This window comes from Comamonas sp. GCA5 (genome assembly GCF_036541385.1).
GTDB lineage: Bacteria > Pseudomonadota > Gammaproteobacteria > Burkholderiales > Burkholderiaceae_C > Comamonas > Comamonas aquatica.
Genome location: NZ_JAZHFR010000003.1, coordinates 1 through 57,671, shown reverse-complemented (window position 1 = coordinate 57,671; position 57,671 = coordinate 1). Strand labels below are relative to the sequence as shown.

Here is a 57,671-nt window from a genome sequence, read left to right as displayed (position 1 = left end):
AGGCATGCGCCGCACCAGGCTCAGGAATTCCACACCCGGATAGCGCTGCGCATTGAGCTGGGGCAGCAAGGGCGAAGACAGGCTCTCCGGCGATTTGCCGAGCACAGCCATGCCATAGACCAGCTCGCCATAGGCATCCATCTTCTGTTCCAGCGCGCTGCTAAGCTGCAGGGCCTGCTGCTCCAGACGCTCCAGTGTCATGCTGGCCCGGTGCGCTTCCAGGGTGTGCCACAGGCCCAGACTCAGGACACCACCCACTGCGCAGACGGTCACGGAAAGCCACCACAGTTGCAATCGCTGTCGGAACTTAGAGCGAAGTTTCATGAATCACTAGAGCTGTGCCGCAATGCAGGTATGCAATTGCTAACAAAAATTAACCGAAGCGATAGCATAACCTTGGCTCAGGCCCTGTTTGGGCAAACCAAACTGCTAAATAACCCTGAGTCGACCACGCTCACAGGGGCTTGAGCCGGGACTGGTGTTCTGTAAACAAATGCTTCAGTAGTTTCCATACCACTTGGATGCGCGGCACCCCCTTGGCTTCCTCGGGCATAGACATCCAGAAGCTGCGCTCGAACCGCGCCTGCTCGGGCAGCACGCGCTGCAGCAGCGGGTCCCGGTCGGCCAGGAACGCCGGCAGCACCGCCAGGCCTGCGCCGGCGCGCACGGCCTCGTACTGCGCTGCGATGCTGGTGCTGCGGAACACGAAATGGGTGGGCTTGTACAGCTGCGACAGCAGCTGTAGCTCCTGCGAGAACAACAGGTCGTCGACGTAGTGGATGAACTGGTGGTGGCGCAGGTCCTCGCTGCTGTGCACCAGCGGCTTGCGCGCCAGGTACTGGCGCTCGCCATACAGATATAGGTGGTAGTCGGTCAGCTTGCTGACCACCACCGTGCCGCGCTTGGGCCGCTCCAGGGAAATGACGATGTCCGCTTCGCGCCGGGACAGGTGCATCAGCCGGGGCAGCGCCAGCAGGTCCACCGACAACTTGGGGTACTGCATCGACAGGCGCGACAGCGGCGCGGCCAGCAACTGCACACCCAGCCCCTCGGTCACGCCGACGCGCACCAGTCCGGCCACCGCCGCATGCTCGGCATCGCTGTGCCGCGCCAGGTGCTCAATGCCGCTGGCGGCCTGTTCCATGGCCTGCGCCGTGGGTAGCAGCTGGCGCCCGGCCTGGTTGAGCTTGTGCCCCGTGGCATCGCGCACGAACAGCGGGGTGCCCAGCTGGAGCTCCAGCGCCTGGATGCGCCGGGCCACGGTGGTGTGCTCCACGCCGAGTGCACGCGCCGCCCCCACCAGCGTGCCGGTGTGGGCCAGGGCCGCAAAGAAACGCAAATGATCCCAATCCATGGTCACAGTATGACTGTGCATTTATGCAAAGCCAAGGTGCGTAAATGCGTATTGCTTTGGCAGTTTTGCACACCTAGCATGTCCTCCATGGTCGGGCGAATGCACCGCAGCCGCTGCCAAGCCCACCTGATTCCTACAACACCCTGGAGACACGCACCATGAATGCACCTGCTTCCCAAGCCGTCCTGGCCCCGACCGTCAAACTGCTGATCAACGGCCAGTTGGTCGAATCCAAGACCACCCAGTGGCGCAACGTGGTCAATCCGGCCACCCAGGAGGTGCTGGCCCGCGTGCCCTTTGCCACCCCCGAGGAAATCAACCTGGCGGTGAGCAACGCCAAGGAAGCCTTCAAGACCTGGAAGAAGACCCCCATCGGCACCCGCGCCCGCATCTTCCTGAAGCTGCAGCAGCTGATCCGCGAGAACATGAAGGAGCTGGCCGCCATCCTGACCGCCGAACAGGGCAAGACCCTGCCCGACGCCGAGGGCGACGTCTTCCGCGGCCTGGAAGTGGTAGAGCACGCGGCCAACATCGGCACCCTGCAACTGGGTGAGCTGGCCAACAATGTGGCCAACGGCGTGGACACCTACACCCTGAACCAGCCCCTGGGCGTGTGCGCCGGCATCACCCCCTTCAACTTCCCTGCCATGATTCCGCTGTGGATGTTCCCCATGGCGATCGCCACCGGCAACACCTTCGTGCTCAAGCCTTCGGAGCAGGACCCCATGGTCACCATGCGCCTGTGCGAGCTGGCACTAGAAGCCGGCGTGCCCCCCGGCGTGCTGAACGTGATCCACGGCGGAGAAGACGCGGTGAACGCCATCTGCGACCACCCCGACATCAAGGCCATCAGCTTCGTCGGCTCCACCAAGGTCGGCACCCACGTCTACAACCGCGCCAGCCTGAACGGCAAGCGCGTGCAGTGCATGATGGGCGCCAAGAACCACGCCATCGTCCTGCCCGACGCCAACAAGGAGCAGTCGCTGAACGCCCTGGCCGGTGCTGCTTTTGGTGCGGCCGGCCAGCGCTGCATGGCGCTGTCGGTGGTGGTGCTGGTGGGCGAAGCCCGCAACTGGATCCCCGAGCTGGTCGAGAAGGCCAAGACCTTGAAGGTCTCCGGTGGCACCGAGCCCGGCACCGACGTCGGCCCCGTGGTCAGCTGCGCCGCCCTGTCGCGCGTGGAAAGCCTGATCGAGCGCGGCATTGCCGACGGCGCCAAGCTGGAGCTGGACGGTCGCAAGCCCCAGGTGGTCGGTTACGAGAAGGGCAACTTTGTCGGCCCCACCATCTTCAGCGGCGTCAAGCCCGGCATGAGCGTGTACGACCAGGAAATCTTCGGGCCCGTGCTGTGCATTGCCGAGGCCGCGGACATCGATGAAGCCATCGCCTTCATCAACGCCAACCCCAACGGCAACGGCACGGCCATCTTCACGCAAAGCGGTGCCGCTGCGCGCAAGTTCCAGGAAGAGATCGACGTCGGTCAGGTCGGCATCAACGTGCCAATCCCCGTGCCCGTGCCCCTGTTCTCGTTCACCGGCAGCCGCGCCTCCAAGCTCGGCGACCTGGGCCCCTACGGCAAGCAGGTGGTGATGTTCTACACCCAGACCAAGACGGTCACCGCGCGCTGGTTCGACGACTCGACCACCAGCCACGGCGTGAACACCACCATCAGCCTGAAGTAAGACTGCGCAAAGCATAGCTGGCAGCGCTGGTGCAGATTGGGCAGGAGGCCGTTTGGATACCAAACTCTGGGATGATGCAGGCATGAATTTGCCTGCCCCCTCCCTGGCCACCGCCTGCTTGCTGGTGGCCGTGCTGATCCACAGCCCTGCCGTGCGGGCCCAGGCCGGCGCGGCCTGCGAACCCGGTGCCAGCGACACCGCCAGCCGCAATGCCTGCGCCGTGCAGCGCTTTCAGCAGGCCGACAGCGCGCAGAACATTCTGTATGGCGATGTGATGCGCGCCCTGTCGGCCCACGAGCGCCCGGCCCTGCGCAAGGACCAGAGCGCCTGGAGCCGCCAGCGCACCAGCACCTGCAAGGCCCGCCATGCCGGCGACGAGGGCCGCGCCGACTGGCCCCAGCGCTTGCACGACTGCCTAGCGCAGCAGACCGAAGCCCGCCACACCGCCCTGCGGCACTGGCTGCACCACGGCGAAGCGCCGCCCCCCTGAGCCGCGGACCTTGCATCTGCGGACACCGCCTTCGACAACAACAAAGAGACAGGAGACACCGCCATGGACTTTGAACTCAGCGCAGACCAACGCGCCTTTGCCGACACCGCGCGCCAGTTCGCCCAGACCGCCCTGGCCCCGCATGCCGCCGAATGGGACCGCGAAGCCATCTTCCCGCGCGAGGCCATCGCCCAGGCCGGTGAACTGGGCTTTTGCGGCCTGTACGCCCCCGAGAACGCCGGCGGCCTGGCCCTGCCGCGCCTGGATGCGACGCTGGTGTTCGAGGAGCTGGCCGCCGTCGATCCCAGCACCACCGCCTTCATCACCATCCACAACATGGCCACCTGGATGCTGGGCACCTGGGCCACCGAAGCCGTGCGCACCACCTGGGGCGAGGCGCTGACCAGTGGACAGAAGCTGGCCAGCTACTGTCTGACCGAACCCGGCGCCGGCTCGGACGCCGCCTCGCTCAAGACCCGGGCCGACAAGGACGGTGACCAATACGTGATTAACGGGGCCAAGGCCTTCATCAGCGGTGCCGGCAGCACCGACGTGCTGGTGCTGATGGCCCGCACCGGAGCCCCCGACTCGGGCGCCAAGGGCATCAGCGCCTTTGCCGTGCCGGCCGATGCCCCGGGCATCAGCTACGGCAAGAAGGAAGAGAAGATGGGCTGGAACAGCCAGCCCACGCGCGTCATCAGCTTTGACAATGTGCGCATCCCGGCCGACCACCTGCTGGGCCAGGAAGGCGAAGGCTTCAAGATCGCCATGAAGGGGCTGGACGGCGGGCGCATCAACATCGCCACCTGCTCCATCGGCGCCGCCCAGGGCGCCCTCACCCAGGCGCAGCAGTACATGCAGGAGCGCAAGCAGTTCGGCAAGGCGATTGCCAGCTTCCAGGCCCTGCAGTTCAAGCTGGCCGACATGGCGACCGAGCTGGTCGCCGCGCGCCAGATGGTGCGCCTGGCCGCCAGCAAGCTGGATGCCGCCGCCCCCGACGCCGCCACCTACTGCGCCATGGCCAAGCGCTTTGCCACGGACGCCGGCTTCATGGTCTGCAACGAGGCCCTGCAGCTGCACGGCGGCTATGGCTACATCCGCGAGTACCCGCTGGAGCGCCTGATGCGCGATGCGCGCGTGCACCAGATTCTGGAGGGCACGAACGAGATCATGCGTGTCATCATTGCCCGGCGCATGCTGGAGGCCGACGCGCCCGACGCCATCCGCTGACATTTTTCATAGCTGGCAGCGCACACTGCACAAGCCCCAACACCCTTTTCCACACACAAACCACCATGCCTGCCCGCCCGCTGTCCGACGACACCCTGCAGCTCATCGACGCCGTCCGCGAAGCGCTGCTGGAGGCCGGCGAGGTCGAGGAAAAGCGCATGTTCGGCTGCCATGTCTTCATGGTCAACGGCAAGCTGTGCCTGGGTGTGGAAGGCGACGAGCTGCTGGTGCGCCTGCCGCCGCACACGCACGCCGCCGTGGCGGAAACGCCGGGCGTGCGCACCCTGTCCAGCAAGGGGCTGATGGACGGCTACTTCTACATCAGCCCCGCCGCCTACGCCACGCGCGCACAGTGGCAGCACTGGATCGCCGCAGCCCTGGCCTTCAACCCGCTGGCCAAGGCCACGCGCAAGAAGGCCGCACGCAGTGACGGGGCACCGCCGCGCTCCACCAAAGAGAGCACACCACGCGCCTCCAACCTGCGCAAAACGGCCAAAACACCCAACAACACGAAGGCCACGCCGCGCCCGCCTGCGCGCAAGCACTCCGTGTTCGATGACGACGCCTGACCGGCCCGGAGATCCGCCATGCCCATCCGCATCGTTCAACTTGGCAGCCCGCGCAGCGCGGGCGAAGGCCTGCGCATCGGCACCGTGCGCCGACCGCCGCGCGGTGTGCCCAAGGCCGAATTTGCCAGTCGCGACTATTACGACGTCTGGTACCCCGAGCTATCACCCGAAGCCGACACCATGCAACTGGCGTTGCAGTCGCACCAGCTGCAGGCCCAGGGCCAGACGGCCGAGGCCGACAAGCTGTGGAAGCAGTTCCAGCAGCGTTTTCGCAAGCAGCTGGCGGCCGCGCCCGCCAGCCGCACCCTGGACCTGCTGGCCGCCCTGTCGCACCAGACGGCGTTTGCGCTGGGCTGCTACTGCGAGGATGAAGCCCGCTGCCACCGCAGCATTTTGCGCAGCCTGCTGGCCGAGCGCGGGGCCGACTTCAGCATCGGCTAGCTCACATTGCAAGACTTTTAAGCCTCCAGCCCTTATCACACCAGCGCAGACAGCTAGTTTTTTTGAAGATTACAACCACAGTTCAACACCACCAGGAGACAACGGTATGACCACCATCGCTTTCATCGGCCTCGGCAACATGGGCGGCCCCATGGCCATCAACCTGCAAAAAGCCGGCCACGCCGTGCGCGCCTTCGACCTGTCCAAGGAGGCCGTCGCCAAGGTGGTCGCCGAAGGCGCCACCGCCGCCTTCAGCGCACAGGACGCCGTGCAGGGCGCCAAAGTGGTGGTCACCATGCTGCCCGCCAGCCAGCACGTGGAGGCCCTGTTCCTGGGCAAGGACGGCGCCCCCGGCCTGCTGGCCAGCATTGCCCCGGGCACGCTGGTGATCGACAGCTCCACCATCGCCGCCGCCACCAGCCAGAAGGTGGCCAAGGCGGCCGATGCCGCCGGCATCGACTTCATCGACGCCCCGGTCTCGGGCGGCACGGGCGGCGCGATTGCGGGCACGCTGACCTTCATGGTCGGCGGCACCACGGCGCAGCTGGAACGCGCCCAGCCCTACCTGGAGAAAATGGGCGCCAACATCTTCCACGCCGGCGTCGTGGGAGCCGGCCAGACCGCCAAGATCTGCAACAACATGCTGCTGGGCATCCTGATGGTGGGCACCAGCGAAGCCATCGCCCTGGGCGTGGCCAACGGCCTGGACCCCAAGGTGCTGAGCGAGATCATGCGCCGCAGCTCCGGCGGCAACTGGGCACTGGAAAAGTACAACCCCTTCCCCGGCGTGCACGAGAACGCACCGGCCAGCAAGGGCTATGCCGGCGGCTTTGGCACGGACCTGATGCTCAAGGACCTGGGCCTGGCCCAGGACAACGCCATCGCCACCAAGGCCAGCACCCCGCTGGGCGGCATGGCCCGCGCCATCTATGCGGCCCACAGCATTGCGGGCCACGGCGGCGAGGACTTCTCCAGCGTCATCAAGATGCTGCAAAAGCCGTGAGGGCCTGAGCCACCGCGGATGCCCCCGCCCAGGCCGCCAGGCAGATGCCTGGCGGCTTGTTTTTGGAGGTGATCGGGTGCTCTGGCTTCCACGGCCTCAGAGAACTATTCACTCTGCGCACGCGGCCCCCCTGCCCCCGTGACCAGTTCTTCGAGCCGGACGTGCCAGCCGCGCGATCGCGCAAGCAGCGGCACAGTCCGGCTGGGGTCTGGGGCCACTACTGAAGGAAGAGCGCACCACAGCACCAGCGCAGTCCTCGCCACCACGGAGCAAGGAAGAAGGACGAGCATTCGCCCGAGCTAAACGTGGCGCACCCTGCGCCCTTTGGAGCCTTCACGCACAGGCCGCGCCATGCCATGGGCACAGCCGCCCTCATTCCGATGGATCACTCGGACACCATGTTGGAGGCCGCCCTGGCATGCCCCCAGACACTGGCCATCGCCGCGAACAGGATGCACACCCCGCCCACCACCAGCCCCAGATGCAAGGACGCGCCGCCCCACCACACGGCAGTGACGGCCGCAAACAGCACCTCGCACGGCAGAATCACTGCCGTCATCCGGGCGCTGAGGCGGGCCACGGCATATTGCAGGCACAGGTTCACCCCCAGAAAAGCCAGGGCCAGTCCCACAACGGGCAGCACCCACGCTGCCGCAGCGCCAGGCCAGGTGACGGCCAGGACTGCGGCATCCCCGGCCCCGGACAACAAGGTGGCCGCAGCCCCCGCGACCAGGGCCCCGCCCAGGAACATGGCCATCGCCCGCCCTTCGCGCGGTACCGCGGCCGCACGCCGCAGCAGCACGGTGTTCAAGGCAAAAGCAAAGCCGGCCAGCAAAGCCAAGGCATCGGCAAGGCTGGCAGAACGGGCCTGTATGCCCGCTGCAGTTGCCGCAGGACCGGCCAGCACGCAGGCGGCCCCGACCACCGCCAGCACAGCGCGCACGCTCGCACCGGCCGTCACCGCTTCGCCGAGCAACCGCCTTGCCAGCAGCAGCGACCACAGCGGCATCAGATAGAACAAGAGCACCATACGGACCACGTCCCCGATGCTGACCGCCCAGTTGAAGGCCGCATTGGTCAGACCTGAGGCGATGAGGATTCCCCACAGCGATGGCAGGCGCACGACCTGCCCCAGTGCTTGGGGGCGCCACAGCCCGATCCCGCTGGCCGCCAACCCGTAGATGCAGGTGGTCGCCCACAGCGGATGCAGCCCCAAGGACTGAAGCTGCCGGAAAGGCCACCACGCGACACCCCAGGCCAGCGCATTGAGCAGCAGCGCCAGCACCGGCACGGCTGTCGTATTCGAGAACGTTGCACGCATATATTCCACTATAGTAGATGTCCACTATAATGGAATGCATGTCGCCCCACACATCCCCCGAACACCTCATCCCCCAGCGCGTCCGCGAAGAGCGGATGCGACGCGGACTGACACTGGACCAGCTGGCGACCCAGGCGGGCGTGAGCCGGGCCATGATTTCCAAGATCGAGCGCGGTGAAAGCAGCCCCACCGCCGTGCTGCTCTCGCGCATCGGTGATGCCATGGGCCTGAGCATGTCGGCCCTGATGCGCGAGCCCCGGTCGGCCCCCACAGCGATCCAGCGCGTGCAAGAGCAGCAGCAGTGGACAGATCCGGCCACGGGCTATGTCCGGCGGCTGCTGTCCCCACCGGGCGATGCTGCCGAGGTGGAGATCGTGGCGGTCGAGTTGCCACCGGGGCAAACCGTCAGCTTTGCCGCCAGCGCCACGCTGCACTCGGACGACCAAATCCTGCTGCTGGAAGGCCAATTGACGCTCACTAGCGGGACCACCGTCTACGAACTACAGCCCGGGGACTGCGCGCGCGTGTCCACCCACGAAGAACAATCCTTTGGCAACAGCGGAACGACCGCTGCGCGCTATCTGGTCACCAAGCGCCACTTTCGCTGACCCCCATCGGCAACGCCGCCTCGCCCCTGCCCCCCGCTCACCACATGATGCATCTGAACTACCACTGGAACCGCCTGGAGGCCTTCACGGCCCTGGAAATCTACGAAGTGCTCCGCGCCCGAGAATCGATCTTCATCGTCGAGCAGCAGTGCGCCTACCAGGACGCCGACGGCTTGGACCCACAGTCCTGGCACCTGCGGGTGACGGTGGGGGGCGAGCTGGCGGCCTATGCCCGGGTCGTGGATCCCGGGCTCAAATACACGGAGCCTTCGATCGGGCGTGTGATCACGCTGGCCCAATTCCGCAACATCCAAATTGGCCGTGCGCTGGTCGCCGAGGCCATCGCCTTCACGGAAAAACACTTTCCCGGCCAAGGCATACGGATCGGTGCGCAGGCGCACCTCGAAAAGTTCTATGGATCGCTCGGATTCCAGGCCGTCGGGGATGTCTATGACGAAGATGGCATTCCCCATATCGACATGCTGAAACCGGCGCCATCGGCCGGCGGCGCTGCGGCGTGATGGCACTCGAAAGCGCCCACGCCGTGGCCTGGGCCATGCGCACCGCCCCCACGCTGGGCGCGGACCAGCACATCCTGGTCAACCTGTCCGGCCGTGGCGACAAGGATGCGGACTATGTGGCCAAAATCCTCAACCTATAAAACGATCGTCAAGAGGTTGGCGCGAAATTTGCGAAACATTTTGTATACCGTTGCCACAAGCAGCGGGGCATACCCAAGGATTCGTGATGAACTTCGTTGCCAACCTGTCGATCAAGCGCCGCCTGTACTGCGGCACCCTGTTTTGCCTGGCCATGCTGGCCGCCATTGGCGGCGCGGGCTTTTATGCCCTGGAGCAGACCCACCACACGGTGGAAGAGGTCTTCGCCACCCGGGTGCAGACCCTGACCGATATCAGCGAGCTGCGCACCAATCTAGGGAGCCTGCAGATCGCCGAGAAAAACACCATCGTGAATGCCGACAGCTCGGACCGGGCCGAAGAGATGCTGGGCCGCTGGCAGACCACGCTGGCCAGCATCAAGGAACGCGCCCAGATGCTGGGGATGCTGCAGCCCGAAACCTCGGACTACGCCCAGAAGCTGGGCGTGGTCCACACCTCGCTGGAGCGCTATGGCAACGACCTGTCCCCGCTGCTGGAGCAGGTGCGCCAGGGCCTGGTCAGCCCGGCCGAGGGGGCCGAGCAGGCCGAGTTCGTGCGCTCGGCCATCCATGACGCGGACGCCCTGCTGAGCGCCGCCGTGATGCAGGCCCAGGCCGAGCTGGACACCGCCCGCCAGCAGATCACCGCCCAGGCCGAGCAGATGAAGCGGCTGATGGCCGCCGTGGTGCTGATCGCCGTGCTGGTGATGCTGCCGGTGACGGTGGTCAGCGTGCGCACCATCATGCGTTCGCTGACCATGGCGCGCGACATGGCGCAGCGCGTGGCCGCCGGCGACCTGTCGCAGGACATCGTGGCGCTGAACCGCGACGAGGTGGGCCAACTGGTGACCGCCATGGCCGCCATGCAGGCCGCCCTGCGCAGCCTGGTGGCCCAGGTGCAGGCCGCCTCGGGCCAGGTGTCCACCGCCAGCGCGGAAATCGCCACCGGCAACCACCACCTGAGCGAGCGCACGGAGGACACGGCCTCGCACCTGCAGACCACCACCGGCGCCATGGAAGAGCTGGGCCAGGGCGTGCAGCACAACGCACAGGCCAGCGAAACCGCGCACCAGCAGGCCCAGGCCGCCACCAGCGTGGCCCAGCGCGGGCGCCAGGTGACGGCGGAGGTGGTGCAGACCATGGCACAGATCGCCCAGAGCTCCGAGCGCATCGCCCACATCACCGGGGTGATCGATGGCATCGCCTTCCAGACCAACATCCTGGCGCTGAATGCGGCAGTGGAGGCCGCCCGCGCCGGCGAACAGGGCCGCGGCTTTGCCGTGGTGGCCAACGAGGTGCGGGCCCTGGCCGGCCGCAGCGCCGAGGCGGCGCGCGAAATCAAGGCGCTGATCACCGCCTCCACCCAGTGCGTCGACAGCGGCACCAGCCTGGTTCGGCAGGCCGGCAGCACCATGGACGACATCGTGGGCAGTGTGCATCGCGTGGCCCAGGTGATTGCCGAGATCAGCGAGGCAGCCCACACCCAGCACCGCCAGATTGCGGAGGTGATGCGCTCCGTGGACGAGCTGGAACAGATGACCCAGCAGAACGCCGCCCTGGTGGAGCAGTCCAGCGCGGCCTCGGCCTCGCTGCGCGACCAGGCCGGCGTGCTGGACCAGGCCGTGCGGCAGTTCACCCTGCCCGGTGGCGTCCAGCCGGCCGAACAGGCACTCCTGGAATCAGAGCAGCCCGCGCTGATGCTGCAAGGCTAGAGGCCATTTTCACACCTTGGGCACAGCCACAGGGTGTGGACCAGCGGCGGTGGGCCCTCGGCCAGCGGCGGGGGTCGTCACCCGGGGCGGCCACGCGCGCCATGCCGCCCAGACCGCGCCGTCCAATATCTGCCAAATTGGCCTGCAGCGCCTGTGCAGCAAGCGCAGGCAGCTATCAAAACCGAATAACCCGTTTTCAGGGCAGCGGCGGGGCCATCAGGCGTCGCCCTTCCCCGCCGGGCACGCTGCCAAAGCGTTCGCTCTGGGCCTGCCAGGCCTCGCGGTAGGCGCGGATGCTCGCCAGATCCGGGCCGACAAAGTTCCACCACATGGTCACCGGGTCGGCAAACGGCGCGCCACCGATCAGCAGCAGCCGGGTGCCAGCCTGCATCTGCAGCGTCACCGCGGTGCGCCCGGCAGCCAGGTACGCCAGTTCATTGGCAATCCAGGTCTCGCCGGCCACGGCCAGCCCGCCAGTCAGCGGCAGCAAGCCGTATTCAAAGTCTGCGCGCAGCGGCAACGTCACGGTGGCCCCGCGGTCGCAACGCACCTCCAAGCCCACCAGTGGGAAATGCAGCTGCGTGGGCGCGGTGTGTTCGCCATAGCTGCCGGCCATCAGGGCCCAGTCGCAACCCTGCGCCTGCCAGGTGGGTAGCACCGGGTAATGCGCAAAGGCGGGCGGCTGGTCGGCCACCGCCGCCGGCAAGGCAATCCACAACTGGGCCGCATGCAGGCGCGCACCGGGCGTGACCGAGTCTTCGGTGTGCGAAATGCCGTAGCCTGCCGTCATCAGGTTCACCTGACCGGGGCGCACCACCTGTTCCGAGCCCAGGCTGTCGCAGTGCAGGATTTCGCCCTCGATCATCCAGGTGAAGGTCTGCAGCCGGGTGTGTGGGTGGGCCCCCACATGCATGCCCTGGCCGGCGGGAAAGTCCACCGGACCCAGGTGGTCCAGAAAACACCAGGCACCGATCATGCGCCGTCCCCGGGTGGGCAGGACGCGGGCCACCGTCATGCCCTCCCCCAGGCTGCTGGTGCGGGCAACGATGCGTTCAGGCGGGACGGGGGCTTCGGACATGGTGCAAGACTCCTCGTGGGGCACATCAAACATGCGACGTTGTACCACCCAGCGGGCCTGCCCGGTGTCATCCAGGCACGCCAGAACCGCCGGCATCCAGGCCGTGGCGCCTGGGTGCCCCGCTGTCAGCCCAGGGCGACGATCGCGCCGGCCAGGCGAGCGAAGGCGGACTCGGACAGGTCGTCGGCCGCCAGCGACTGGCGTCCGCCCCATTGGGTGAAGTGGCGCGACTGCGAACGCTGGTACTGGGGGTCGTAGTGCAGGCGCATCAGCTCGTCAAACAGCTGCGGGAGCGCGCCAGCCTGGGCCCAGTCCTGCCAGCGGGTAATCGTCTCACTGCCCTGGATTTCCTTGAGGTAGGCCAGCCGCTCGCACAACGAGGCCACGTCATCGCCCAGGTAGGCGTAATCGCGCAACAGGTAGTACAGCCGCGCCGCCTCGGTGGCCTGGATCTCGATCACCGGCGCCTGGCGCATGTGCTGCACCAGTTGCAGGGGCAAGGCCACGCGGCCGATCTTGGGGCTTTCCCCTTCCACGTACACCGGCCGGCTCAGGTCCAGGGTTTCCAGCACGGCCACCAGCTGTGTCTCGAAGCTCTTTTGCGAGGGCTGCGGCACGCCCGGCAAGGCGCCCAGCAACGACCCCTTGTGGCAGGCCAGCCCCTCCAGGTCCACCACCTGCGCGCCCTGCTGCTGCAAAGCGTGCAGCACGCGGGTCTTGGCGCTGCCGGTGGCGCCGCACAGCACGCGCAGCTGCAACTGCGGCACCAGGCGCTCGATCTCGCCAACCACATGGTGGCGAAAGGACTTGTAGCCACCCGCCAGTTGCTGGGCATCCCAGCCGACCAGGCGCAGCCACGTCACCATGGAGCCGCTGCGCAGCCCGCCACGCCAGCAATAGACCACGGGACGCCAGTTCTCGGGCTTGTCGGCAAAGGTGGTGTGCAGGTGCTGGGCCAGGTTCTGGGCCACCAGGGCCGCCCCCAGGCGTTTGGCCTCGAAGGGGCTGACCTGCTTGTAGATGGTGCCGATGGTGGCGCGCTCGGCGTCGCTCAGCACCGGGCAGTTGATCGCGCCGGGGATGTGGTCAAGGGCAAATTCTGCAGGCGTGCGGGCGTCGATGATGGTCGTGAACTGAGCAAGATCGGCCACACGGACGGGCTGGCGATGGGACATGGAAAAAACCGCAACAAGGAACAAAAGCCGACGCAGACAAGACGACCGGCGCATCTGCGCACAGCAGCCACCGCTGTACGCCAACACGAAGATGGGTCGACCCTCGACACGTGGCACACCCGCCTTCACGGGTTGCGCACACCTTGCTGTTGATGGCCCGCATTGTCGCCGCTGCAGGCGGCGCTTGCTGGATTTTCCATAAAGCACACACGGCCCGCACCTACAAAACTCGGGTTCTTCCCGCCTTATAGGTGCCGCCGATCTATGCAACCATATGCATACATTCCCCGGCAAGCGCCATCGGTTAAAGGCTGGGGAGTGGGTCTTGTATGAGACACATAACTAGAATTTCGCCTACAAGCGTCAAGTTTTAAAAGGTAACCCCATGGTGCAACTATCCAGACGCCAGTTCATGCAAGTGACTGGCTCGAGTCTGGCGGCATCCAGTCTGGCAGTGATGGGCTTCTCGCCCACCGCTGCCCTGGCTGAAGTCCGTCAGTTCAAACTGGCCGCAACCACCGTCACACGGCAGACATGCACGTACTGTTCGGTGGGCTGCGGCATCCTGATGTACTCCTACAGCGACGGCGTCAAGAACGCCAAGATGTCGGTGATGCACGTTGAAGGTGATCCCGATCACCCCGTGAATCGCGGCACGCTGTGCCCCAAGGGCGCCTCGCTGCTGGACTTCGTTCACAGCCCCAACCGCCTCAAGTACCCCGAATACCGTGCTCCCGGCTCGACCGAGTGGAAGCGCCTGTCGTGGGACGAAGCCCTGGACCGTATCGCCAAGCTTCTGAAGGAAGACCGCGACGCCAACTTCGTCGAGAAGAATGAAAAGGGTCAAACGGTCAACCGTTGGCTCACCACCGGCATGCTGGCTGCTTCGGCCTCTAGCAACGAAGCCGGTTACGTCACCCACAAGGTTGCCCGTTCCTGGGGCCTGCTGGCGCTCGATAACCAAGCACGTGTCTGACACGGCCCGACGGTGGCAGGTCTTGCCCCGACGTTTGGCCGTGGAGCCATGACAAATCACTGGGTCGACATCAAGAATGCTGATGTGATCCTGATCATGGGCGGTAACGCTGCGGAAGCGCACCCCTGTGGTTTCAAATGGGTGACCGAAGCGAAGGAGCACAACGGTGCGCACTTCATGGTGGTCGATCCGCGTTTCAACCGATCTGCTTCCGTAGCCGATTTCTATGCCCCTATCCGTTCGGGCTCGGACATCGTGTTCCTGGGCGGCATCATCAATTACCTGCTGACCAACGACAAGATTCACCACGAATATGTGAAGAACTACACCGACTTCACATACATCGTGCGCGAAGACTTTGCGTTCGACGAAGGCATCTTCTCCGGCTACAACCCCGAGACCCGTACTTACGACAAATCGTCGTGGGACTACGAGATGGGCGAAGACGGCTTCGTGAAGACCGACTCCACGTTGCAGCACCCCCGTTGCGTCTACCAGTGGCTCAAGCGCCATTACGCGGGCTATACCCCTGAGAAGGTGGAAAGCATCTGCGGCACACCCCAGGCCAAGTTCCTGCACGTGGCCGAGCAGTTTGCCTCGACCGCAGTGGCCGGCCGTGTGGCGACCATCATGTACGCACTGGGCTGGACCCAGCACACCACGGGCGCACAGATGCTGCGTACCGGCGCCATGATCCAGCTGCTGTGCGGCAACATCGGCGTTGCAGGTGGTGGCATGAACGCGTTGCGCGGTCACTCCAACATCCAGGGCCTGACCGACTTGGGTATCTTGTCCGCTTCGTTGCCGGGTTACCTGACGCTGCCCAACGAGCGCGAGCAAGACTACCAACAGTACATCGCCGCACGCACGCCCAAGCTGCTGCGTCCCGGCCAGATGAACTACTGGTCCAACACACCCAAGTTCCACGTCAGCTTGATGAAGGCATGGTGGGGTCCTGCGGCGACTGCGGAAAACAACTGGGCATTCGATTACCTGCCCAAGCTGGACAAGCAGTACGACATGCTGCAGATCACCGACATGATGGTGCAGGGCAAGGTGAATGGCTACATCGCGCAGGGCTTCAACCCCCTGGCCGCGTTGGCCAACTCCAACAATGTCCGCGAAGGCTTGAAGAAGCTGAAGTTCCTGGTCGTGATGGATCCGCTGGTCACCGAGACTTCCGAGTTCTGGAAGAACCACGGTGAATTCAACGATGTGGACTCAGCCTCCATCCAGACCGAGGTGTTCCGCCTGCCCACCACCTGCTTCGCCGAAGAAGACGGTGCCGTCGTGAGTTCCTCGCGCGTGCTGCAGTGGCACTGGAAGGCCGCCGATGCACCGGGTGAAGCCAAGACCGACATCGCGATCATGTCCGGCCTGCACCTGCGCCTGAAGAAGTTGTACGAGAAGGACGGCGGCAAGTTCCCTGACCCCATCGTCAACCTCTACTGGCCGTACTCGCACGCCGACCACCCCACTTCCGAGGAAATTGCCAAGGAATACAACGGTCGCGCCCTGGTCGATCTGTACGACCCCAAGGACCCCACCAAGCTCATCCGCAAGGCGGGCGAGCAGCTGGCGGGCTTTGGCGAAATGCGCGATGACGGCACCACCCTGGGTGGTTGCTGGATCTGGGCAGGCAGCTGGACGTCTTCGGGCAACCAGATGGCGCGCCGCGACAACAGCGACCCCACCGGGATCGGCAACACGCTGAACTGGGCCTGGGCCTGGCCGGCCAACCGCCGTGTGCTGTACAACCGCGCATCGTGCGACCGCCAAGGCAATCCGTTCAACCCCAAGCGCGTGCTGATCAAGTGGAATGGCAAGCAGTGGGGCGGCGCGGACGTGCCGGACGTGGCCGTGGGCCTGGATCCCGAGGTGATCAACCCCTTCATCATGAATCCCGAGGGTGTGGCGCGCTTGTTCGCACGCAAGGGCATGAACGAAGGTCCGTTCCCCACGCACTACGAGGCGTTCGACAACCCGCTGGGCTACAACCCCATGTATCCCAAGAACCCGCTGGCGGTCATCAACCCTGCGGCGCGTATCCTGGAGTCCACCAAGGGCACCGCGGGCGATCCCAAGGACTACCCACACGTGGGCACGACCTACCGCCTGACCGAGCACTTCCACTATTGGACCAAGCACGTTCAGCTGAACAACATCGTTCAGCCCGAACAGTTTGTGGAAATTGGTGAAGCGCTGGCCAAGGAGCTGGGCATCGAAACCGGCCAGAAGGTCAAGGTGTCGTCCAAGCGTGGTTTCGTCAAGGCTGCGGCAGTGGTGACCAAGCGCATCAAGCCCATGCAGATCGACGGCAAGACCATCCACCACGTGGGCATTCCGATCCACTGGGGCTTTGCCTCGACAGGTCGCAAGGGCTACCTGGCGAACAACTTGACTGCGTCGGTCGGTGACGGCAACAGCATGACCCCTGAATCCAAGACCTTCCTCGTGAAGGTTGAGAAGGCATAAGGAGAAATAGCTGATGTCCTCAACCATGTCCCTCGATATCAAGCGTCGCTCCGCAACGACCACCCCCGCTCCCAGTGCGCGTGAAGCACACAGCGGGGAGGTCGCCAAGCTGATCGATGTCTCCAAATGCATTGGCTGCAAGGCTTGCCAGACCGCCTGCATGGAGTGGAACGATCTGCGCGACGAAATCGGCACTTCGGCTGCTGGCGTGTACGACAACCCGACCGATCTGACCGATCAGTCGTGGACCGTGATGCGCTTTGCCGAGTACGAGAACGAAGCCACCGGCAATCTGGAATGGCTGATCCGCAAGGACGGCTGTATGCACTGTGAAGACCCCGGCTGTCTGAAGGCCTGCCCCTCGCCTGGTGCGATCGTGCAATACGCCAACGGCATCGTGGACTTCCAGCAGGACCAGTGCGTCGGTTGCGGCTACTGCGTGACCGGCTGCCCGTTCAACATTCCACGCATCTCCAAGAAGGACCACAAGGCGTACAAGTGCACCTTGTGCTCGGACCGCGTGGCGGTAGGCCGCGAACCTGCCTGCGTCAAGACCTGCCCGACTGGCGCCATCATGTTTGGCACCAAGAAGGCGATGCACGATCAGGCAGAGCGCCGCATCGGCGATCTGAAGCAGCGTGGCTACGCGAACGCCGGTTTGTATGACCCAGCAGCTGTGGGCGGCACGCACGTCATGTACGTGCTGCACCATGCTGACAAGCCTTCGCTGTACAAGGGCCTGCCGGACGATCCCAAGATCAGCCCGATGGTGTCCCTGTGGAAGGGTGTTGCCAAGCCTCTGGCGATGGCCGCACTGGGTGCAGCTGCTGTCGGCAGCCTGTTCCACTACATCACCAAGGGGCCGAACGACGTGTCCAAGGAACTGGAAGATGAAATGGAGCGCAAGGACGCTGAAGCGCTGAACAAGGAGAACGGCAAATGAAACGCAACCCTCGCGACCTCGTGCGCTACAACGCATCGGAGCGCGCCAACCACTGGGTGGTAGGCATTTGCTTCATTTTGCTGGCCCTGTCCGGTCTGGCGTTCTTCCACCCCGCCTTCTTTCCGCTGACTCAGCTGTTCGGTGGCGGCCCATGGACGCGCATTCTGCACCCCTACATCGGGGTGGTGATGGCCGTGTTCTTCATCATCATGGCGTGCCGTTTTGCCAAGCTCAACATCGTGGAACCCCGCGATATTGACTGGCTGAAAAACGTCAACAAGATGATCGACGGCGACGACCACGACATGCCCGAACAGGGCAAGTACAACGGTGGCCAGAAGCTCCTGTTCTGGGGCCTGGTGATCGGCATGTTGCTGATCACGGTCACCGGCGTGCTGATGTGGCGCGCCTGGTGGACGCTGCCCGTGGGCGTGGTGCGCGCCGCTTCGGTGGTGCACGCCATCGCTGCGGTGTGGATGATCGGACTGATCATCATGCACGTCTATGCGGCTATTTGGACCCGCGGCACCATCCGCGCCATGTTGTATGGCACAGTGACCCGTGCTTGGGCCAAGCAACACCACCGCGGCTGGTATCGCAAGATGACTGGCGACAACGACTGATCCGATCGGTCTTTAGATAAAGTCACTTAGACGCTTGTTGATTGCCGCCGGACGCCCTCTGCTGGGCGTGCCGGCGGCTTCAATTTCGGGACCCCTATTTCTATGCAACAACGCATTCTTCAACCCGGCGAAATCGAAGCGCTGGACAAGACCAGCTTCCCCCGCATCCTGCTGCCTCAGGTCACCAGCCTGTTCGCCGACCGCGCAGCGCGCCTGCGCCAGCTGTCGGACGGCAACCCGATCGCGGACTACCTGCAGTTCGCCGCCAAGATCGTGGATGCCCAGCATGCAGCCGCCGCCCAGGTGACGCTGCAGCCCCTGGACACCAGCAGCATGGAACGTGCGCAGCAGCACTCCATGCCCCTGCTGCCTGCCGCCGACCACATTGACCCCGCTTGGCACGCCGTGCTGGATGCCATGCTGGACACCCTGGCGGGCAACGAAGGTCTGCCCGAGCCGCTGCAGCCCCTGATCACCTCGCTGCGCGCCCTCAGCCTGCAGGAGCGCGATGAAATCGCCCAGCGCCTGCTGCAAAAGGAGGTGGCCGCCCGCCACATCGGCATGGCCCCCTTCATCATGGCCGCGCTGCAAGTGACCTATGCCCAGCGCGCCGCGGCCCTCAGCGTGCGCGACGTGCCCTACACCGAGCCGGCCACCATCTGCCCCGTCTGCGCCAGCGAACCCGTGGCCAGCGTGCTGCGCATTGGCGGCCAGAGCAGCGGCCACCGCTACCTGCACTGCGGCACCTGCTGCACCGAATGGCACATGGTGCGCGTCAAGTGCTCGCACTGCGAGTCCACCGAAGGCATCCACTACCAGACCATCGAAGGCAGCAAGGACGTCATCACCGCCGAGACCTGCGACCAGTGCGGCACCTACCGCAAGGTCATCAACCAGGAAAAGGACCCCTTGGCCGAGCCGCTGGCCGACGACCTGGCCAGCCTGACCATGGACCTGCTGATGAGCGAGAGCACCCGCTTCCAGCGCTCCAGCGCCAACCCCCTGCTGTTTGTGGCCGTGGCCGAAGAGCAGGCGGCCGACGCCGAGGCCGGCCTGGTGGACCCTGCGGCACAATAAGCGACCAGCCACCGCCAGCCCCTGCCGAAAGGCCGCTGCGGCGGCCTTTCTTCATTGCCCGATTGTTTTTGACTGCGAGATCCCCCGCCGTGAACGCTGCCACCCCGCGCCTCCCCTCCGTTGACAAGCTGCTGCACACCCCGGCCTTGCAGGCCTTGCAGCAGCAGTACGGCACCAGCAGCACCACGGATGCCGTGCGCCAGATACTGGAAGGGCTGCGCCCGGCGCTGCGCGAGGGCAGCCTGCACGCAGACCAGGTGACCGAGACCGCCCTGGTGCAAGCGACCGAGCAGCGCCTGACCGAGCGCTTTGCCCCTCGCCTGCGCAGCGTGTTCAACCTCACAGGCACGGTGCTGCACACCAACCTGGGCCGCGCCCTGCTGCCCCAGGAAGCGGTGGACGCCGTGGTCGAGGCGCTGACCACCCCCGCCAACCTGGAATACGACCTGGCCACCGGCGGCCGTGGCGACCGCGACGACCTGGTCGAACAGCTGGTCTGCGAGCTGACCGGCGCCGAGGCCGCCACCATCGTCAACAACAATGCCGCCGCCGTGCTGCTGGCCCTGTCCACCCTGGCAGCCGGCCAGGAAGTGGTGGTGTCGCGCGGCGAGCTGGTCGAGATTGGCGGCGCCTTCCGCATTCCGGACATCATGAAGCGCGCCGGCTGCCAGCTGGTTGAAGTGGGCACCACCAACCGCACCCACGCCAAGGACTATGCCGAGGCCGTGACCGACGCCACCGCCCTGCTGATGAAGGTGCACACCAGCAACTACGCCGTCATGGGCTTCACCAAGAGCGTCTCGGATGCCGAGGTCACTGCCATGGCGCACGAGCGCGGCCTGTCCATGCTGGTGGACCTGGGCAGCGGCACCCTGGTGGACCTGCGCCAGTGGGGCCTGCCCCACGAGGTGACGGTGCGCGAGACCGTGGAGGCCGGCGCCGACATCGTCACCTTCTCGGGCGACAAGCTGCTGGGCGGCCCCCAGGCCGGCATCATCGTCGGCCGCAAGGACCTGATCGCCAAGATCAAGAAGAACCCCATGAAGCGCGCCCTGCGCGTGGGCAAGCTGACGCTGGCCGCGCTGGAGCCCACGCTGCGCCTGTACCTGCACCCGGAAAAGCTGGCCGAGCGCCTGACCACGCTGCGCCTGTTCACCCGCCCGCCCGCCGACATGCAGGCCCAGGCCGAGGCCTTGCGCCCCCGGTTGCAGGACGTGCTGGGCGATGCCTGGGTCGTCGAGACCGCCGCCATGCACAGCCAGATCGGCAGCGGCGCCCTGCCCGTGGACAACCTACCCAGCTGGGCCTGAAGCTGTACCCCGCCAGCGGCAAGCAGGCGGGCCGCCAGCTGACCCAGCTGGAAGCGCGCTTGCGCGCCCTGCCACGCCCGGTGATTGGCCGCCTGCACGACGATGCCCTGTGGCTGGACCTGCGCTGCCTGGAGGCCCCGGCCCAGCCGCAGTTTGAACAACAGCTGCATGCCTTGCGCTGAGCACGGCCCGCACGCTAAGACGCAGGCGATGGACGATGGCAACGAGGCGCGAAGCAGCAGGTAGCTCTTCAGTACGACAATCCCAGGCAACGGCGCGCCCAGGTTTGCACAGGGCCATCTAAATACATAGCTACTGGCGCTTGCTGGACAAGCGCTGGATGCCAATTTGACTAGGAACCATCGGGGTTCTGGAAAGTGTTTGCATGATCATCGGTACCGCGGGACACATTGACCACGGCAAGACCACGCTGGTGCGCGCCCTCACCGGGGTGGAGACCGACCGCCTGAAGGAAGAGAAGGCGCGCGGCATCTCGATCGAGCTGGGCTACGCCTACGCCCCCCTGCCCAACGGCGACGTGCTGGGCATCATCGACGTGCCCGGCCACGAAAAGTTTGTGCACACCATGGCCGCTGGCGCCGTGGGCATCGACCACGCGCTGCTGGTGGTGGCCGCCGACGACGGCGTCATGCCACAGACGCTGGAGCACCTGGAAATCCTGCAACTGCTGGGCATCCGCCAGGGCACCGTGGCCCTGACCAAGGTCGACCGCGTGCTGCCCGAGCGCATCCAGGACGTGCGCGACGAAATCACCGCCATCCTCAGCGTCACGGCCCTGGCCGGCAGCCCAATCTTTGAAACCGCCGCCGCCCAGCCCGGCGCCCCCGGCGTGCAGGCCCTGCGCGCGCACCTGGACGTACAGGCCCAGCTGATGCCCCCGCGCCCGCGCGACGGCCTGTTCCGGCTGGCGGTGGACCGTGTCTTCACCCTGCCCGGCCAGGGCACCGTGGTCACCGGCACGGTGTTCAACGGTCGTGTGGCCGTGGGCGACAGCCTGGTGCATTCGGCCAGTGGCCAGGCGGTGCGGGTGCGCAGCATCCACGCCCAGAACCAGGCGGCCGAGCAAGGCGTGGCCGGCCAGCGCTGCGCGCTGAACCTGGCCGGCATCGCCAAGGACGACATCCAGCGTGGCGACTGGATCGCCGATGGCCGCGTGCTGCAGGCCACCGACCGCATCGACATCCGCCTGCACCTGCTGGCCGAAGCCCCGCCGATGGCGCAGTGGACGCCGGTGCACGTGCACCTGGGCACCCAGCGCGGCACGGCCCACGTGGCCCTGCTGCAGGACCAGCCGATCGAGCCCGGCACCGAAGTGCGTGCGCAGCTGGTGCTGGACGCCCCGGTCTTCACCGTGCCCGGCGACCGCCTGGTGCTGCGCAACGCCCAGGCCAGCCGCACCATTGCCGGCGGCATGGTGCTGGACCCGTATGCCCCCGCGCGCAAGCGCCGCAGCCCAGAGCGCAGCGCCACCCTGGATGCGCTGGAGCACCTGGTGGCCACGCACGATGCCACGCCGCTGGTCGCCCAGGCCGCCCACGGCCTGCCCCTGTCCCAGTTGCAACGCCTGACCGGGCGCAGTCTGGACGGCATTGTCCTGGCTGACACACAGCGCATTGCGCTGGCCGACGGGGATGCGCTGCTGATCGACGCCCAGCGCCTGGCCCAGCTGCAGGCCCAGGTGCTGGACACCATCACGCGCTTTCACGACAAGTACCCGGATGAGCCTGGCATCAACGCCGCGCGCCTGCGCCGCATGGCCTGGCCCGGCCTGGTCCATGCGCAACACGACATGCTGTGGCGCGCCATCATCGACCAGTTGCTGCAGTCGCAGCAGCTGGCCAGCAGCGGGGCGTGGCTGCACCGGCCCGGCCACAGCGTGCAGCTGTCCGCCGCCGAGCAGGCCCTGGCCGAGCAACTGCTGCCGCGCCTGCAGGACGGCCGCTTTGACCCACCTTGGGTGCGCGACCTGGCACGCGACACAGGCAGCGGCGAGGAAGTGGTGCGCCAGCTGCTGCGCAAGCTGGCCCGCCAGGGCCAGCTGTTCCAGGTGGTCAAGGACCTGTTCTACACCGCCGCCAACATGGACCAGCTGGCCACCATCGTCAAAGACCTGGCCACCACCACGCCCCACGGCGAGGTCGAGGCCCGCGCCTTCCGCGACGCGACACAACTGGGCCGCAAGCGCGCCATCCAGATCATCGAGTGCTTCGACCGCCTGGGCTACACCCGGCGTGTGCGCGACGCCCACGTGCTGCGCCCCGACGCCCAGTGGCACCCCCAGGCATGAGCCCGGCATCGCCCCGATTACCGCGCTGCGCCCCGCCAGCGCGTTACAATCGGCGCCAGCTTCTTCGGAAGGCAATCGTGCCCGGTGGTGCGGCCGGGCTTCAAACCCGGTGAGGGGTGTTAGCCACTCCTGGGTAGGTTCGACTCCTGCTGCTTTCCGCCACACATCCAAGCCCTGACTCTGCCGGAGTCAGGGCTTTTTAATGCACCGCGCTGCATATAAAAAAGAGCAATTAGCGCATGCTCACTTGGCCTTTCCTTTTACTTTTGCTTGCAATCCAAAGAGAATCAAGCGCTTCGCGCTATGGTTTTAGGCCACCATGTCTTTGCATCTTTCTGACGAAGAGTTTCTGGACTTTCAAAGCTTCATCCATCGCCAGACGGGCATCCAGATGCACCGCGGCAAGAAAGCCTTGATCTGCGGCCGCCTGGCCAAGCGCCTGCAGCAGTGCGGCATGCACAGCTATGGCGACTACTTCCGCTTCATCCACACTGCGGAAGGCCAGGGCGAACACCAGACCTGCATCGACCTGCTGACCACCAACGAAACCTACTTCTTCCGCGAACCCAAGCACTTTGACTGGCTGACGGATTACCTGCGGGGCCTGTCGCCCGGCACGCAGCCACTGCGCCTGTGGAGCGCGGCCTGCTCCAGCGGCGAGGAGGCCTACAGCCTGGCCATGGTGCTGGCCGAATACAGCCCGCGCGCCTGGCAGTTGATGGGCTCGGACATCAGCACACGCATGCTCGAGCGTGCGCGTACCGGGCACTATCCAATGGCGCGCAACAAGCACTTGCCGCCCGAGCTGCTCAAGAAGTACTGCCTGCGCGGCACCGGCCGGCAGGATGGCACCTTCCTGATCACCAAGGCCCTGCGCGAGCGCGTGGAGTTCTGCCACATCAACCTCAACGAGGCCCTGCCCCAGGTCGGCCTGTTCGACGTGATCTTTCTGCGCAACGTGATGATCTACTTCGGCTCAGCGACCAAGCAGGCCGTGGTCAACCGACTGGCGCAGCAGCTACGGCCCGGAGGTTTCCTCTGCATCGGGCATTCGGAAAGCCTCAACGATGTGCAGCACCCGCTGCAATCCCTGGCCCCATCCATCTTCCGCAAGCCCGGCACGGCCGTCTGACGATGAGCATCCGCGTTCTGCTGGTCGACGACTCCGCACTGATGCGCCAGACACTGGGGGCCCTGTTGCACGACAGCCCCGGTATCGAGCTGCTGGCCGCCGTCTCCGACCCGCTGCTGGCCATAAAGCGCATGCAGCAAGAATGGCCCGACGTGATCGTGCTGGATGTGGAGATGCCGCACATGGACGGCATCACCTTCCTCAAGAAAATCATGCACGAGCGGCCCACGCCCGTCATCATCTGCTCCACCCTGACCGAGCAGGGCGCACAGGCCACCCTGGACGCCATGGCCGCCGGCGCATTCACGGTGATGGCCAAGCCGCGGCTGGGCCTGCGCCACTTTCTGGACGAGCATGCCAAGGAGTTCATCACCACCATCCGCGCCGCTATGCAGGCCAACGTGCGGCGCCTGGTGCCGCGCGCGCCCTTGCCGGCGCCTGCCCCCAAGCTGAGCGCCGACGCCGTGCTGCCGGCCACCGCGCCCCGGCATGCCCTTGCCCACACCACGGAGCGGATTGTGGCGGTGGGCACCTCCACCGGTGGCACGCAGGCGCTGGAGCGCATCCTCACCGCCCTGCCGCGGCTGTCGCCGGGCCTGGTCATCGTGCAGCACATGCCCGAGCAGTTCACTGCGGCTTTTGCCCAGCGCCTGAACCAGCTGTGCGACATCACCGTGCAGGAAGCCCAGAACGGCGACCGCGTACTGCCAGGCCATGCCCTGATCGCCCCGGGCGGGCACCACATGCTGCTGCGCCGCAGCGGTGCGCAATACCGCGTGGAGATTGTGAATGGCCCCCTGGTCAGCCGCCACCGCCCCTCGGTCAATGTGCTGTTCCGTTCCGTGGCGCAAACCGCTGGCGCCAATGCCCTGGGCATTTTGCTGACCGGCATGGGCGACGATGGTGCAGCCGGCTTGCTGGAGATGCGCCAGGCAGGTGCCCACACCCTGGCGCAGGACGAGGCCAGCTGCGTCGTATTCGGCATGCCCAAGGAAGCCATCAAGCGCGGTGCGGCCGCCCAGGTGCTGGCCCTGCACGACATGCCGGAAGCCATCGCGCGCTACAACAAAAGTACCGCCTAGGTAAAGCTTTTAACCGCGTGGTCTGCCCAGGATTCTAGGGTTTACCCGGTAAAGCTTCGGCTTTGCGCATATCCTCACCGTATACATTTTTTAACAAAAGCGCACACCGGGTCATCCGGCACTCGCGCTGCATGGCATGACCCCCCTTTCTTCCAGCGCCTCGGCCGCACGGCCAGCTTCGGCATGTGCGGCTTTTGCCGCACGCATGCACACCTTTGGTGAATGGGCCGGCAGTCCCACCACCTTGGGCATTGCCGCCGGCCTGGGTATCTGGGCGGCCAGTGCCTGGCACCCCGCAGCCGCGCTGGCAGGCCTGGCCTGCAGCGCCTGGGGGGTGCTGGCCCACCGCAGGCATGCCCGGCACCTCCAACAGGTGCATGCGCAGCACAGTTCGCAGCGCCAAGGCCTGCAGGCCTTGGGCCACGAACTGCTGCCACTGTGGCGCCAGCACCTGGGCGCATCCCAAGGGCAGATGGAAACGGCCGTGACGCAGCTGACCCAGCGCTTTGCCAGCATCGTGGACCGGCTGGATCAGGCCATGCAGGCCTCCACCCTGTCCTCGCAGGCAGGGACCCAAGAGGGGGTGCAGGTGTTCCAGCACAGCCAGACGCAGTTGCAGGCCGTGCTGCAGGCCTTGCGCGCGTCGATCGATTGCAACCAGCAGTTGCACCAGCAGGTACAGGACCTGGAGCGCTACGTGCAGGAGTTGCAGGACATGGCGGCGGAGGTGGCTTCGATCGCCTCGCAGACCAACCTGCTGGCCATCAACGCGGCGATTGAAGCCGCCCACGCGGGCGAAGTCGGCCGTGGCTTCTCCGTGCTGTCGCAGGAGGTGCGCAAGCTGGCCGCCCTGTCCGGTGCCACGGGCCAGCGCATGACCCAGAAAGTCACGGCGATCACGCAGGCCATCAACCACACCCGCCTTCAGGCCGCTGACACGGCCGCGCAGCAGACTGCATCGCTGACCGCCTCCCAGGACAGCGTGGAGCAGGTGCTGACCCGCTTCCAGGGACTGACAGGGCAACTGACCGATGCCGCGCAGCTGCTGCAGGATGAAAGCCGGGGCATCCAGACCGAAATCGTGCAGTCGCTGGTCCAGTTGCAATTCCAGGACCGCGTCAGCCAGATGATGGGACACGTGGGCGACAGCCTGCAGCAGCTGGGCGCCCAGTTGCAGTCCGCCCAGGGGCTCGACATCCCCCACCTACTGGCCGCTCTGGAAAGCACCTACGCCATGGCCGAAGAGCGCCAGGCCCATGCCGCACAGCGCGGCCAGGCCGCCCCTCCCACGCCCACCCACGACAGCGATGCCGTGACCTTCTTCTGACCGCCCCCTGCCTGCTTGCTTTCTGAAAGTTGTACCGTGCCCAAGACCATCATGATCGTGGATGACTCCGCCTCGCTGCGCCAAGTGGTGTGCATTGCCTTGCGGGGCGCTGGCTATGAGGTGCTGGAAGCGCGGGATGGCCAGGATGCACTGGGCAAGCTCACCGGCCAGAAGGTGCACCTCATCGTCTCCGACGTGAACATGCCCAACCTGGACGGCATCGGCTTGGTCCAGGCGGTCAAGGCGTTGCCGGCTTACCGCTTCACCCCGGTCGTGATGCTGACCACCGAATCCCAGGCCGAGAAGAAGGCCCAGGCCCAGGCCGCAGGTGCCAAGGCCTGGGTGCTCAAGCCCTTCCACCCCACGCAACTGCTGACCGTCGTGCAAAAGCTGGTGCTGCCATGAACGAAGCCCCCGTGTTCACCATCGCGGGCGAGCTGAGCATCTACCGGGCAGCCGAACTGTGCCAGGCCTTGCAAGCCTGGCTGCCCCAGGTCCTGGCCTGCGGTAATGACGCCGTGCATCTGGACCTCGCCGAGGTGTCCGACATGGACACCGCCGGCCTGCAGCTGTTACTGGCACTGCAGCGCAGCGCAGAAGACGCCGGCGCCCGGCTGGCCTTGCAGTCAGCCAGCCCAACGGTCATGGAAGTGCTGCAACTGACCGCACTGGAACACCTGATCGCGCCTGCCGCGTCCACCGCACCATGAACCTGGACCACGCCTTGCACACCTTCATCGCGGAAAGCCGCGAGCTGCTGGCTGACATGGAAGCCAGCCTGCTGCACCTGCAGCCGGAGGCGCCCTCGCCCGACGCCATCCACGCCATCTTTCGCGCGGCCCACACCATCAAGGGCTCGGCCGGTTTGTTCGGGCTCGATCACGTGGTGGCCTTCACCCACGTGGCCGAAACCCTGTTGGACCAGGTCCGTTCGGCATGTGTTCCGCTGGATGTCGGCTTGATCGAGCTGCTGCTGGCCTGCTGCGACCACATGCACGCCCTGGTGAATGTCGTCGAGGCGCATGGCGCTGTCCAGGACCCACAGCTGCAGGCACGCAGCGACACCCTGGTGCAGGCCCTGCACGCCCGCAGCCTGGCGCCCAGCAAGTCCGTGCGGCCGCCCCAGACGGCCACCCCCGACCTGCCTGCCGAGACCGACGCACCCAGCTGCGCTTGGCAGATTGCGGCCCGGTTCGGTCCGGCCGTGCTGCAAAACGGCATGGACCCGCTGTCCTTTCTGCGTTACCTGCACACCCTGGGTCGGATCACCTATACCGAATTGCTGAGCCAGGCGGTACCAAACCTGCAGCAGCTGGATGCCGAGCAGTGCTACCTGGGCTTTGTCGTGCACCTGCACGGCCACGCCAGCCAGCAGGAGGTGGAGTCCGTGTTCGAGTTCGTGCGTGACGAATGCGAGCTGCAGGTCACGCCGCTCGCATCGCCACATGCTGCCCCCTGCCCCTCACAGCCCAGTGCGCAGGACAGCGCTGGTGGCGACAAGCCCCCCGCAAAAGCACTGCCCCATGCTCCCCCCAGCAACACCTGGCAGGATCTTGCCCAGGTCAACGTAGTGCCATCCGCGGAGGCCGTTGCCAGCGCGTCTGCAAGCACGACAGCCCCCCGCCAGGGCGAGCACGCCAGCCTCAGGGTCGATGCCCACAAGCTGGAGCAGCTCATCAACCTGGTCGGGGAACTGATCACCGCATCGGCCGGCGCCACCGAAGTGGCACGCCAGCTGCGCCAGAGCGAGATGCTGGAAGCCACCGCCACCGTCGCCGCGCTGGTCGAGCAGGTCCGCAACCATGCGCTGCAGCTGCGCATGGTGAAAATCGGCGGCAGCTTCAACAAGTTTCAGCGCATCGTGCACGACGTGGCACGCGAGCTGGGCAAGGACATCGCCCTGCACATCAGTGGCCAGGGCACCGAGCTGGACAAGACCGTGGTGGAGCGCATCGGCGACCCACTGACCCACCTGGTGCGCAACGCCATCGACCATGGGATCGAGCCGGCTGCCGTGCGCCTGGCCAACGGCAAGCCAGCACAGGGCTCCGTGTACCTGGACGCCCACCATGAGTCGGGCCACATCGTGATCGAAATTCGTGATGACGGCGCCGGCCTGGATCGCGAACGCATCCTCGCCAAGGCCGTGGAGCGGGGCCTGATCGAGCCGGGCCGTCAGTTGGGGGACAACGACATTGACGCCCTCATCTTCGAACCCGGCTTTTCCACCGCCACGCAGATCACCAGTCTGTCAGGGCGCGGTGTGGGCATGGACGTGGTGCGCAGCAACATCACGGCGCTGCGCGGCACGGTTGAGGTGCGCAGCGTGCCGGGTCAGGGCACGACGGTGCAAGTGCGCCTGCCGCTGACCCTGGCCATCATCGACGGCTTCCAGGTGCGCGTGGGCCACTCCGTGTTCGTGATTCCACTGGAAATGGTGGACGAATGCGTGGAATACCTGGGCACAGCAACGCAGCACTACACCGACCTGCGCGGCACGGTGCTGCCCTTTATTCGTCTGCGCCAGCACTTTGCCCTGCAGGGCCCTGGCAGTGCACGGCCCAACATCGTGGTCATCCAGCATGGCACCCAGCGTTTTGGGCTGCTGGTGGACGAACTGCTGGGCGAAGCCCAGGCCGTCATCAAGCCCCTGTCCCGCATCTTCCGACAGGCGCGGGGCATCAGCGGCTCCAGCATTTTGGGCAATGGCAAGGTGGCGCTGATTTTGGACATTGCCGCGCTGCATCAGCAGGTGTTGACCACTCGCCGCAGGGAAACCATCCCCTTCACGATGACTGCGCCCTGAGCGCCCGACTTTATTACCTCTTAATCCCTTCAAGGACAGGCATGTTTGCAAATATGCGCGTTGTGACGCGACTTGGCATTGGCTTTGGGCTGATGATTCTGATGCTGCTTGGCAGCTCCATGTTCGGGCTGGACCGTCTGCGTTCGGTGAGCGATCTGAGCGCACGGGTGATGGACGTGCACTACCCCCTCGCCTCGCTGAGCCGCGACATCATCGACGCCAACGACCGCACCAAGGTGCTGGTGCGCGACCTGGTGTTCGCGCACACGGATGTCGAGCTGTCCCGCGCACTGCAAACGCTAAATGCCGGGCGTGCCGACGTGGTCAAACACATCGCGCAACTCAACGACGCTGTCCAATCTGCTGAAGGCCGCCGCCTGCTGGAGCTGATCACCCAGAACTCGCACAAGCTCAATGCCCTGTACGAACAGATCACAGCCCTGGCCCAGGCGGACAAGGATGGTGCGCTGGCCCTGATTCGCGGCGAATACACCACCATCCAGGACCTGCAGACCCAGCACCTGCTGGACCTGTCGCGCCTCATTGCCACACGCATGCACGCGGCCAATGTCGAGGCCCAGAGCACCGCCCAGGCCACCCAGCAGATGCTGCTGTACATCGCCGTGGCGGCCATCGTCGTGGCCGTGCTGACCGCCTGGCTGATCGCACGCGGGCTGACACGCCTGCTGGGCGGCGAGCCGGCGTATGCCGCCGAGATCATGAACCGCATTGCCGCTGGCGATCTGGGCATGGAGGTGCAACTGCGCCAGAACGACAGCAGCAGCATGCTGCATGCCGTCAAACAGATGGTCGCCAAGCTGCAGCTGGTGGTCGGCGAGGTCAACAGCAGCTCCGAGGCGCTGGCCAGCGCCTCGGAAGAAGTCAGCGCCACCGCCCAGACCTTGAGCCAGGCTTCCAGCGAACAAGCGGCCGGGGTGGAAGAGACCAGCGCCACCATCGAGCAGGCGAATGCCTCGATCACGCAAAACACCGAAAACGCCAAGCTGACGGACAGCATGGCCGCGAAGGCCGCCCGCGATGCCGCCGAAGGGGGCCAGGCCGTCAAGGCCACCGCCACTGCCATGCAGCAGATTGCCCAGAAAATCAGCATCATCGACGACATCGCCTACCAGACCAACCTGCTGGCCCTGAACGCAGCCATCGAGGCCGCCCGTGCCGGTGAGCATGGCAAGGGCTTTGCCGTGGTGGCGGCCGAAGTGCGCAAGCTGGCCGAACGCAGCCAGGTGGCCGCGCAGGAAATCAGCGATGTGGCCACCTCCAGCGTGCAACTGTCCGAGCGGGCCGGCCAGCTCCTGGATGTGATGGTGCCCAACATCCAGAAGACCTCGGAACTGGTGCAGGAAATTGCTGCGGCCTCCGAAGAGCAGAGCAGCGGCATCGGCCAGATCAACCTGGCCATGGGGCAACTGAGCCAGGCCACCCAACAAAACGCCTCCAGTTCCGAAGAGCTGGCAGCCACGGCCGAGGAAATGAGCGCCCAGGCTGAGCAATTGCAGCAAGCCATTGCCTTCTTCCGGCTGAGCGGCCCTGCGGCCACTGCGCTGCACGCCCATCCACCGCGCACAGGCACAACCGCCAAACCCAAGGGCGCAACGCTGGCACGCGGCCCCATGGTGGCCCGCACCAGCGGCAAGACCCTGGACGAGTCTGATTTCGTCAAGTTCTGAGAGGACGGGCATGCACGCAAGCCAATCGTCCCCTGCCACCCCGGCCCTCCCCAGCCAGTACCTCACCTTCTTGCTGGGCGGTGAGGCCTATGCCCTGGGTATCCTGTCGATCAAGGAAATCATCGAATACACGCACATGACCGAGGTGCCGCTGATGCCGGCCTGCATCCGCGGGGTGATCAACCTGCGTGGTGCGGTGGTGCCGGTGATGGACCTGCAGGTCCGCTTCGGCCAGGCCACCAGCGCGGTGAGCAAGCGCACCTGCATCGTGATCGTGGAGCTGCCGGGCAGCGAAGGCCCCCACACCATGGGCGTGGTGGTGGACGCCGTCAGCGAGGTGCTGGAGATCGCCCCGCAGGACATCGAGCCACCGCCGGCCTTCGGCACCCACATCCGCACCGACTTCATCTCCGGCATCGGCAAGGTGCGGGGCCGGTTCGTCATCCTGCTGGACGTGCAGCGCGTGCTGGATCTGGACGAGCTGCAAACCCTCTCAGAATCGCTGGCAGCTGCGGAAAACGGTTAAGCTTGTCGTTTTAACGCCACCATGCCATTGACACACTCAGCCCCGTCATCGCTAGGTCTGCAGTCCATCATGGTGGTGGACGACAGTCCCGTGCAGCGCGACCACGCGGCGCAGTTGTGTCGCCAGCTCGGCATCGGCCTGATTTACGAGGCCTGCCACGGGGTCGAGGCCCTGGAGCAGTTGGCCATGCTGCGCCTCAAGCCCGATGTGATGCTGATCGACCTGCACATGCCCGTCATGGACGGGGTGGAACTGATCACGCAACTGCAGGACAAGGGCTGGAAGATCCCGATGCTGGTGGTGTCCAGCCAGCAGCAGGGCATCCTGAACGCGGTCCAGGAACTGAGCAGCACCCTGGGCCTGCCCATGCTGGGGTCGCTGCCCAAGCCCCTGCGCCAGGAGCAGCTGGAGTCCGCGCTGCAGCACTACAGCCAATGCCTCAAGGGCAATGTGCTGCAGTCCGGCCCGCGGCAGCCGCTGCCCATCAGCACCCAGGACCTGTGCCACGCCATCGACTGCGAGCACATCGACGTGCACTACCAGCCCAAGGTCGACATCCGCACGGGCCTGGTGCGCGGCATGGAAGTGCTGGCCCGCTGGACGCACCCCAGCCTGGGCCGCATCCCCCCCGACCAGTTCATTGCACTGGCCGAAAAGGAAGGCCTGATCTTCGACCTGACGCTGCGGGTGCTGCGCAAATCGATACGCCAGGCCGCTGCCTGGGTGCACATGGGCTTCACCCCCAAGCTGGCCATCAACCTCTCGCCCCTGCTGCTGGACAACCCCGGCATCGTGCAGGAGATCACCTCCCTGGTGGAAAGCAGTGCCATCAGCCCGTCCCAGGTGGTGCTGGAAATCACCGAAAGCGCGGGCGTGGAACACCTGGGCAAAGCGATTGCCGTGCTCACCCGCCTGCGGCTCAAGGGCTTCGGGCTGTCCATCGATGACTACGGCACCGGTTTCTCGTCCATGCAGCAGTTGGCGCGCCTGCCCTTCTCGGAGCTGAAGATCGACCGCAGCTTTGTGCACGGCGCGCACCAGCGCCGCAACCTGGGCGTGATTCTGGAGTCGGCGCTGGACATGGCCAAGCGCCTGGAGCTGGTCTCCGTGGCCGAAGGCATCGAGACCATGGAAGACTGGCGCCTGCTGCAACGCTGCGGTTGTGCCGTCGGCCAGGGCTACCTGATTGCCCGGCCCATGCCGGCGCAGGACATCCCGGCCTGGCTGCGCAGCCACCGCGCCCGCCTGCCCGAATTGCGCCTGCCGCCCTCGCCCGCCCTGGCGCCGGCCCTCACGCCCCTGGATTGAGCACGCACGCTCCTCGGCGATGGCCGCATGCCACCCGACCGGACCGTGAACTGGCGCACAATGTGGGGAACACCTGCGGGTGCCGTCTCCCCATGCCTCTCAAGCCACCTGTCGTGCTGCGTGCAGCCATTGAATGACCATGACCCAAGCTTCCCCCACCACCTCTGCCCACACGCCCCCCCGCCTGACCTCCCTGTCGCACGGCGGCGGCTGCGGCTGCAAGATTGCTCCCGGCGTTCTGGCCAAGCTGATCGGCCAGAGCACCCTGCCCAAGCAGTTCTTCCCGGACCTGCTGGTGGGGACGGAAACCGCCGACGATGCCGCGGTCTACCGCATCAACGATGAACAGGCCATCGTCGCCACCACCGACTTCTTCATGCCCATCGTGGACGATCCGCGCGACTTTGGCCGGATTGCCGCCACCAATGCGCTCAGCGACATCTACGCCATGGGCGGCACGCCCCTGATGGCGCTGGCCATCGTCGGCATGCCCATCAACGTGCTGCCGCACGAGACCATCGCCGCCATCCTGGAAGGCGGAGCCTCCATCTGCCAGGAAGCCGGCATTCCCCTGGCCGGCGGGCATTCGATCGACTCGGTCGAACCGATTTACGGCCTGGTCGGCATTGGCATCGTCAACCCCCAGCACATCAAGCGCAACGCCGACGCCCAGGCTGGCGACGTGCTGGTGCTGGGCAAGCCTCTGGGCGTGGGCATCCAGTCGGCCGCGCTGAAGAAGAATCTGCTGGATGCCGCCGGCTACCAAGCCATGGTGGCGGCCACCACCCAGCTGAACCGCCCCGGCGCAGCACTGTCGCAACTGGCCGGCGTGCACGCCCTGACCGATGTGACCGGCTTCGGCCTGCTGGGCCACAGCCTGGAACTGGCACGCGGCGCACAGCTGACGGCCCACCTGGACATGCAGGCCCTGCCCGTGCTGCCCGGCGTCATGGAACTGGCGCAGCAAGGCGTGTTCACCGGCGCGTCCGGCCGCAACTGGGCCTCGTACGGCGACGCCGTGCAACTGGCCAGCAGCATCACCGATGCCCAGCGCGCCCTGCTGACCGATCCGCAGACCTCCGGCGGCCTGCTGGTGTCCTGCACCCCCGAAACGGTGGACCAGGTGCTGGACATCTTCCGCAGCAGCGGCTTTGCCCAAGCCGCCGTCGTGGGTCGCATGCAAGCCGGCGCGGCCCAGGTGCACGTGGCCTGACGCCAGCGTTCACACAGCGCCCATGCCCAAGCCCCGGGTGGCAGCACCCGGGGCTTTTTTTGTCTCTACTCCTGGGCCGGCTTCAGGCCAGCGTCTTGCGCTGTATCCAGGCACTGGCCTGGTCCACGGCATAGGCCAGCGCACCGTCCGCCGACTCGAACACCGGGGTGAAGGTGAACAGGCGCTGGTAGCGCGCCGCGCCAGCGCCGCTGTCGATGCGCAATTGCGACACAAAGCCCGGCCCGTCCGTGGGCTGTGCATGCGGCACAAAGGTGAAGCGGTCCATGGTGATGCCCGGATGGGCGGCGGCGTGTTGGCGGTGCATGCTGGGAATCCTTGGTGACCGGGCTGCCACATCGGCAGCCCGCGCGGGCCATCCTGGGCGCGCGGGTGTTCAACATCTGGGCTGTGGACAGCAGCTTAGGGCCTGCCTGTGACAGACTGATTACATAAAAAAAAGGAGCACCCTGCGCTGGTACTCCCTCACCTTCCATAATCAACACACCTGAAAGCTTCGCTAAACCAGCGCAGGCCGCTACTCAAATAACAGCATCCGTGGCAGCAGCACCGGGCGAGGTGGCATGGCCCAGCACCTCACGGCAGCTCTGCAGCCAATCGTGCATGGCCGCATCAAAGGCGTTGCGCGGCTGCAGCAGCTGTGGCCAGCGCCGCACACAGGCGGCGATGCAATGGTTGACCTGCCACAGCGCCTCTTTGTTGATCAGCACCAGCTCGCCCATGCTGGAGGGGTCCTCCTCGAACATGCGCAGCCAGTCCGCCTGCTGGCGCGGGTGCGAGCCCGATTCGGCCAGGGATTTTTCCAGCGCCTGCATGCGCAGGTCCACGTACACGCCAGCGCGCCCACCGGGCAGGGCCTGCCACTGCGATGGGAACTTGCGCTTGCACACCGTCCAGTGCTGGAACACGGCACCCAGGGTGGCGATCACCTCGCGCACCTCGGCGCTGGTGTGCGTGACCGCCGTGGCCGCTGCCGGCACGGCCTGCGCCAGCAGCGCAAACACGTGCTGTGTCAGCACTGCGTCAAAGCGGCTGTGGTTCATGCGCAGCATCAGCGACAGGCGCTGCGCCGGCATGTCCGAAAACTTGCTGTAAAAGGCCGCAACCACTTCGGCCAGCATCAGAATGCGCCCCCAGGCCCCCACCTCGCTCCCTTGGATCTGGCGCGGATAGCCGCTGCCATCCAGGCGTTCATGGTGCTCCAGCACGGCATCAGCCACCGCCTGGGGGTAGACCTTGGCGCCCTGCACCACCAGCATGGCGGTGATGGAATGCGCGGCCAGCTGTCGGTGCTCCTGCGGTGTCAGCTTGTGCCGGGGGTTCAACCAGTTGGGCGGCATATAGAGCATGCCCACGTCGTGCAGCAGCGCCGCCGCCGCCAGGTCCGCGCACTCCGCAGGCTCCATGCCCTGCTGCACCCCCAGAAAGACCGCCACCATCATCATCAGCACGCTGTGCTCGAACAGCTCCGGCATCTGGTGGCGCATCACCGTCATCTTGAAGCTGGCCGGCTGGGGCCACTTCAAATGCCGCAGCGCCTCCAGCAGCAGGTGGTGGCGCTCGCCCATGTGCTGCGCCAGCAACTGGCCCAGTGGCGTCGAGCCGGACAGCAGCAGCACCTGGGCTTCCAAGCAGGCGCGGTCCACCGCATTGCGGGTGCTCAGCTGCTCATCGATCGATGTCGCCAGCCGGTGCTGGATCAATTGCTCGTACAGGCGGCTGTCGATGCGCCCGCCCTTGTCCAGCAGCTTGATGCCGCTTTCGGAGTAGATCGCGCTGTCGGCCACCACCTCCTGGCTGTCGGCCATGCCGGTGACGGCGCGCAGGAAGTGCGCGTCGTTGTGCAGGGACGACGCATTCAAAAGCAAAGAGGCAGCATCCGCTGTGGCCGAATTCATCCGTAAAAAGCAAGTTGCGACGGTGCCGATGTTAGTGGATTCCCCAAGTCAAAAAGCCCGCACCGGACTGGGTGCGGGCTTGACAGTCGTCAAAAACCGGCGCTCAGCGCAGCAAGGTCACCCCGGTCTTGGACTGGATCTCCTCGAAACTCACGCCCTCGGCCAGCTCCACCAGACGCAGGCCCTGGGGCGTGACGTCCATCACGCCCAGGTCGGTGATGATGCGGTCCACCACGCCCACGCCGGTCAGCGGCAGGCTGCAGTGCGGCAGGATCTTCAGGTCGGTGGTGCCATCCTTCTTCTTGGCCACGTGTTCCATCAGCACGATGACGCGCTTGACACCGGCCACCAGGTCCATGGCGCCGCCCATGCCCTTGACCATCTTGCCGGGGATCATCCAGTTGGCCAGGTCGCCCTGCTCAGACACCTGCATGGCGCCCAGGATGGACAGATTGATCTTGCCGCCACGGATCATGGCGAACGACTGGTCCGAGCCAAAGATGGCAGAACCGGGGATGGTGGTCACGGTCTGCTTGCCGGCATTGATCAGGTCGGCATCGACCTGGTCTTCGGTCGGGAAGGGGCCGATGCCCAGCATGCCGTTCTCCGACTGCAGCCACACTTCCTTGTGGCCCGTGTGGTTGGCCACCAGGGTGGGGATGCCGATACCGAGGTTGACGTAGAAGCCGTCTTCGAGTTCCTGGGCCGCGCGCGCGGCCATCTGGTCTTGGGCCCAAGGCATGACAGCTCCTTATTGCTTTTCGGTGATGGTGCGCTTTTCGATGCGCTTTTCCGGCGTGGCGTTGTGCACGATGCGGTGCACATAGATGCCGGGCAGGTGGATGTCGTCGGGCGCGATCTCGCCAATCTCGACCACTTCCTCGACCTCCACGATGCAGACCTTGCCGCAGGTGGCCGCTGCTGGGTTGAAGTTGCGCGCCGTCAGGCGGAACTGCAGGTTGCCGCTCTTGTCGGCGCGCCAGGCCTTGACCAGGGACACATCGGCCACGATGGCACGTTCCATCACATAGGTTTCGCCGTCGAACTCGCGCAGCTCCTTGCCCTCGGCCACCTGCGTGCCCACGCCGGTCTTGGTGAAGAAGGCGGGAATGCCAGCGCCACCGGCACGCATCTTCTCGGCCAGCGTGCCTTGCGGCGTGAATTCCAGTTCCAGCTCGCCCGCCAGGTACTGGCGCTCGAACTCCTTGTTCTCACCCACGTAGCTGGCGATCATCTTCTTGATCTGGCGGGTTTCCAGCAGCTTGCCCAGGCCAAAGCCATCGACGCCGGCATTGTTCGAGGCGATCGTCAGGTCCTTGACACCGCTGTCGCGCAGGGCATCAATCAGTGCCTCGGGGATACCGCACAGGCCAAAGCCGCCAACCGCCAGCAATTGCCCATCGGCCACCACGCCTTGCAAGGCCGCCGCCGCAGAGGGATAGAGTTTTTTCACGTTGTCTCCTATTGATCTTGAGCCACTTGCAACGATACTACGTAGCTACGTACGTAGTATTTCTTAAAGTCTTACCCACATGAACCTGGACCACCGTTTGGCATTCGATCTGGCGCCCGTCGGGCTGGTGATCTCCCGCAACCGCATCATGGTCGACTGCAACCAGCATGTGTGCGAGATGTTCGCCACCTCGCGCGAATTGCTGATCGGCCAATCCTTCCAGGTGCTCTACCCCTCGGCCGATGAATACGAACGCCTCGGGGCCCACATGGCGCCCATTCTGAATGCCAAAGGCTTTTACGCCGACAACCGCATCATGAAGCGGGGCACGGGCGAAACCTTCTGGTGCCACGTCAGCGGCCGGGCCCTGGACCGCAGCGAACCCCACGCGGCGGGCATCTGGAGCTTCGAGGACCTCTCGGCCCAGCGCCCCGTCAAGGCCGAACTCACTGGCCGCGAACGCGAAGTGGCTGCGCGCCTGCTGGAGGGGCTGACGTCCAAGGAAATTGGCCGGGCCCTGAACATCAGCCACCGCACCGTGGAAATCTACCGTGCCCGGCTGATGCGCAAGTACTGCGCCTCAACCGCTGCAGACCTGGTCCACAAACTGCTGGCCGGCTGAGGGCTGCTCTAACCCTGCTCGACCTGTTCCCCCGGCCACGACAGGGCCACAGGCGCGCGACCTGACTTCAGCCCCATCGCACACTGTATGTTGCCCTGCAGCACAGCCGCCGCTGGTGTCGGCCAATCCCGTGATTTGACTGGGCACCCTTGTGGGTGCCTTGGCGGTCTTCTAAGCTTTTTGCACAGCACGCGCACGGGGCTGCGCCGTTGCTTGTCGACACCCAGGTTCCGCGCCGCACCCCGCACTGGCTCAGCGGGCCTGGACTGCCCGACAACCGGCCGTGTGAACGGGGATGAAGACGCAGCCTATGGCGCAGCTAAGAAAAATCAATAGCAAAAATCGCCCGCTTTGCCTGCAACCAGGGATAATTCGAGACATAAATTGCATATAGCTATTGATTTTACAAGTTTAATATCAATTATTAATTGATATTGTGCCCCCCCCGAAACCGTCGACTTGTCGGCCTCGCAGAAACGGAGATTACCCATGACCACTGAATCCAAGTGCCCCTTCCACCAAGCCAACAGCGGCACCGCTGCCAAGGGCGGTGGCACCACCAACCGTGACTGGTGGCCGAACCAGCTGCGCGTGGATCTGCTGAGCCAGCACTCCGCCAAAAGCAACCCCATGGACGAAGGCTTCAACTACGCACAAGCCTTCCAGCAACTGGACTACGAAGGCCTCAAGCGCGACCTGCGCGCGCTGATGACCGACTCCCAGGACTGGTGGCCTGCCGACTTCGGACACTATGGTCCCCAGTTCATCCGCATGGCATGGCACGCCGCCGGCACCTACCGCATGCAGGATGGCCGTGGAGGTGCCGGTCGCGGCCAGCAACGCTTCGCCCCGCTGAACAGCTGGCCTGACAACGTCAACATCGACAAGTCGCGCCGCCTGCTGTGGCCCATCAAGCAGAAATACGGCAACAAAATTTCCTGGGGCGATCTGATGATCCTGTGCGGCAACGTCGCGCTGGAAACCATGGGCTTTCGCACGTTCGGCTTTGCCGGTGGTCGCGTCGACACCTGGGAACCCGATCAGGACGTGTACTGGGGTGCGGAAAAAGAATGGCTGGCGACCAGTGACAAGCCCAACAGCCGCTACAGCGGCGACCGCGATCTGGAGAACCCCTTGGCTGCGGTGCAGATGGGCCTGATCTACGTCAACCCCGAAGGCCCGGACGGCAATGGCGACCCACTGTCGGCCGCCCGCGACATCCGCGAGACTTTTGCCCGCATGGCCATGGACGATGAAGAGACCGTCGCCCTGATCGCCGGTGGCCACACCTTCGGCAAGACCCACGGCGCAGGGCCGGCCAGCCACGTCGGCACCGACCCCGAGGCTTCCGGCCTGGAAGCCCAGGGCCTGGGCTGGGCCAGCAGCTTTGGCAGCGGCCACGGTGGCGACACCATCACCTCTGGCCTGGAAGTGACCTGGACGCAAACCCCCGCACAGTGGGGCAACTACTTCTTCGAGAACCTGTTCAAGTACGAATGGGTCAAGACCCACAGCCCCGCCGGCGCCATCCAGTGGGTGGCCAAGGATGCCGCAGACGTCATCCCCGACGCCCATGGCGGCCCGAACAAGAAGCCCACCATGCTGACCACCGACCTGTCGCTGCGCATGGACCCGGCCTACGAAAAGATTTCGCGCCGCTTCCTGGAAAATCCCCAGGCTTTTGCCGAAGCCTTTGCCCGCGCCTGGTTCAAGCTGACCCACCGCGACATGGGTCCGCGTGCACGCTACCTGGGCCCCGAAGTGCCCAAGGAAGAGCTGATCTGGCAGGACCCCGTGCCCGCCGTCAACCACCCGTTGGTGAATGCCGCCGACGTGGCCGCACTGAAGGCCAAACTGCTGGCCTCCGGCCTGAGCGTGCAGGAGCTGGTGGGCACGGCCTGGGCCGCGGCTTCAACCTTCCGGGGTTCGGACATGCGCGGCGGTGCCAACGGGGCCCGCATCCGCCTGGCCCCGCAGAAGGACTGGGCCGTCAATCACCCTGTCCAGTTGGCCAAGGTCCTGGCCGTGCTGGAAGGCATCCAGCGCGAGTTCAACAAAGCTGCCGAGGGCGACAAGCGCATCTCTTTGGCCGACCTGATCGTGCTGGGTGGCTGCGCCGGTGTGGAACAGGCCGCCGCCGATGCCGGCACGCAGATCTCGGTACCGTTCACCCCCGGTCGCACCGACGCCAGTGCCGAACAAACCGATGCCGCATCGTTCAATGTGCTGGAACCTGTGGCCGATGGCTTCCGCAACTTCCAGAAGCAGGCTTTCGCAGCGCCGGCCGAGGCCTTGCTGATCGACAAGGCACAACTGCTGACGCTGACCGCCCCCGAAATGACGGTGCTGCTCGGCGGCCTGCGTGCCATCAACATCAACACCGATGGCAGTGAGCACGGTGTGCTGACCGCAACCCCCGGCAAGCTGACGAACGATTTCTTCGTCAACCTGCTGGACATGGGCACCAAGTGGAAGGCCCTGGACGATGGCACCTACGAAGGCGTGTGCCGCAAGACCGGCGCCAAGAAGTGGACCGGTACCCGTGTGGACCTGGTGTTTGGCTCCAACGCCATCCTGCGCGCACTGGCCGAGGTGTATGCCGAGGCAGGTTCCAGCAGCAAATTCATCCACGACTTCGTGGCCGCCTGGACCAAGGTCATGGAACTGGACCGCTTTGACCTGAAGAAGTGAGACACCGCCCTGGGGTCCCGGCCCCAGCGCTGGCCCGCTCCAACCGCGCCCTTCGGGGCGCTTTTTCATGGCGGCGTGCACCCACGGTGCCAGGCAACGCGGGGTTTGCCTTGCATCAAGCGGCGCTGCCGCCGCAGACCACGCGCCGCGCCTGGCTTGAACAGCCCTCCGTTTCTGGCGTATGGTGGACCTGTGCACCACCGCTGCACAGGCCTGTCCGAGGGTGGTGTGCTCTCCTGCAACACAGGGACAGGCCCGGATCCTCATTCATGCAGATCACTTTTCATGGCGCCGCCCAGCAAGTCACGGGATCGTGTTTTCTGGTGGAGGCGGCGGACTGCCGTTTCCTGATTGATTGCGGCATGGTCCAGGGCAACCGCGAAGCCCGGGAGCGCAATTACGAACCCTTTGCTTTCGACCCCCGACGCATCGATTTTGTGCTGCTGAGCCATGCACACATCGACCACAGCGGCATGCTGCCGCGTCTGGCCATGCAGGGCTTCAGCGGGCCGATCTTCACCACGCCGGCCACCCTGGACCTGGTCGACGTCCTGCTCAAGGACAGCGCCCACATCCAGGAAACGGATTTTGAACGCAGCACCCAGCGGGCCAGCAAGTCCAACGTGCGACACCGCCACCACAAGATACTGCCCCCGCTGTACACGCTGCGCGATGTGAACCACTGCCTGCGGCTGTTCCACACCGTGGACTACGACACCGAGTTTGCGCCGCATGCCTCGGTCAAGGTGCGCTTTCGTGACGCGGGGCACATCCTGGGCTCGGCCATCCTGGAAGTCTGGCTGACCGACGAACAGGGGCACACCCGCAAGCTGGTGGCCAGCGGCGACCTGGGGCAGCCGGGGCGGCCCATCCTGCGCGACCCGACGCCGATTGACAGTGCCGATGTGCTGCTGATCGAGTCCACCTATGGCGACCGCCTGCACAAAGACATGCCGTCCACCCTCGACGAGCTGGTCGAGGTGGTCCAGCGCACGGTCGCCAAGGGGAATGTGGTGATTCCCGCCTTCGCCGTCGGCCGCACCCAGGAGTTGCTCTATGAATTCCTGAAGTTGTCCTCGCAGGGGCGGCTGGGACCGCTGGACATCTTCATCGACTCGCCGATGGCGATTGCCGCCACGGAAGTCACCCGCAAGCATTTCACGCTGTTTGACGACGAAGCCCGCGAGCTGTTTGCGCAAGCCAAGCAACTGACCCAGCAGTTGCGCATCCATTTCGTGAGCGATGTCCAAGAATCGATCAAGCTCACGCGCGTGCGGGCCGGGGCCGTCATCATCTCGGCCAGCGGCATGTGCGATGCCGGGCGGGTGATCCACCACCTGCACCAGAACCTGGGGCGCCGCGAATGCGCCGTGGTGATTGCCGGCTTCCAGGCCCAGGGCACGCTGGGGCGGCGGCTGGTCGATGGCGAGCGCCATGTGCGCCTGCTGGGTGACGACATCGAAGTCCAGGCATCGATCCACACCCTGGGTGGCTTCTCGGCCCACGCCGACCAACGGGCGCTGCTGGACTGGGCCCGGGCTTTTGAGCGGCCCCCGGCCAAGACCTATGTCATCCATGGTGAGGCCCAGGCCTCGCAGGCGCTGGCCTCGGCACTGCGCCAGCAACAGGGCTGGGGCACCAGCGAGGTGGTCGTACCCAGCCACGGTAGCGCGTACGCCCTGTGAGTGCCATGCCAGTGGCCTGGCGCTGAGGGCAAGCCGCCTGGGCGCCGACAATACGCACCACGGCGGCAGGCACGGCGCCAGCGCCGCAGTCCGGACGCGCTCTCAGTTCAGCGCCAGATCGTCGTCCACGGCCACCTGCAGGTGCAAGATAGTGAAGTACAGGGCCACATCGCCTTGCTGGTCGATGAACGTGCCCACCGCGCGCTGCAGGCGCCCGGCAATGCACAGGCACTCGGTCGCCTCCGGGCGGCCGCCCTGGATGCGCGGGGTCGTCAACAGTGCCAGATGGTGGTCACGCCCGAATTCATGCACCACTTCCAGCGCCTGGCCGTGCACGGGCGGAATGGCCTCGTTGGCCCAGCTCCAGACAAAGCTGCCTTCGCGCTCGCTGGTCGTACCCACCAGGCAGACGGTAGCCACCACCTCGTGCAACGGCCCTTCAAACACCAGCAGCGCACGCTCCAGATCCCAGCGGTAGGCCGGCTTGTCCTGCAGGCCAAACTGCCGCGGCCACTCGGCGTTGCGGGCCACCATGGTCTCGACCGCCTCGCGACTCCAGGCCGCCCAATCGGTCGCTTCGTGTGCGTCACTCATTCCAGATTCCATCTTTTTGCAATAGGCATGATTGTCAGGCAGGAGTGCACGCCTTCTCGCTATGCTGGGGTTTGCCACCCCACTGCCCAAGGCCGGCGGAGTGCAGACACCCCCCATTTCAAGAACGACGGAGACTTTGACCATGCCAGCGGTACGCTACCCTTTTCCAGACCTGAACAGCCTGCCCGCCGACATCCGCGAGCGCATCCTGCAGGTACAGGACAAAGCCGGATTCATTCCAAATGTTTTCCTGGCCCTGGCCCGCCGGCCGGCCGAATGGCGTGCCTTTTTGCCTACCACGATGCGCTGATGCTCAAAGAGAAAGGCAGCCTGACCAAGGGTGAGCGCGAGATGATCGTCACCGCCACCAGCGCCGCCAACCAGTGCCTGTACTGCGTGGTGGCCCACGGTGCCATCCTGCGCATTTACGAAAAGCAGCCACAGCTGGCCGACCAGGTGGCCGTGAACTACCGCAAGGCCGACATCACCCCACGCCAGCGTGCCATGCTGGACTTCGCCATGAAGGTCTGCCAACGCAGCCACGAGATCGAAGACGAAGACTTTGCCCTGCTGCACGCCCACGGCCTGGACGACGAAGATATCTGGGACATTGCCGCGATCACGGCCTTCTTCGGGCTGTCCAACCGCATGGCCAGTTTCAGCAACATGCTGCCCAACCCGGAGTTCTTCACCATGGGCCGCCAGCCCAGGACCGCAGGCTGAGCCTGCCCCGCCACCACGGCCCCTGCGGGGGGGCCACAGCGCCACGCTGGGTTACATAAAATTTATAGCGCCTAGCGCTTACTGGACAAGCGCTAGAGGAATTTTTCACTCCAAACACGCTATGCCAGAGCGTCTGACCGCTGTGCGTCCCCCTCCGACAGGCACGAATCCCGGGGCAGCGCAGCATCCAGACCAGCACGCTCACTGCCCCACTGAGCAAGCCCCTGGGGCGATCCTTATCCATCGCGCAAGGCCGTGCGTGCCGTCAGCGTTCCAGCCCGTACTTGCGGATCTTGTCGTGCAGCGTGGTCTTGGCCGTTGCCAGGGCCTCGGCCGTGCGCGCCAGGCTGCCCTCGTGGCGGCGCAGGGCTTCGGCGATCAGGGCGCGCTCGAAGGCCTCGACCGTGGCCGCCAGCGGCCGGGGCGCGGCCGTGGCCGCTTCGCCAAAAGGCGGGGAGCCGGCCTCGATGCCCAGCACAGTGCGCTCGGCCACGTTGCGCAGCTCGCGCACATTGCCCGGCCAGGGGTAACTCAGCAGTTGCTGCACGCGCCCTGGCGTCAACTCGGGCACGGGGCGCTCATGGCGCGCCGCGCCCTGCAGCGCAAAGTGCTCGAACAGGCGCGGAATGTCCTCGCGCCGCTCGCGCAGCGGCGGCAGGGTCACCGTGGCCACGTTCAGGCGGTAGTACAGGTCGGCGCGGAAACGCCCTTCGCGGCTCAGCTCCAGCAGGTCGGTCTTGGTCGCGGCGATCACGCGGCAATCGATGGGGATCAGCGTGTTGGAGCCCAGGCGCTCCAGCACCCGCTCCTGCAGCACGCGCAGCAGCTTGATCTGCATGGCCATGGGCATGCTCTCGATCTCGTCGAGGAACAGCGTGCCGCCGCTGGCGTGCTCGATCTTGCCAATGCGCTTCTTGCTGGAGCCCGTGTAGGCCCCGGCTTCGCTGCCGAACATCTCGCTGTCGAACAAGGTGTCGGGCAGGCCGCCGCAGTTGATGGCGACGAAGTTGCCGCCGCGCCGCGCACTGGCCTCGTGCAGGCAGCGCGCCACCAGTTCCTTGCCGGTGCCGGTCTCGCCCTGGATCAGCACGTCGGCGGCGCTGCTGGCCAGGCCCAGCAGCATCTGGCGCAGCTGCTGCATGGCTGCGGAGCGGCCGATCAGGCGGCTCTCCAGGCTGTCGCGTTCGTCCAGGCGCTGGCGCAGCGCCCGCACTTCCAGCACCAGGCGGCGCTGCTCCAGCGCACGCCGCACGGCCCCCACCAGGTGCTCGGGGGCAAACGGTTTCTGGATGAAATCGTGCGCACCATCCTTCATGGCCTGCACGGCCATGGACACGTCGCCATGGCCGGTGATCAGCACCACGGGCAATTCACGGTCCATGGCCATCAGCTCGCGCAGGAACGCCATGCCGTCCATGCGGGGCAGGCGGATGTCGCTGACCACGATGCCCGCGAAATCGCGCGACAGGCGCCGGCGCGCCTGCTCAGCACTGCCCACACTTTCGGTGGCGATGCCTTCGAGCTGCAGCGCCTGCTCGCAGCCCAGCACGATGTCGGGGTCGTCTTCGATGATCAGAACTTTGAGGGCGTCGGTCATGGGGTGTGCGGGGGGGAAGGCGCCAGCGGCAGGCGCAGGGTGAAGGCGGCACCACCATCCGGGTGGTTGGTGCCGGTCAGCGTGCCGCCGCATTCGCGCACGATGCCGGCCGACAGCGCCAGCCCCAGGCCCAAGCCCACCCCTGCTTCCTTGGTGGTGAAAAAGGGCTGGAACAGGTGCTGCTGCGCGGCCTCGCTGAGGCCGGGGCCATGGTCGCGCACGGTCACCAGGGCCGCGCCATCGACCTCGGCGCAGGCCAGCTCCAGCTGCGGTGCGGACTGGCCGCGCATCGCGTCCAGGGAGTTGTTGATGAGGTTGACCAGCACCTGTTCGATGCGGTTGCCATCACACCAGGCCACGGGGTCGGCCCCATCGGTCTGACGCAGGATCTCGGCCCCGGTCTCTGCCACGCGCGGCTCGAGCACCGACAGGGCATTGTCCAGCGCGCGCGACAGCGGCACCGCCTGCGGAGCGCCGCTGGACTTGCGCGCGAAATTGCGCAGCTGGCCCGTGATGCGGCCCATACGGTCGGCCAGTTGCGCCATACGCTGCAGGTTGACGCGCGTGGTGTCCAGGTCCCCGCGTTCCAGGAAACGCTGGCTGTTGCCCGACAGGGTGCGCAAGGCCGTCAGCGGCTGGTTGAGTTCGTGGGCGATGCCGGTGGACAGCTGGCCGATCACGGCCAGTTTGCCGGCCTGCACCAGCTCGTCCTGGGCGGCCCGCAACGTGGCTTCGGTGCGGATGCGCTCGGCCACCTCGTCTTGCAGCAACTGGTTGGCCGAGGACAGGTCGGCCGTGCGCTGGGTGACCTTGCGCTCCAGCTCATCGTGGGCGGTCTGCAGGGCCTCGCGCGCGGCCAGACGGTCGCGCAGATGGCGGCGGCGCTCGTTGTACAGCAGGCCCAACAGGCCGACAAAAGCCGCACCGATGGCGGCGACCAGGGCCCGGCTCTGGGCAATCTGGTCCACCTGTTCCAAGTGGGACAGCACGGTCAGCGTCCAGGGCGTGCCGGACAGCGGCCGCGACTGCGCCAGGAAGCGGCCCGACACCGGGTAGACCGAGGCCGTGGTCGCACCGTCGCCACGCAGCCGCACCAAACGGGCACCCTGGTCCAGCTCGCGCATGGACTGCAGGCCCAAGGGCTGCAAGGGACGGCGGTTGTACTGCAGGCTGGCATCAAAGGCTTCGCGCATGGCGGCATCCAGCGGCAGCAGCGCGCGGAACTTCCAGTCGCTGACCGAGCTGAGAATGACCACCCCATGCTCGTCGCTGACCAACACCGGTGCTTCCACCGTGGACCAGGACTGCTCCAGCTGGTCCAGGCTGACCTTGACCACGGCCACGCCCACCGTGTGGCGGCTGTTGCCCAGGGCCGTGGCCAGGTAGTAGCCGGGTTCGCCGCGGGTGGTGCCGATGCCGAAGAAACGCCCGCTGCCGGTGTCCAGGGCATCGCGGAAATAGGGGCGGAAGGCGAGGTTCTCGCCGAAATAGCTGTCGGCGCGCGCCAGTTGCTGGCGGCCACGACGCGCCCCTGGGTCGTGATGACGTAGATGCTCAACGTGCCGGCGCGGTCATTGAGCTGCTCCAGGTAGGCGTTGACCTTGCCGGCCAACCCCGGCGTGTCCGGAGCCTGCAGCAGGTCCAGCACATCGCCCTCCAGCTCCAGCACCCCGGGCAGGAAGGCGTATTTGCCGATCTCGCGCTGCAGGCTGGCGCCGTACAGCTCCAGGCGGTGCATGCCGGTGGCGCGCAGCTCGGCGATGCCCACGCGCTGGGCCAGTTGGAGCGCCAGCCAGCCGCTCAGCCCCGTCAAGGCAAGCCAAAGCAGGAACAGAAGGAGCTGGCGCAGCGGGCGGCGGACTGGCATGGTGAGTGCGGCAATGGTAGCAGCGCCCGCCGCTGCGCCGGGGGCGCCGCCCGGAGTGGCCACGTGGTCGTTCAGGCGGTCTGGGGCGCACCGTCCTCACCCGGTGCGGGCAGGACCTCTTCGCGCTCGGCCAGGGCCGGATCGACGGGGTCGATGGCGTTTTCCCACTTGGCGACCACGGCCGTGGCAATCGCGTTGCCCAGCACATTGGTCAGGGTACGGCCCATGTCCAGGAAGTGGTCGATGCCCAGGATCAGCAAAATGCCGGCCTCGGGCAGGCCAAACATGGGCAGCACGGCGGCCACCACCACCAGCGAGGCCCGCGGCACGCCGGCAATCCCCTTGCTGGAGACCATGAGCACCAGCAGCATGGTGATCTGCGCCGTCAGCGACATCTCGATGCCGTAGGCCTGGGCGATGAAGATCGCCAGGAAGGTGGTGTACACCATGGAGCCATCGAGGTTGAACGAGTAGCCCAGGGGCAGCACAAAGCCCGTGACGCGCGGCTTGACGCCGAACTTCTCCAGCTGCTCCATCAGCTTGGGGTAGGTCGATTCGCTGCTGGCCGTGGAAAAGCCCACCAGCAGCGGGCCGCGGATCAGCTTGAGCAGACGGAAGATGTCCTTGCCCAGCACGACATACCCGGCCACCACCAGCAGCAGCCACAGTGTGGCCAGGGCCAAGTAGAAGCTCAGCATGAACTTACCGAACACCGACAGCATGCCCAGACCCTGGACGGTGATGGTGGCGGCCACGGCGCCGAACACGCCCACGGGGGCGAAGCGCATCACGTAGTCGGTGACCTTGAGCATCACGTGGACCACCTCCTCCATGGTGCTGACCAGCGAACGCGCGGTCTGGCTGTGCAGATGGCCCAGGGCCACACCGAAGAACAGCGCAAACACCAGGATCTGCAGCACCTCGTTGGTGGCCATGGCCTCGAAGATGTTCTTCGGGAAGACGTGGGTGATGAAGTCCTTGAGGTTCAGCGCCGAGGTCTTGAGTTGCAGGCCAGCGGCCGAATCGGGCAGCGGCACATTCAGGGCATGGCCAGGCTGCAGCAGGTTGGAGAACACCAGACCGATGAACAGCGAGCAGAACGAGGCCGCAATGAACCAGCCCAGAGCACGGCTGCCGATGCGGCCCACGGCCTTGGCATCGCCCATGCCCGCCAGGCCTGCGACCAGGGTGGCAAACACAAGGGGCGCAATGATCATCTTGATCATGCGCAGGAAGATGTCGGTCAGGATGCTGAAGTAGCTGGCGATCTCCTTGGCCGCTTCGGGACTGGGAGCGTAGCTGTGGCAGGCATAGCCCACCAGCACACCCAGCACCATGGCCATCAGGACCAGGGTGGTCAAACGATTGAATTTCATGCGGTTTTCCGTTGATTGTTGGTCGGGCGTGCAAGTCAGCCCCAGGGGCGGCAGTGCTTGGCCCTGCCCTTGCCCCACGCCTGCAACACCAGGACCTCAAGCCACTGGGTGCCAGGCATGGTTTGTCTCCCATGCATACACAGCCACCGTTGTGGCCTGCGCCTGCATTCGCAGGGACCGTGCCAGCTCTAAAATCAACGCCAAGTGATTGATTTTCTTATGAGAAGCAAACATTTCCGCATAAAATCGCACGGAATTCCGAACAACCCACAGGGCCACACATTCGGAATTCCGAACATCGCCTTCTGCGACGGCCACTGTCACCCAGGCGTCACATCTGCGGCCAGGAAGGCCGGTTTCGGTCGTTTGCCAACGCTGTGCCCCTGCGCAGAACGTTGGATCCACACCAAGCACCGCATAGAATCGGCCGCAGTTTTGGTCCATGCGCCTTGACACGCAAACGGCAAGAAAAAATTTTCACCATCCAAGAGAGACCCCCGATGACAAACGAAGAAATCTTGGCCCAGTACGGCCGCGCGAGGCCATGGAATACGACGTCGTGATCGTGGGCGGAGGCCCTGGCGGTCTGGCCACGGCGATCCGCCTCAAGCAACTGGCGGCCGAGAAGGGCCAGGACGTCTCGGTGGTGGTGCTGGAAAAGGGCTCCGAACCCGGTGCCCACACCCTGTCGGGCGCCATCATGGACCCGATCGCCCTGAGCGAACTGATCCCTGATTGGAAGGCCAAGGGCGCGCCCTTGAACCAGCCCGTCACCGAGGACGCCATGGTGTTCCTGAGCGAGAAAAGCTCGCTGCGCACCCCCAACTTCCTGCTGCCCAAGTGCTTCCACAACGAAGGCAACTACATCGTCCGCCTGGGCTTTGTGACCAAGTGGCTGGCCGACCAGGCCGAAGCCCTGGGCGTGGAAATCTTCCCCGGCTTTGCAGCGGCCGAAGTGCTGTTCAACGACGATGGCTCCATCAAGGGGGTGGCCACCGGCAACATGGGCGTGGGCAAGGACGGCGAGCCCACGGGCGACTTCCAGCTGGGCATGGAACTGCACGGCAAGTACACCATCTTTGCCGAAGGCGCTCGCGGCCACCTGGGCAAGCAACTGATCGCCAAGTTCCAGCTGGACGCCGACAAGGACCCGCAAACCTACGGCATCGGCATCAAGGAATTGTGGGAAATCGACCCTGCCCGCCACAAGCCCGGCATGGTCCTGCACACCGGCGGCTGGCCCATGGACAGCAAGACCTATGGTGGCGGCTTCCTGTACCACCTTGAGGACAACCTGGTCACGCTGGGCTATGTGGTCGGCTTGGACTACGCCAACCCCTACCTGTCTCCGTTCGAGGAGATGCAGCGCTGGAAGACCCACCCCAACATCCGCTACTACCTGGAAGGCGACGAGGCCCACGGCATCAAGCCGGCCAAGCGCATCTCCTACGGTGCCCGCGCCATCACGGCCGGCGGCATCCTGAGTCTGCCCAAGTTCGTGTTCCCCGGCGGTGCGCTGGTGGGCTGCGATGCCGGTTTCCTGAACGTGTCGCGCATCAAGGGCAGCCACGCCGCCATCAAGACCGGCATGCTGGCGGCCGAAGCCGCCTACGAAGCCATCGTTGCCGGCCGCCAGGGCGATGTGCTCTCGGCCTACGAAACCGCGTTTGAAAGCAGCTGGCTATACGACGAATTGTGGAAGGCCCGCAACTTCAAGGCCTGGTTCAAGAAGGGCCTGTCCACCGCCACCGTCATGAACGGGGTCGAGCAGTTCCTGCTCAAGGGCAACATCCCCTGGACGCTGCACCGTGACAAGCCGGACCACGCCTACCTCAAGCCGGCGGCAGAGTGCCAGCCCATCGAATACCCCAAGCCCGATGGCAAGCTGACCTTTGACCGCCTGTCCAGCGTGTTCATCAGCAACACCAACCACGGCGAGGACCAGCCCGCCCACCTGACGCTCAAGGACGCTTCGGTGCCCGTGAGCATCAACCTGGCCAAGTACGCAGGACCGGAAAGCCGCTACTGCCCCGCTGGGGTCTACGAGTTCGTGGACAACGAGGCCGATGGCGGCAAGCGCCTGCAGATCAATGCGCAGAACTGCGTGCACTGCAAGACCTGCGACATCAAGGACCCCACGCAGAACATCGTCTGGGTAACGCCCGAAGGCGGTGGTGGCCCGAACTACTCCGGCATGTAAGCCCTGGCCGCATGCATCGTGCAAAAAAGACTCGCTTGGCGAGTCTTTTTTCATTGCAGAACGCACTAGCCTCATGCAAAACGCACCATATCGATACATTGCGCAACAAAATTGCGCAATGTAGGAAAACTGTCACACAGCCTGCGCGACAGCCCAGGGAGCCAACATCCGCTGCTATAGACTTGATCGGCTGCAAAGCAGCCACAGCTGGCCCGTTCTTTGCATGTGCATGTCGCAGGCCGCATCGGCTTCATAACAATGGTGGAGAAAAAGCAATGAACTTCAAGTCTTGGGCACCACTGGGTGCCATCGCATTGGCAATCGCTTCGATGACCAGCGCCCATGCGGCGGACAAATCCGTGGCCGTGACGGCCATCGTCGAGCACCCTGCCCTGGACGCCGTGCGTGATGGCGTGCAGGCGGCACTGAAGGACGCAGGTTTCGAAGCCGGCAAGAACCTGAAGTGGCAGTACCAAAGCGCCCAAGGCAACACCGGCACAGCCGCCCAGATCGCCCGCAAGTTCGTGGGTGACAAGCCCGACGCCATCGTGGCCATCGCCACGCCCTCGGCCCAGGCTGTGGTGGCCTCCACCAAGACCGTGCCCGTGGTGTTCTCCGCCGTGACCGACCCCGTGGCCGCCAAGCTGGTGGCTTCGTGGGAACCCTCCAAGACCAATGTGACCGGCGTGTCTGACCTGCTGGCCCTGGACAAGCAGATGGACCTGGTCAAGCAGGTCGTGCCCGGCGCCAAGCGCATCGGCATGGTCTACAACCCCGGTGAAGCCAATTCCGTGGTCGTGGTCAAGGAACTGCAAAAGCTGCTGCCCAGCCTGGGCATGACCCTGGTGGAAGCCGCAGCCCCCCGTTCCGTGGACGTGGGCAGCGCCGCCCGTTCGCTGATCGGCAAGGTCGACGTGATCTACACCAACACCGACAACAACGTGGTGTCGGCCTACGAATCCCTGGTCAAGGTCGGCCAGGACGCCAAAATCCCGCTGGTGGCCTCGGACACCGACTCCGTCAAGCGCGGCGCCGTGGCGGCCTATGGCATCAACTACCGTGACCTGGGCGAACAGACCGGCCGCATGGTGGCGCGCATCCTCAAGGGTGAAGCCGCTGGCAGCATCAAACCCGAAGTCAGCACCAAGATGGAGTTATTCGTGAACCCCGGCGCCGCTGAAAAGCAAGGCGTCAAGCTGTCCGACGCCCTGGTCAAGAGCGCCGCGCAAGTCGTGCAATAAGCTTGCACCCTTCCCAAAGGCAGGTGCCAACGCCTTGGCCCTGCCTTTTTTCGTTGAACCCCAGCTACCGACCGTTTTCCTTCCATGTCCCTGTTTTCGCTGTTCGGTGCCATTGAAATTGGCCTGATCTTCGCCCTCGTCGCGCTGGGTGTGTACATCTCCTTTCGACTGCTGCGTTTCCCGGACCTGACCGTGGACGGCAGCTTTCCCCTGGGTGGCGCGGTCTGCGCCGTGCTGATTGCCGCAGGCACCAATCCCTGGATCGCCACCCTGGCCGCCACGGCGGCCGGCGCCGTGGCCGGCATGGTCACGGGCTGGCTCAACGTCAAGCTCAAGATCATGGACCTGCTGGCCTCGATCCTGATGATGATCGCGCTGTATTCCGTGAACCTGCGCATCATGGGCGGCCCCAACGTGCCGCTGATCAACGACCCCACCATCTTCAATCTGCTGCAACCCACCGGCATGGAAGACTACGTGTTCCGCCCCCTGCTGCTGCTGGTGATCGTGGTCGCGGCCAAGCTGGCCCTGGACTGGTTCTTTGCCACCGAGCGAGGCCTGGCCATCCGTGCCACCGGCTCCAACCCACGCATGGCCCGTGCCCAGGGCGTGAACACCGGCGCCATGATCCTGCTGGGCATGGCCGTCTCCAACGGCCTGGTCGGCCTGGCCGGCGCCATGTTCGTGCAGACCCAGGGCGGCTCCGACATCTCCATGGGCATCGGCACCATCGTCATCGGTCTGGCCGCCGTGATCGTGGGCGAGTCCATCCTGCCCTCGCGCAAGATCATCTGGGCCACGCTGGCCGTGGTGGTCGGCGCCATCGTCTACCGTTTCTTCATCGCCGCCGCACTCAACAGCGACTTCATCGGCCTCAAGGCGCAGGACCTGAACCTGGTCACCGCAGTGCTGGTGACCATCGCCCTGGTGATCCCCCAGCTCAAGCGCAAGCTGAGCCGCAAGTATTGATGCGCCCACTGTGAAGAAAGTCGAACCCCTATGTTGAGCGCCAAAAACCTCGAACTCACCTTCAACCCCGGCACCCCCATCGAAACCCGCGCACTGCGCGGCCTGTCGCTGGAGATCCCCGACGGCCAGTTTGTCACCGTCATCGGCTCCAACGGCGCCGGCAAGTCCACATTCCTGAACACCATCTCCGGCGACCAGAGCGTGGACAAGGGCAGCATCCACATCTCGGGCGAGGACATGACCCGTCGCCCGGTCTGGGACCGTGCCCACCGCGTGGCCCGCGTGTTCCAGGACCCCATGGCCGGCACCTGCGAAGACCTGACCATCGAAGAGAACATGGCCCTGGCGCACCGCCGGGGCGGCTCGCGCGGTCTGTCGCTGGCCGTCAAGGCCGAGCACCGCGAGCTGTACCGCGAACGCCTGGCCACGCTGGGCCTGGGCCTGGAAAACCGCCTCAGCGACCGCATCGGCCTGCTCTCCGGTGGTCAGCGCCAGGCCGTCAGCCTGCTGATGGCGGCGCTGCAGCCCTCGCGCATCCTGCTGCTGGACGAGCACACCGCCGCGCTGGACCCCCGCACCGCCGACTTCGTGCTGCAGCTGACCGCACGCATCGTGGCCGAAAGCAAGCTGACCACCATGATGGTCACGCACAGCATGCGCCAGGCCCTGGACGTGGGCGAGCGCACGGTGATGCTGCACCAGGGCCAGGTGGTGCTGGACGTGCGCGGCGAAGAGCGTGCCCAGATGGATGTGCCCGACCTGCTGCAGATGTTCGAGAAGGTGCGCGGCGAAAAGCTGGCCGACGACGCCTTGCTACTGGGCTGATCCACACCACGCAAAAACATAGCTGCCCGCGCTTGTCCAGCAAGCGCCGGTAGCTTTTTTTATGCAGATCGCACAGCCGCACCCCATCCGGGCGCTGTGGCGGGCAGGCACCGCCCCCAGCTCAGCGGCGCTGCGCTGCCCGGCGGGCACGCCACTTGTCCAGCTCGGTGCCCAGGAACACCACGCCCCCCGCCAGGGCGACCTTGGCCCACTGCGCCGCATCCAGCGCCGCCGAGCCAAAGATGGACTGCAGCACCGGCAGGTGCACGAAGCCCAGCTGAAGCAGCAGGCAGGCCAGCAGCGTCCACACCAGCACCCAGTTGCCGTTCAGGGCCTCCCGGCTGAAGGCCGGGGCCAGCACCAAGCGGCTGCTGAGCAGGTAGCCCATCTCCGCCAGCACGATGGTGCTGACGGCCATGGTGCGCGCCACGGCCAGCTCGGTGCCCTGCGCCAGCTCCCACAGGAACAGGCCCAGCGCGGCCGCCATCATCAGCACCGAAACCAGCAGCACGCGCCAGATGAACAGGCCGGAAATCAGGGCCTCCTGCGGCGGGCGCGGGGGCCGCTGCATGATGCCCGGCTCGGCCGGCTCGAAGGCCAGCGCCAGCCCCAGGGTGCAGGACGTGGCCATGTTGATCCACAGCACCTGGGCCGGTGTCATCGGCAGCGTCAGCTGGAACAGGATGGCGGCGATCACCACCAGCGCCTCACCGCCGTTCGTGGGCAGCATGAACAGGATGAACTTGCGGATGTTGTCGTACACCGCGCGCCCTTCGTGCACGGCTGCGGCGATGGTGGCGAAGTTGTCGTCGGCCAGCACCACATCGCCCGCCTCCTTGGCCGCTTCCGTGCCCTTGCCGCCCATGGCCACGCCCACATCGGCGCATTTCAGGGCCGGGGCGTCGTTCACGCCGTCGCCAGTCATGGCCACCACCTGGCCGTGCCGCTGCAGGGCCTGCACCAGGCGCAGCTTGTGCTCCGGGCTGGCGCGCGCGAACACGTCCACCTCCAGCGCCATGCGCTGCAGCTCGGCATCGTCCATCAGCTCCAGCTCGGCCCCGGTGACGGCGGGCTTGCCCGTCCCGATGGCCAGCTGCGCACCGATGGCGCGCGCGGTCTCGCCATGGTCGCCGGTGATCATCTTCACGCGGATGCCGGCCGCATGGCACTGGGCCACGGCCCGCACCGCCTCGTCGCGCGGCGGGTCGGCAATGCCGACCAGGGCCAGCAGGGTGTAGCCCTGGGCCACATCGGCAAAGGTCAGCCCCTGCCCGGCGGGGCCGCCCGCTTGCAAGCCAGGCCCAGCAGGCGCAGGCCGCGCGCAGCCATGTCGGTGGCCATGCGCCGCCAGGTGTCGACATCCACGGGCCGCTCGCCCTGCGGCCCCCATTCCCGGTCGCAGATGTCCAGCATCTTCTCGGGCGCGCCCTTGGCAAAGATCCAGGGCGTGCCGGCGTCATCACGGTGGCCCGTGGCCATGAAGCGGTGCTGCGACTCGAAGGGGATGGAGTCGCTGCGCGGCCAAGCGGCCGCCGCCACCTCCTGCAGCAGTCCCGCCTTGTGGCCGGCCACCAGCAGCGCCCCTTCGGTCGGGTCGCCCACCACATGCCACTGGCCCTGGTCATCGAGCGCCATGCGCGCGTCGTTGCACAGCACGCCCGCCCGCAAGGCCAGCGCCAGGGCTTCGTGGCGGTCGGGGTCGATCACGTGTGCGCCCACCTGGAAGCGCCCCTCGGGCAGGTAGCCGGCACCGCTGACGGCCACGTCCAGCCCGGCGCAGACCACGCGCTGCACCGTCATCTCGTTGCGGGTCAGCGTGCCGGTCTTGTCCGAGCAGATCACCGTGACCGACCCCAGGGTCTCCACCGCCGGCAGGCGGCGCACGATGGCCTGGCGCTGCGCCATGCGCTGCACGCCCAGGGCCAGGGTGATGGTCATGATGGCCGGCAGCCCCTCGGGGATGGCCGAGGCCACCAACGCCACCACCAGCATGAACATGTCGGCCGCCGGGTGCCCACGCAGCCAGACCCCCAGGACAAAGGTGAGCGCCGCCAGCCCCAGGATGACCCCAGCCAGCCGGTGGCCGAAATGGTCGATCTGGCGCAGCAAGGGCGTGCTGGTGCTGGCCACATCGGCCAGCAGGCGGTCGATGCGGCCGATCTCGGTGTCGCGTGCCGTGGCCACCACCAGACCGGTGGCCTGGCCATAGGCGACCAGGGTGCCGGCATAGGCCATGCCACGGCGGTCCCCCAGGGGGGCCTCGGCGGCCACGCCCTCTATGTGCTTGTCCACCGGCACGGACTCGCCGGTGAGCGCGGATTCATCGCAGCGCAGCTCCTTGACCTGCAGCAGCCGCAGGTCGGCCGGCACGCGGTCGCCCGAGGCCAGCAGCACCACATCGCCGGGCACCAGGTCTGCCGCGTCGATCTCCTGGCGCTGGCCATCGCGCAGCACCACGGCGTGCGGCGACAGCATGGCGCGGATGGCATCCAGCGCCGATTCGGCCTTGCCATCCTGCACAAAGCCGATGGCGGCATTGACCAGCACCGCCGCCAGCAGCACACCGGTGTCCACCCAGTGGCCGAGGAAGGCCGTGACCACCGCCGCGGCCAGCATCACGTACAGCAGCACGTTGTGGAACTGCAGCAGCAGGCGCAGCCAAGCACTGCGCCGGGGGGCCGCCTGCAAGCGGTTGGGTCCGTGCTGGGCCAGGCGCTGCGCGGCCTGCGCGGCAGTCAGTCCCTGGGGGCGGCTGTCCAGCGCGGCCAAGGCCTGCTCGGCCGGTTGCGCGTGCCAAGGCGGTGCGGGTGGGGGGCAGTCTGGGCGTGGGGTCATGCGGCATCAGCTCCTTGCCCCAACTATGCGGGCAGTGCCGATGTCGCCACCGGCAGCACCATGACCGCCTGCTCGGATATGGCTTGACGGATCGCGCCAATTCCCGTTGCGCCCCCCCGGCGGTCGCCGCTTAGCCCGCGGTCGGTGCGCCCCACTGCGCGGCAGGCACGCAGGTGCCGCCCCACATCTCGGCCAGGCGGTGGCAGCGGCCCAGGGCCACTGCACCGTCTTCAAAGTCGATGATGTAGCAGTCGTCGCCCCCCCCGGGGCGCTGCGGTAGCGGGTCGAACCGGCCGTCGGTCAGCAGCCACACCGCCGCCCGCGTGCCAGCCGGGGCGCGGCGCACGGCGTCCTGCACGGCATCGATGGCCGACTGGATGGGCGTAGCCCCGCCACCGCGCAACGGAGCAATCCAGTGCTCATTGAACAGCCCGGCCTTGCCGGGCTTTTGCAGCCACTGCGCCTGCTCACCCGCAAAACCGATGACGGCCATCGCGTCGCGGCGGCGGTAGAACAGCGTGGACAGGGCCAGCACGCAGCCCTTGGCCCAGGCCAGCTTCTGCCCGCGCAGCATGGACGCGGACTGGTCCAGCAGCACCAGGTGCAAGGTCTTGCGCCCCTGCGGCTGGCGGCGAAAGTGCAGATGCTGCGGCAGCAGCGCACCGGTGCCCTTGGCCGCCAGCGTGGCGGCCCAGTTCAGCTGACGGCTGGCCGGCCCCAGGCTGCGGCCCTTGCGTGCCGTGTTGCTGTCGCGCCCTGCCACGGCCTGTCCGGCCTGGCCCGTGGGGGCAGAGCGCGTCAGGCTTTTTTTGGCTGAAAAGGCCTCAGTGCTTTCACCGCCTGCAGGGGCTCGGCCTGCGAGGCGGGCATGGCGCCCCAATCGCCAGCCGGGTTCTGGTCCGCAGGGCCGGCGTCCGGTGCGAGCGCCGGGGCCGTGGGCGGTGGATTCGCGGCCGCCTGCG

General features: G+C 65.9%; 43 protein-coding genes, 1 tRNA gene and 6 pseudogenes (1 of these 50 running past the window's edge). 35 read left to right on the top strand and 15 right to left on the bottom strand.

Features of this window, described 5'->3' with window-relative positions; genetic code table 11:
• A protein-coding gene (locus SJH88_RS01445; RefSeq protein ID WP_274753415.1) for a bifunctional diguanylate cyclase/phosphodiesterase crosses the window boundary here: on the bottom strand, positions 1-324 show its beginning. 2,751 nt of this gene lie to the left of the window's left edge; 324 of the gene's 3,075 nt are visible here — the first part of the coding sequence; the start codon lies at positions 322-324; its stop codon lies beyond the left edge, outside the window.
• A 130-nt stretch (positions 325-454) separates the two neighbouring features.
• Positions 455-1,354, bottom strand: coding sequence for a LysR family transcriptional regulator (locus SJH88_RS01440; protein WP_274753414.1), 900 nt, complete (start codon positions 1,352-1,354; stop codon positions 455-457).
• Positions 1,355-1,512: 158 nt separating this feature from the next.
• On the opposite strand from SJH88_RS01440, the gene SJH88_RS01435 reads away from it, so the two are divergent.
• The 6 genes from SJH88_RS01435 to mmsB all read left to right on the top strand — a co-directional run bounded on the left by SJH88_RS01435 (position 1,513) and on the right by mmsB (position 6,769).
• On the top strand, positions 1,513-3,036 hold the full coding sequence (locus tag SJH88_RS01435; protein WP_045266698.1) for a CoA-acylating methylmalonate-semialdehyde dehydrogenase: 1,524 nt from the start codon (positions 1,513-1,515) through the stop codon (positions 3,034-3,036).
• Positions 3,037-3,118: 82 nt separating this feature from the next.
• Positions 3,119-3,526 (top strand): lysozyme inhibitor LprI family protein, encoded by a 408-nt coding sequence (locus SJH88_RS01430; RefSeq protein ID WP_274753413.1) that lies wholly within the window; start codon positions 3,119-3,121, stop codon positions 3,524-3,526.
• 63 nt (positions 3,527-3,589) lie between these two features.
• Positions 3,590-4,756 (top strand): acyl-CoA dehydrogenase family protein, encoded by a 1,167-nt coding sequence (locus SJH88_RS01425; RefSeq protein WP_274753412.1) that lies wholly within the window; start codon positions 3,590-3,592, stop codon positions 4,754-4,756.
• A gap of 65 nt (positions 4,757-4,821) precedes the next feature.
• Positions 4,822-5,325: a TfoX/Sxy family protein gene (locus SJH88_RS01420; RefSeq protein WP_274753411.1), complete on the top strand. Its 504-nt coding sequence runs from the start codon at positions 4,822-4,824 to the stop codon at positions 5,323-5,325.
• 18 nt (positions 5,326-5,343) lie between these two features.
• Complete coding sequence (locus SJH88_RS01415; protein ID WP_274753410.1) at positions 5,344-5,766, top strand: DUF488 domain-containing protein; 423 nt, start codon at positions 5,344-5,346, stop codon at positions 5,764-5,766.
• Positions 5,767-5,872: 106 nt separating this feature from the next.
• On the top strand, positions 5,873-6,769 hold the full coding sequence (mmsB, locus tag SJH88_RS01410; RefSeq protein WP_274753409.1) for a 3-hydroxyisobutyrate dehydrogenase: 897 nt from the start codon (positions 5,873-5,875) through the stop codon (positions 6,767-6,769).
• A gap of 385 nt (positions 6,770-7,154) precedes the next feature.
• On the opposite strand, the gene SJH88_RS01405 is transcribed toward mmsB, so the two are convergent.
• Entirely contained in the window at positions 7,155-8,090 is a 936-nt protein-coding gene (locus SJH88_RS01405; protein WP_274753408.1) for an EamA family transporter, read from the bottom strand.
• A gap of 38 nt (positions 8,091-8,128) precedes the next feature.
• Here SJH88_RS01405 and SJH88_RS01400 point away from each other — a divergent pair, with 38 nt between their 5' ends.
• The 4 genes and pseudogenes from SJH88_RS01400 (at position 8,129) to SJH88_RS01385 (ending at position 11,068) form a co-directional block, all read left to right on the top strand.
• Complete coding sequence (locus tag SJH88_RS01400) at positions 8,129-8,698, top strand: helix-turn-helix domain-containing protein (RefSeq protein WP_274753407.1); 570 nt, start codon at positions 8,129-8,131, stop codon at positions 8,696-8,698.
• Between the two features lie 44 nt (positions 8,699-8,742).
• On the top strand, positions 8,743-9,219 hold the full coding sequence (locus tag SJH88_RS01395; RefSeq protein ID WP_314323642.1) for a GNAT family N-acetyltransferase: 477 nt from the start codon (positions 8,743-8,745) through the stop codon (positions 9,217-9,219).
• A pseudogene (locus tag SJH88_RS01390) lies at positions 9,216-9,359 on the top strand (tryptophan synthase subunit beta); the annotation flags it as partial. The gene SJH88_RS01395 and the pseudogene SJH88_RS01390, both read left to right, overlap by 4 nt.
• An 86-nt stretch (positions 9,360-9,445) precedes the next feature.
• On the top strand, positions 9,446-11,068 hold the full coding sequence (locus SJH88_RS01385) for a methyl-accepting chemotaxis protein (RefSeq protein WP_274753406.1): 1,623 nt from the start codon (positions 9,446-9,448) through the stop codon (positions 11,066-11,068).
• Positions 11,069-11,264: 196 nt separating this feature from the next.
• Here SJH88_RS01385 and SJH88_RS01380 read toward each other — a convergent pair whose 3' ends face one another.
• Positions 11,265-12,146 (bottom strand): pirin family protein, encoded by an 882-nt coding sequence (locus tag SJH88_RS01380; RefSeq protein WP_274753405.1) that lies wholly within the window; start codon positions 12,144-12,146, stop codon positions 11,265-11,267.
• A 125-nt stretch (positions 12,147-12,271) separates the two neighbouring features.
• Positions 12,272-13,321, bottom strand: a complete 1,050-nt coding sequence (gene mnmH / locus SJH88_RS01375) for a tRNA 2-selenouridine(34) synthase MnmH (protein ID WP_274753404.1) — start codon at positions 13,319-13,321, stop codon at positions 12,272-12,274.
• Positions 13,322-13,706: 385 nt separating this feature from the next.
• Here mnmH and fdnG point away from each other — a divergent pair, with 385 nt between their 5' ends.
• From fdnG to selD, 17 genes and pseudogenes are all read left to right on the top strand, one after another.
• Entirely contained in the window at positions 13,707-16,772 is a 3,066-nt protein-coding gene (gene fdnG, locus SJH88_RS01370) for a formate dehydrogenase-N subunit alpha (protein ID WP_274753403.1), read from the top strand.
• A gap of 13 nt (positions 16,773-16,785) precedes the next feature.
• On the top strand, positions 16,786-17,715 hold the full coding sequence (fdxH, locus tag SJH88_RS01365) for a formate dehydrogenase subunit beta (protein ID WP_042412715.1): 930 nt from the start codon (positions 16,786-16,788) through the stop codon (positions 17,713-17,715).
• A complete protein-coding gene (locus tag SJH88_RS01360) occupies positions 17,712-18,338 on the top strand; it encodes a formate dehydrogenase subunit gamma (protein WP_042412714.1) in 627 nt (208 codons plus the stop codon). The genes fdxH and SJH88_RS01360 overlap by 4 nt, the downstream gene beginning before the upstream one ends.
• A gap of 102 nt (positions 18,339-18,440) precedes the next feature.
• Positions 18,441-19,415, top strand: coding sequence for a formate dehydrogenase accessory protein FdhE (fdhE, locus tag SJH88_RS01355; RefSeq protein ID WP_274753402.1), 975 nt, complete (start codon positions 18,441-18,443; stop codon positions 19,413-19,415).
• Positions 19,416-19,477: 62 nt separating this feature from the next.
• A pseudogene (gene selA, locus SJH88_RS01350) lies at positions 19,478-20,907 on the top strand (L-seryl-tRNA(Sec) selenium transferase).
• A 203-nt stretch (positions 20,908-21,110) separates the two neighbouring features.
• Complete coding sequence (selB, locus tag SJH88_RS01345) at positions 21,111-23,033, top strand: selenocysteine-specific translation elongation factor (RefSeq protein WP_274753401.1); 1,923 nt, start codon at positions 21,111-21,113, stop codon at positions 23,031-23,033.
• Between the two features lie 66 nt (positions 23,034-23,099).
• Positions 23,100-23,195 (top strand) — tRNA-Sec (locus SJH88_RS01340).
• Positions 23,196-23,352: 157 nt separating this feature from the next.
• Positions 23,353-24,165, top strand: a complete 813-nt coding sequence (locus tag SJH88_RS01335) for a CheR family methyltransferase (protein ID WP_274753400.1) — start codon at positions 23,353-23,355, stop codon at positions 24,163-24,165.
• Between the two features lie 2 nt (positions 24,166-24,167).
• Positions 24,168-25,247, top strand: a complete 1,080-nt coding sequence (locus SJH88_RS01330) for a protein-glutamate methylesterase/protein-glutamine glutaminase (RefSeq protein WP_274753399.1) — start codon at positions 24,168-24,170, stop codon at positions 25,245-25,247.
• Positions 25,248-25,383: 136 nt separating this feature from the next.
• A complete protein-coding gene (locus SJH88_RS01325) occupies positions 25,384-26,574 on the top strand; it encodes a methyl-accepting chemotaxis protein (RefSeq protein ID WP_274753398.1) in 1,191 nt (396 codons plus the stop codon).
• A 36-nt stretch (positions 26,575-26,610) separates the two neighbouring features.
• Positions 26,611-26,979, top strand: coding sequence for a response regulator (locus SJH88_RS01320; protein ID WP_274753397.1), 369 nt, complete (start codon positions 26,611-26,613; stop codon positions 26,977-26,979).
• Positions 26,976-27,284, top strand: a complete 309-nt coding sequence (locus SJH88_RS01315) for an STAS domain-containing protein (protein WP_210930778.1) — start codon at positions 26,976-26,978, stop codon at positions 27,282-27,284. Before SJH88_RS01320 ends, SJH88_RS01315 begins: the two co-directional genes overlap by 4 nt.
• Positions 27,281-29,380 carry a chemotaxis protein CheA gene (locus tag SJH88_RS01310; RefSeq protein WP_274753396.1) on the top strand — a complete coding sequence of 700 codons (2,100 nt, stop codon included), beginning with the start codon at positions 27,281-27,283 and terminating at the stop codon, positions 29,378-29,380. The genes SJH88_RS01315 and SJH88_RS01310 overlap by 4 nt, the downstream gene beginning before the upstream one ends.
• A 41-nt stretch (positions 29,381-29,421) precedes the next feature.
• Entirely contained in the window at positions 29,422-31,068 is a 1,647-nt protein-coding gene (locus SJH88_RS01305) for a methyl-accepting chemotaxis protein (protein ID WP_274753395.1), read from the top strand.
• 10 nt (positions 31,069-31,078) lie between these two features.
• Entirely contained in the window at positions 31,079-31,594 is a 516-nt protein-coding gene (locus tag SJH88_RS01300) for a chemotaxis protein CheW (protein ID WP_043377987.1), read from the top strand.
• Positions 31,595-31,615: 21 nt separating this feature from the next.
• The gene (locus SJH88_RS01295) at positions 31,616-32,902 is read left to right on the top strand and encodes an EAL domain-containing response regulator (protein ID WP_043377989.1); all 1,287 of its coding nucleotides are present in this window, start codon (positions 31,616-31,618) and stop codon (positions 32,900-32,902) included.
• Positions 32,903-33,041: 139 nt separating this feature from the next.
• On the top strand, positions 33,042-34,115 hold the full coding sequence (gene selD / locus SJH88_RS01290; protein ID WP_045267865.1) for a selenide, water dikinase SelD: 1,074 nt from the start codon (positions 33,042-33,044) through the stop codon (positions 34,113-34,115).
• A gap of 82 nt (positions 34,116-34,197) precedes the next feature.
• Here the strand turns inward: selD and SJH88_RS01285 are convergent, their stop codons facing one another.
• From SJH88_RS01285 to SJH88_RS01270, 4 genes are all read right to left on the bottom strand, one after another.
• Positions 34,198-34,440 carry a hypothetical protein gene (locus tag SJH88_RS01285; RefSeq protein ID WP_274753394.1) on the bottom strand — a complete coding sequence of 81 codons (243 nt, stop codon included), beginning with the start codon at positions 34,438-34,440 and terminating at the stop codon, positions 34,198-34,200.
• A gap of 214 nt (positions 34,441-34,654) precedes the next feature.
• Positions 34,655-35,995, bottom strand: a complete 1,341-nt coding sequence (locus SJH88_RS01280; RefSeq protein WP_274753393.1) for an HD-GYP domain-containing protein — start codon at positions 35,993-35,995, stop codon at positions 34,655-34,657.
• A 139-nt stretch (positions 35,996-36,134) separates the two neighbouring features.
• Positions 36,135-36,773: a 3-oxoacid CoA-transferase subunit B gene (locus SJH88_RS01275; protein ID WP_274753392.1), complete on the bottom strand. Its 639-nt coding sequence runs from the start codon at positions 36,771-36,773 to the stop codon at positions 36,135-36,137.
• Positions 36,774-36,782: 9 nt separating this feature from the next.
• Positions 36,783-37,484: a CoA transferase subunit A gene (locus SJH88_RS01270; protein WP_234688211.1), complete on the bottom strand. Its 702-nt coding sequence runs from the start codon at positions 37,482-37,484 to the stop codon at positions 36,783-36,785.
• Between the two features lie 79 nt (positions 37,485-37,563).
• Between SJH88_RS01270 and SJH88_RS01265 the strand changes: the two genes are divergently transcribed.
• From SJH88_RS01265 to SJH88_RS01255, 3 genes are all read left to right on the top strand, one after another.
• Positions 37,564-38,106, top strand: a complete 543-nt coding sequence (locus tag SJH88_RS01265) for a PAS and helix-turn-helix domain-containing protein (protein WP_042412684.1) — start codon at positions 37,564-37,566, stop codon at positions 38,104-38,106.
• Positions 38,107-38,595: 489 nt separating this feature from the next.
• The gene (gene katG / locus SJH88_RS01260; RefSeq protein ID WP_274753391.1) at positions 38,596-40,797 is read left to right on the top strand and encodes a catalase/peroxidase HPI; all 2,202 of its coding nucleotides are present in this window, start codon (positions 38,596-38,598) and stop codon (positions 40,795-40,797) included.
• Positions 40,798-41,066: 269 nt separating this feature from the next.
• Positions 41,067-42,482, top strand: a complete 1,416-nt coding sequence (locus SJH88_RS01255; RefSeq protein WP_274753390.1) for an MBL fold metallo-hydrolase RNA specificity domain-containing protein — start codon at positions 41,067-41,069, stop codon at positions 42,480-42,482.
• Positions 42,483-42,584: 102 nt separating this feature from the next.
• Here SJH88_RS01255 and SJH88_RS01250 read toward each other — a convergent pair whose 3' ends face one another.
• Positions 42,585-43,076, bottom strand: a complete 492-nt coding sequence (locus SJH88_RS01250; RefSeq protein ID WP_274753389.1) for a DUF6882 domain-containing protein — start codon at positions 43,074-43,076, stop codon at positions 42,585-42,587.
• 142 nt (positions 43,077-43,218) lie between these two features.
• Between SJH88_RS01250 and SJH88_RS01245 the strand changes: the two are divergent.
• Positions 43,219-43,799, top strand: a pseudogene (locus tag SJH88_RS01245) (peroxidase-related enzyme).
• Positions 43,800-44,064: 265 nt separating this feature from the next.
• Here SJH88_RS01245 and SJH88_RS01240 read toward each other — a convergent pair.
• The 3 genes and pseudogenes from SJH88_RS01240 to SJH88_RS01230 form a co-directional block, all read right to left on the bottom strand.
• Entirely contained in the window at positions 44,065-45,396 is a 1,332-nt protein-coding gene (locus SJH88_RS01240; RefSeq protein WP_183301677.1) for a sigma-54-dependent transcriptional regulator, read from the bottom strand.
• Positions 45,393-47,263 (bottom strand): annotated as a pseudogene (locus SJH88_RS01235) (sensor histidine kinase). The gene SJH88_RS01240 and the pseudogene SJH88_RS01235 overlap by 4 nt, the downstream one beginning before the upstream one ends.
• Before the next feature lie 71 nt (positions 47,264-47,334).
• On the bottom strand, positions 47,335-48,639 hold the full coding sequence (locus tag SJH88_RS01230) for a dicarboxylate/amino acid:cation symporter (protein WP_274753387.1): 1,305 nt from the start codon (positions 48,637-48,639) through the stop codon (positions 47,335-47,337).
• A 500-nt stretch (positions 48,640-49,139) separates the two neighbouring features.
• On the opposite strand from SJH88_RS01230, the pseudogene SJH88_RS01225 reads away from it, so the two are divergent.
• The 4 genes and pseudogenes from SJH88_RS01225 to SJH88_RS01210 all read left to right on the top strand — a co-directional run bounded on the left by SJH88_RS01225 (position 49,140) and on the right by SJH88_RS01210 (position 53,874).
• Positions 49,140-50,839, top strand: a pseudogene (locus SJH88_RS01225) (electron transfer flavoprotein-ubiquinone oxidoreductase).
• Between the two features lie 275 nt (positions 50,840-51,114).
• Positions 51,115-52,080: an ABC transporter substrate-binding protein gene (locus SJH88_RS01220; RefSeq protein WP_043378012.1), complete on the top strand. Its 966-nt coding sequence runs from the start codon at positions 51,115-51,117 to the stop codon at positions 52,078-52,080.
• 84 nt (positions 52,081-52,164) lie between these two features.
• The gene (locus SJH88_RS01215) at positions 52,165-53,049 is read left to right on the top strand and encodes an ABC transporter permease (protein WP_154162715.1); all 885 of its coding nucleotides are present in this window, start codon (positions 52,165-52,167) and stop codon (positions 53,047-53,049) included.
• 30 nt (positions 53,050-53,079) lie between these two features.
• Positions 53,080-53,874 carry an ABC transporter ATP-binding protein gene (locus SJH88_RS01210; protein WP_042412664.1) on the top strand — a complete coding sequence of 265 codons (795 nt, stop codon included), beginning with the start codon at positions 53,080-53,082 and terminating at the stop codon, positions 53,872-53,874.
• 121 nt (positions 53,875-53,995) lie between these two features.
• Here the strand turns inward: SJH88_RS01210 and SJH88_RS19735 are convergent.
• Together SJH88_RS19735 and SJH88_RS01195 are read right to left on the bottom strand one after the other, a co-directional pair.
• Positions 53,996-56,709 (bottom strand): annotated as a pseudogene (locus SJH88_RS19735) (cation-transporting P-type ATPase).
• Positions 56,710-56,839: 130 nt separating this feature from the next.
• On the bottom strand, positions 56,840-57,472 hold the full coding sequence (locus tag SJH88_RS01195) for a vWA domain-containing protein (RefSeq protein WP_274753386.1): 633 nt from the start codon (positions 57,470-57,472) through the stop codon (positions 56,840-56,842).
• Between the last annotated feature and the right edge of the window lie 199 nt (positions 57,473-57,671).

Coding starts and splice junctions, on each gene's coding strand:
- SJH88_RS01295 (WP_043377989.1), top strand. CDS start 31,616: ATGCCATTGACACACTCAGCCCCGTCATCGCTAGGTCTGCAGTCCATC.
- fdhE (WP_274753402.1), top strand. CDS start 18,441: ATGCAACAACGCATTCTTCAACCCGGCGAAATCGAAGCGCTGGACAAG.
- selD (WP_045267865.1), top strand. CDS start 33,042: ATGACCCAAGCTTCCCCCACCACCTCTGCCCACACGCCCCCCCGCCTG.
- SJH88_RS01215 (WP_154162715.1), top strand. CDS start 52,165: ATGTCCCTGTTTTCGCTGTTCGGTGCCATTGAAATTGGCCTGATCTTC.
- SJH88_RS01335 (WP_274753400.1), top strand. CDS start 23,353: ATGTCTTTGCATCTTTCTGACGAAGAGTTTCTGGACTTTCAAAGCTTC.
- SJH88_RS01220 (WP_043378012.1), top strand. CDS start 51,115: ATGAACTTCAAGTCTTGGGCACCACTGGGTGCCATCGCATTGGCAATC.
- SJH88_RS01275 (WP_274753392.1), bottom strand. CDS start 36,773: ATGCCTTGGGCCCAAGACCAGATGGCCGCGCGCGCGGCCCAGGAACTC.
- SJH88_RS01265 (WP_042412684.1), top strand. CDS start 37,564: ATGAACCTGGACCACCGTTTGGCATTCGATCTGGCGCCCGTCGGGCTG.
- SJH88_RS01405 (WP_274753408.1), bottom strand. CDS start 8,090: ATGCGTGCAACGTTCTCGAATACGACAGCCGTGCCGGTGCTGGCGCTG.
- mnmH (WP_274753404.1), bottom strand. CDS start 13,321: ATGTCCCATCGCCAGCCCGTCCGTGTGGCCGATCTTGCTCAGTTCACG.
- fdxH (WP_042412715.1), top strand. CDS start 16,786: ATGTCCTCAACCATGTCCCTCGATATCAAGCGTCGCTCCGCAACGACC.
- SJH88_RS01385 (WP_274753406.1), top strand. CDS start 9,446: ATGAACTTCGTTGCCAACCTGTCGATCAAGCGCCGCCTGTACTGCGGC.
- SJH88_RS01380 (WP_274753405.1), bottom strand. CDS start 12,146: ATGTCCGAAGCCCCCGTCCCGCCTGAACGCATCGTTGCCCGCACCAGC.
- SJH88_RS01315 (WP_210930778.1), top strand. CDS start 26,976: ATGAACGAAGCCCCCGTGTTCACCATCGCGGGCGAGCTGAGCATCTAC.
- SJH88_RS01420 (WP_274753411.1), top strand. CDS start 4,822: ATGCCTGCCCGCCCGCTGTCCGACGACACCCTGCAGCTCATCGACGCC.
- SJH88_RS01395 (WP_314323642.1), top strand. CDS start 8,743: ATGATGCATCTGAACTACCACTGGAACCGCCTGGAGGCCTTCACGGCC.
- SJH88_RS01300 (WP_043377987.1), top strand. CDS start 31,079: ATGCACGCAAGCCAATCGTCCCCTGCCACCCCGGCCCTCCCCAGCCAG.
- SJH88_RS01435 (WP_045266698.1), top strand. CDS start 1,513: ATGAATGCACCTGCTTCCCAAGCCGTCCTGGCCCCGACCGTCAAACTG.
- SJH88_RS01250 (WP_274753389.1), bottom strand. CDS start 43,076: ATGAGTGACGCACACGAAGCGACCGATTGGGCGGCCTGGAGTCGCGAG.
- selB (WP_274753401.1), top strand. CDS start 21,111: ATGATCATCGGTACCGCGGGACACATTGACCACGGCAAGACCACGCTG.
- SJH88_RS01255 (WP_274753390.1), top strand. CDS start 41,067: ATGCAGATCACTTTTCATGGCGCCGCCCAGCAAGTCACGGGATCGTGT.
- SJH88_RS01400 (WP_274753407.1), top strand. CDS start 8,129: ATGTCGCCCCACACATCCCCCGAACACCTCATCCCCCAGCGCGTCCGC.
- SJH88_RS01415 (WP_274753410.1), top strand. CDS start 5,344: ATGCCCATCCGCATCGTTCAACTTGGCAGCCCGCGCAGCGCGGGCGAA.
- SJH88_RS01210 (WP_042412664.1), top strand. CDS start 53,080: ATGTTGAGCGCCAAAAACCTCGAACTCACCTTCAACCCCGGCACCCCC.
- SJH88_RS01325 (WP_274753398.1), top strand. CDS start 25,384: ATGACCCCCCTTTCTTCCAGCGCCTCGGCCGCACGGCCAGCTTCGGCA.
- SJH88_RS01240 (WP_183301677.1), bottom strand. CDS start 45,396: ATGACCGACGCCCTCAAAGTTCTGATCATCGAAGACGACCCCGACATC.
- SJH88_RS01440 (WP_274753414.1), bottom strand. CDS start 1,354: ATGGATTGGGATCATTTGCGTTTCTTTGCGGCCCTGGCCCACACCGGC.
- SJH88_RS01305 (WP_274753395.1), top strand. CDS start 29,422: ATGTTTGCAAATATGCGCGTTGTGACGCGACTTGGCATTGGCTTTGGG.
- SJH88_RS01330 (WP_274753399.1), top strand. CDS start 24,168: ATGAGCATCCGCGTTCTGCTGGTCGACGACTCCGCACTGATGCGCCAG.
- SJH88_RS01360 (WP_042412714.1), top strand. CDS start 17,712: ATGAAACGCAACCCTCGCGACCTCGTGCGCTACAACGCATCGGAGCGC.
- mmsB (WP_274753409.1), top strand. CDS start 5,873: ATGACCACCATCGCTTTCATCGGCCTCGGCAACATGGGCGGCCCCATG.
- SJH88_RS01310 (WP_274753396.1), top strand. CDS start 27,281: ATGAACCTGGACCACGCCTTGCACACCTTCATCGCGGAAAGCCGCGAG.
- SJH88_RS01425 (WP_274753412.1), top strand. CDS start 3,590: ATGGACTTTGAACTCAGCGCAGACCAACGCGCCTTTGCCGACACCGCG.
- SJH88_RS01430 (WP_274753413.1), top strand. CDS start 3,119: ATGAATTTGCCTGCCCCCTCCCTGGCCACCGCCTGCTTGCTGGTGGCC.
- SJH88_RS01285 (WP_274753394.1), bottom strand. CDS start 34,440: ATGCACCGCCAACACGCCGCCGCCCATCCGGGCATCACCATGGACCGC.
- katG (WP_274753391.1), top strand. CDS start 38,596: ATGACCACTGAATCCAAGTGCCCCTTCCACCAAGCCAACAGCGGCACC.
- SJH88_RS01230 (WP_274753387.1), bottom strand. CDS start 48,639: ATGAAATTCAATCGTTTGACCACCCTGGTCCTGATGGCCATGGTGCTG.